The following is a 54,064-nucleotide window of genomic DNA, read 5'->3' on the forward strand; positions in this document are numbered from 1 at the left end:
CGGATCGCATGTTGAAGCCGCTGTAAATGTTGATGGGGGAGGCCACGCAGCGGGTGATGCTCTGTACGTCCGGATTCGCCAGCAGTTCGTGTTTGATGGTTGAGAGGTTGTCCAGTACTTTCCGGTTGAGCAGGACCTCGACGACATGATCGCGATTGTAACCCAGTTTTTTCTCCTGAATAAAATTCAACTGATTCTGAATGAGCCAGGTGGCGACCAGCAGGAAAATCGAAATCGTAAACTGAAAGACAATCAGCGATTGCTGAAGCCATTGCCCCGAACGCGTATGCCGAAACGAGCCTTTCAGTACTTTGACGGGCTGAAATTTTGACAAGGCCAGGGCGGGGTAACTCCCCGCCAGCAGGCTCACCACGAGCGTAATGGTTACCAGAAACAGTAGAAAAGGCAGACTGTGCAGGCTGGCTCCGGTCAAGGATTTACCCGCCAGTTCGTTAAAATACGGGAGTACTACTAAAACCAAATCAAGGCTCAACGCCATGGCGATCAGGCAGGTCAGGACGGACTCGCCGATAAACTGCCAGAATAATTGTTCTTTCCCCGCCCCGATCACTTTCCGAACGCCTACTTCCTTGGCTCGCTCCATCGAACGGGCTGTACTCAGGTTGATGTACGTAAAGCAGACAATCAGCAGAATCAGTAAGGCCACGCCCGCCAGTATGTACAGGTACACGATGGGCGTATTCGGAACGAAGCTGTCGTAGGGCGAGTGCAGGTGAATGTCCAGCAAGGGCTCCAGCCAGTAGGTGACACTGGCTCCCGAACCGGCCATCTCTTTCTTCATGAAGGGATGAATTTTGGCCTGTAAGGAAGCAAAGGCCTGTTCATCCCTGAGCAAAAGAAACGTAGTGTAGTTGGCGTTGAAATACGTATGCTCCTGATTGACGCCTAGTGAAGAAAAAGAGGCCAGAAAATCAGCGTGCAACTGCGAAGAAGCGGGGTAATCTTTGATGACGCCCGTCACTTCGTACAACACCGTATCGGCTCCCGTGACCAGTACCTGACCGATGGGGTTGGCCTGCCCAAAATACCGGCGGGCCGTAGATTCGGTCAGTACAACTTTATGCGGACCATCCAGGGCTTTCTGAGGATTTCCCTGAATGAATTCAGCCTGAAAAATATCGAAAAACGTAGAATCGACGAAGTAGAAATGCTTTTCCGAGACTAGATGGTCTTGCTGGCGGACGGTCGTTAGTTCCTCAATCATCCGAACCGCCGCTTCTACTTCGGGAAAGGTGCGTTTGAAGACCGGAGCCACCTTGGTACTGGTCACCGGGGTTTGTTTCGTTTCAGGACTACTGTCGAATCGATAGTCCATCACCAGCCGGGCAATACGCGTACCGTTGGGCTGGAAGCGATCAAAACTAACCTCGTACTGAATATACAAGCCAATCAGCAGACAGCAGGTGAGCCCGATCGTTAAACCGAATACGTTGATAAACGTAGCCGTTTTATTCTTCCAGAGGTTACGTACGGCTATTTTGAAATAATTACGAAACATGAGATGAATAGTTAATGGTTAGGGGTTGATAGTTGTTGGTGTAGAGGCAAATGAATTAGGAGCTTTCTCGGGAAGGCCTAATAACCAACAACAATCAACTTGAAAACCCTACTCGCTTTTCAAACTCTTGGCCGGATTGGCCAGAGCGGCCCGGAAGGATTGCCAGCCCACAGTCAGGGCGGCAATAGCGGTGGTTAGCAGAATGGCCAGAGCAAACGTCTCCCAGCCGATTGAAATCCGGTACGTGTATTCTTCCAGCCACTGCGACATCAGCCACCAGCCCAGGGGAGCCGCGATGGCAAAGGCTACGAGAATCAGGCGGGCAAATTCTTTTCCAAACAGTCCTAAAATTTGAATCAAACTGGCACCGAGTACTTTCCGAACGCCGATCTCCTTGGTTTTCTGGGCCGCCAGGAAACTGACCAGTCCGTACAGACCCAGACAGCCGATAAAAATGGCGATGAACGAAAAGACTCGTATGATTTGCAGCATCAGGGATTCACTCTTGTACATTTTCGCAATACGCTCGTCCATGAACGATTGCTCGTAGAGGTGATTGGGATAGGTATCATTCCAGACGTTCTCCACGCCCGCCAAAGTACCGGGCAAATCACGCGTGCTGACGCGGACGGCCCCGAATTTTTGGAAATCCCGAGCGGAGAATATCGCAATCGGACTGATTTCTTCCCGCAGGGACAAATTGTTAAAGTCTTTGATCACGCCTACGATGGGAGCCGATACGCCCCAGACATCTAAATTCTGGCCAAGTACATCCTGAATTTTTAATCCTAATTTCTTAACGTAGGCTTCGTTGACCAGGTATTCCCGAGCCGTATCACTTTCAATAATGTTCCGACCGGCCAGCAATTTCAAACCAAACGTATTCGCATAGGTATAATCAGCTGGCTTGATTACCAGACTCCAGGGTTCATCCTCCGTGTGGGAACCAAACCGATGGTTGGTGGAGAAATTAGTCGTAGACGTAGGCGGAGCCGCAAAAAAGGATACGGCTTCGACGCCGGGTACCTGTGTAAGACGATGCCTGAAGGTTTGCAGATTGGTCTGTTCGGGCGTCGGGTTGGGAATGACAATGATCGCCGAAGGGTCGTACCCAATGTCCTGGTTGCGGTAAAAACCCATTTGCTGGGTAATCACGATCGTACTAATAATCAATACCTGAGTGATGATGAATTGGACGATCACCAGACTACGGCGTACGGATAAACCACCGACCTGCTGCGTATTGATTTTGCCCTTCAATGCCGCTACGGGTTGAAAACCCGATAGGATCATACCCGGATAAAAACCCGCCAGAAGGGTCACCACTAGTAATAAACCCAGTAAAAAAGCCCACAGGAGTGGTTCCTGAAAGAAGGAAAACGTACCCGTAAAATTGATACTCGTCTGATTTTTGATGGCTGCATTCACCAGGGGAATCAGTACTTCGCTGAGGCCCACGGCTACCACGATGGCGACGAGCGTAATGAGTCCGGTTTCGGTGAGAAACTGACCGAAAAGCTGGGCTTTCGTACCGCCGATGACTTTGCGTACGCCTACTTCTTTCGAACGTTTAAGAGCCTGAGCCGTGGCCAGATTCACGAAATTGATGCAGGCCGTTAGCAGTAGAAACAGACCGATCGCCGCCAGTACGTAAAACATGGTATCCTTCGCTCCGCCGTAATTCGAATCAAAATGCAGTCGTTTCAAACGTACCAGCGGGTAGGAGCCCTCTTTGGCCTCTTCGCCCAGGTATTTTTGACGGAATGCGGGCATCAGCTTATTCAAACGTTCAATGTCAGCCTCATTTTTAAAGAGTACCAGACAGTTTGTACCGGAATTAGTCCAGCCCCAGTTATCCACCTGAATACCGTCCCATTGCTTGGGCATGGAGGCCCACGAAACGAACACTTCCAGGCGGCGGTCCGTATTCTCGGGAATATCCGCAAGGATGCCCGTCACCTTCAAATCCATGGTATTATCCAGGCGAATCACCTTTCCAACGGCCTGTTGGGTACCAAAGTATTTTTCGGCCATTTTCTGGGTAAGCACGACGGTGTTGGGGGCCGTTAGTTCCTTCGGCGAGCCCGCCAGCCACTGATAATCCAGAATATGGAAGTAATCGGGTTCGACGAAACCAATGGTTTTTTCTTCTTTGAATTTTTTCTGAACGGAACCCTTGCTGTCCGGAATCGTGATGAGGCGATTGCCCACGGCCATGAGCACCGACACCCGTTCCAGAAAGGCAAAATCGTTTCGCAGGGCTTTGGCGACAGGGGCGGGGACGCCGGATGAATGACTCACGCCATTTTCGTTCTTACTTTCCGTAGTTACCTGCACAATCCGATCTGCGTTCGCGTGATAGCGATCGAAGCTGGTCTGGAATTTAATCACCTGAAAAATCAGGATGCTACAGGCAATGCCTAACGTTAGTCCCAGTACATTAAGCAGCGTATAGCCTTTGTACCGAAGCAGGGTACGATAGGCGACTAGGAAGTAGTTACGTAGCATGAGTTTGATGATTTATCAGTTGATGGCTAGAAAGAGTTCGTATTGGTTTCTTCAAAAAGTCCTAATGAGCTAAACGGCTAACAACTTGATAATGATGGATTAATGTATACAGCAAGAGGTGTGATTTAACACGGCTGTTTTCGTCCCGCTAAGATGGCTGGTTGTTTAGTCCCTATGCATTCCATGCCGGCACGCCCACCGCTCTTTTCATCCTGCTTTGGTCCACCGCGTTGCGGATGAAACCATTCCATGGGGGCCATCCCATGGTGGCCCCCATGGAATGGAAGGCGGCTTGAGCCCCAGAATGGAATTCCGCCATGGAATGGGATAGGACGGGGCCCGGTTTTATGCCGTCTATGCAGAAATCGGCAAACTTCAAACAACCATTAATGATCAACTTCTGTTAGAAGAAGAAAACCCCTACCGCCTGTGAGCCGCGGAATGCCCTACGACAGCCGTAATGCGGTGGCTTAAAGCGGGCTGTCGTTAGGCATGGAGTGGTCCAGCCTGGAAGGCTCACAGGCTACTAGCCAGCCGTCTCCAAAGGACGAACTCGGTCCGTTTAAAGCGACATAATTGACCCATCCCTCTACTCACTCTTCAAACTCTTCGCCGGGTTAGCCGTAGCGGCCCGGAAGGATTGCCAGCCGACGGTCAGGGTAGCAATGAAGGCCGTGGTGAAAATAGCCACCAGGAAGGTCGTCCAGCCAATACTGATGCGATAGGTATAATCTTCCAGCCAGCCCGACATCACCCACCAGCCCAGCGGAGCGGCTACAACGAAGGCCAGTACCACCAGTTTGGCGAACTCTTTTCCAAACAAAGCCAGAATCTGAGCTACGCTGGCCCCGAGTACTTTCCGAACGCCGATTTCCTTGGTTTTCTGAGCCGCCATGAAGCTGACCAGTCCGTACAGACCCAGGCAACCAATGATGATGGCGATGAAGGAAAAGACGCGAATCAGATTCAGAATCAAATTTTCGGTTTGGTACGACTGAGCAATGCGTTGATCCAGGAAAGTCTGATCGTACAGGTGATCCGGATACACTTCATTCCAAAGCTGTTCGATCCCGGCCAGCGTTTGGGGGAGGTGAGCCGTACTGACCTTTAACGCTCCCGCGTAGTATAGGTTATGATCGGAGAACAAGACCACGGGTTGAATCTGATTGTGGAAAGAAAGGTTATTCCAGTCTTTAATGACCCCAGCGATGGGAGCGGTCCGGCCCCAAACGGTCATATTACGTCCGACCACATCGGCGGGTTTCAGATTGCCACCCAGCCGTTTTACGTACGTTTCATTCACCATAAACGCACGCGTGGTATCACTTTCGGGAATGTTTTTACCGGCTACGAGCTTCAGGCCAAAGGTTTGCAGGTAGTGTGAATCGATGGGTTTGGTATTAACGGACCATTTCTCGTCTTCCTGCCGGGTATCGAAGCGGTGGTTGGTATTGTTGTTGGAATTGCTGGTGGGAGCATAGGACGAAAAAGAAACTTTTTCTACCCCTGGTATCTGCATGAACCGATGACGAAGGGACTCGGTGACTTTGTCCGGCGTGGGTAAATTCACCATGACAATCGCGGTAGGATCATAGCCAATATCTTTTCCCCGGAAAAAATCCATTTGCTGGGTAATCACGATGGTTCCGATGATGAGCAGTTGCGTCAACACAAACTGTACCATCACCAGACCCCGGCGTACGGATAAGCCTCCTACCTGTTGCGTACTGATTTTGCCTTTCAACGCTGCTACGGGCTGGAAACCCGCCAGTACCAGTCCAGGGTACGAACCCGAAAAGAAGGTAACTACTACTACCAGCACCAACAGGAACAAGAGCATGGGCAGGTCGGAGAAAAGTTGAAGGTTGCCGAAGAGATTAAGCCCCGCCGTTTCATACACCCAGTGGTTGACGCTGGGCAAAACCAGCTCGGTCAACAGTACGGCCAGAATAACGGAGCACAAGGTAATGAGTCCGGTTTCGGAAAGAAACTGAGCAAAAAGCTGTCCTTTCGTACCACCGATGACTTTGCGTACGCCTACTTCTTTCGAACGTTTAAGGGCCTGAGCCGTTGCCAGATTCACGAAATTGATGCAGGCCGTCAGTACCAGAAACAAGCCAATAATCGTCAGGGCGTATAACTGACTTTTACTAATCTGGGCGTCGAAATCGAAGGCAAAGTGAGCGTCCTGAACGGAAATAAACGGATGAAACCACTCGTTGCCATCCTTGGTGTGATACTTGTTAATAAACTTACGCATGGGCTTTTCCAGCGTTTTGGGGTCCACGCCCGGACGCATCAGAACGAAACAATGCGTACTGGAATTGACCCCTCCCCAGTTATCGAGTCCAGGCCCGCCCGCTTTTTTATAGTTTTTGAGCGTTTCCCAGGAGATAAACATTTCCTGACGCACGTCCGTATTTTCCGGAATGTCGGCTAAAAGACCGCTTACTTTTAAATCCAGTTCATTGCCGACTCTCAGGCGTTTGCCGATCGGGTCTTCCGTACCGAAGAATTTGGTCGCCAGTTTTTTCGTGAGTACGACGCTGTTGGGTTGCGTCAACGACAGGCGTGCGTTGCCATTCAGCCACTGGTAATCCATGATGCTGAAAAACTCGGGTTCTACGTAGGCAATAGAATGGTCTTCCTTAAATTTCTTGAGCGGACGTCCCTTGGCATCGGGTACGGAAACCAGGATGTCATGCTGATCGAAGATCATAGCTGTACGCTCGAAAAAAGACAGGTCGTTCCGTAAGGCTTTAGCCATGGGCGTAGGGACGCCACTCGAACGGCCTACACCATCGGAGTGCCATTCGGTCATTACCCGATAAATTCGGTCTTTTTTAGCGTGGTACGCATCGAAACTGCTCTGGAATTTAAGAACCTGAAAGATCAGAATACCACAAGTGAGGCCCAGGGTAAGGCCAATAACATTGAGTAGCGTATAGCCTTTATAACGCAGAAGGGTCCGGTAAGCGACGAGGAAGTAATTACGTAGCATAGCAAATCAGCGATCGATTGCTAACGCTGGTCTAAAGTTGTGCCGTTGCCTATTGTAAGCAGGTAAGTGTTTGAAAATCAGCAGTTGTGAAAAATGAAATTGTCCGAAACTGAACAGAGATCGTTCGCTTTCGGACAGCTATATAAAGTTGACCCGGAGCCCTCACGTTTCAATCAGTATCCCCAAGCCTTTCTACGCTTTATTTTTTCCCAATGGCATGCGTAAAAATCGACCTTCCTTTTATTTTAGCACGGACCTATCCCTTGTGTAACACTTCCATGCTTGACGTTTTCCCCTATTATCTAGCTCTCATTGTTGCGATTGTCTTACTCATCATGCTGGCCCAGCGAATCCGGATAGCCTATCCCATCGTTCTGGTATTGGCGGGGCTGGCCTTCAGTTTTCTGCCGGGACTGCCCTCCATCCAGATTGATCCGGAACTGATTTTTGTTATTTTCCTGCCGCCCCTCCTGTACGAAGCTGCCTGGAATACCTCCTGGAAAGAACTCTGGCGGTGGCGACGGATCATTACCAGCTTTGCCTTTCTGATTGTCTTTGTCTCGGCGTTTTCAGTGGCTCTGGTCGCCGCCCATTTTATTCCCGGCTTCACGCTGGCTCTGGGCTTTTTGCTGGGCGGTATCGTATCGCCGCCCGATGCCGTAAGTGCCGGAGCCATTCTGAAATTCGTGAAAGTACCCAAACGGATGTCGTCGATTCTGGAAGGGGAAAGTCTGCTTAACGACGCGTCCAGTTTGATCATCTTCCGTTTTGCCCTGATTGCCGTCAGTACGGGCCATTTTCTGGCGGGAAATGCAGCTTTGAATTTTGTCTGGATGGTATTGGGCGGAATCGGCGTAGGTATATTGATTGCCTTACTGTTTTTCAAAACGCACCGACTCTTACCCACCGATGCCAATACGGATCTGGTTTTTACACTGGTTGCTCCGTACATCATGTACATCACGGCGGAAGAAATTCACAGTTCGGGCGTATTGAGCGTCGTAAGTGGCGGTCTTTTCCTATCGCAGCGGCGTCATTTGTTTTTGAGCAGTACAAGTCGCCTGCGAACGAGCAATGTCTGGGAGTCGCTGGTTTTTATCTTGAACGGACTGGTCTTTATGCTGATTGGTCTGGACTTGCCGGAAATCACCGCGAACCTCGACGGCGTTAGCACCTATACCGCCATCGGTTACGGCGTGCTGATTACGGGTACGCTGATGATCAGTCGCATGATCTCGACGTATTCGGCCATCTTCGTTACGCTGTTTGCTAGACAATACATCACCGTAGCGGACACGCGGCACCCGGGGTATAAAGCTCCTTTTCTCATGGGTTGGGCCGGGATGCGGGGCGTTGTGTCGCTGGCGGCGGCGTTATCCATTCCCGTGTACCTGGATAACGGCACGGAATTTCCGCAACGGAACCTGATCCTGTTCATCACCTTTATTGTGATTTTGCTGACGTTAGTGGTGCAGGGACTAACCCTGCCGTACCTGATTCGGGCCTTTCGGATTTCCGATATGGACCACTTTCTGCCGGAAGAAGATGATTACCATGCCATGCACAAACGACTGGTGGAGCAGAGTCTAAAACGATTGCGAGACCAGTACCCAATGGGCCTGAATGATCAGCCCGTGCTAAAAGAGCTGGTGCAGAAATGGGAAAATAGTACGCTGGTGCTGGAAGATCAGTTGCTCAGTACGCAATCGCGGGAAGTCTATCTGGAAATGTTAGATCAGCAGCGGAAATGGCTCCGCGAGTGGAACAAGGATCCTCTGGTGAACGAAGAAGTCATCCGCAAACATCTGTTACGGCTGGATCTGGAGGAAGAAAAAATTCACTATTTGTAGAAGACTTTTGAAAGAGCCAAAATCAGTAGCATCTACGCAAGTCCGTTGCATCCACGACAAACGAGTCGAAGTTCCTTATTTCAGTAATCTAAACATTTCCTGAACTTCCTCCTGTTGATGGAGTGGCACGACGGTAAATACGTAACTATCCGAATCGATATCCAGAATTTCCAGAGCATAGCCCAATGGCTTCAATTCGTTTTGGTTAATTAAGTCTAGGACCTCGCCAGTATGAACATTACGACCGTATTTCTCTTCGTTCGACAGTGAGCCCGGATAGTTTTTTGCTGCTAGTAACGCGATGATCCAATAGCGAACTTCCTGCTCGGTTTCTTTCCAGTCCACTTCCGCCATTTCGTTATGATTCAGTAAGATATCGACGAATGCGATTTTGGGTAACAAGGCCTTGTGGGCCTTAAGCGAGAGCCCACGAGCCGCCAGTAGGTACTCACCTTTTTCGTCAAAAAACGATTCCGGACGATCGAAAGCTTGACGAACCTTCCGTAGCAGTTTATCCTTCAGCGTTTCAGAGACGACCAGCCTATGAATTAAATTTTCGTAAAACGCGAAATCAGGCTGGTCCTTTTTCTTTTTTGGACCAAACCAGTTGGCGAAGAAGCTCATGGATGCGGGTGAATGAATGAAAATTCCTTAGTAAAGCTCAGGTTCGTAACCCGGTCGACGGCGAGTCAGGTAAAAGCATGTAAAACGTAGGGTGATACATGCGGAATGGGTAGGTAGGGGACCTATTCAGAATCTGCACTGCTACAAAAATAGCTTCTTCATGGCTACAATTCCTACCGATTCGATCATAATATATTTCAATAAAATATGAATAAGTTACTAGTTTAATCGCTCGCCCTCGATTTAATAATCGGGGCGGTCCTGGTTGGGCGTCTGCGACGCCCAGCAACCTATCTTCCCAACTCAGCTTACTAAAAAAACGAATACCTCGTTTGCCCCGATTTGAAGCCGTCATGGAATGATGGGTCGATCCTGGTCTAGCCTCACAGACACCAGACCAGGATCACCTAAAACCAGCCTACTAAGAAAACACAAAGCATTACCTATACCCCCAGAAAATGATAGTAGTATTCCTAGTTTATCACTATAAAAAATAAATAAATTTTTATTTTAGTGTTAGATTACACCAATACTGTACGTTGCTGAAATGAAAGAAGAACGTTCCTACGATGCCATTGTCATCGGTTCGGGTATTAGTGGCGGCTGGGCGGCCAAAGAACTCTGCGAAAAGGGCTTAAAAACCCTGGTACTGGAACGCGGACGCTCGATTGAGCACCTCAAAGATTATCCGACCGCCCCCCTGCATCCCTGGCAGGTACCACACCGGGGCCGGATGAGTAAAGCGTTTCTGGATGAAAATCCCTTAATCAGCAAAGCCGCCGGGTTTGGCTCGGATACGGCTCATTTCTTCATTCGTGATCAGGATCATCCCTACATCCAGGAGCAACCTTTCGACTGGATTCGTGGCTATCAGGTAGGTGGTAAATCATTGACCTGGGGTCGGGCCTGTCAGCGGTGGAGCGATTTCGAATTTACCGGTCCCCAGCGGTTTGGGTACGGCATCGACTGGCCCATTCGGTACGCAGATATTGCTCCCTGGTACGCACACGTGGAGAAATTCATCGGGGTTTGCGGGCATGCGGATGGGATTGAAGCCATGCCCGACGGTGAATTTCTCCCGCCTTTTCAGCTCAACTGCGTAGAAACGGCTATCAAAGAATCCATTCAAAAACACTACCCGGATCGTCATCTGGTGCAGGCCCGCTGGGCTCACCTGACGCAACCCAAAGACATTCATCTACAACAGGGACGGGGAAAGTGTCAGGCTCGTAACCTGTGTATGCGGGGCTGTCCGTACGGGGGCTATTTTAGCTCGGTATCTTCTACCTTGCCCTGGGCTCAGAAAACGGGGAAGCTTACCATTCGGCCGCATTCCGTCGTACACTCCATTCGCTACGACGAAGCCACGCAGAAAGCGTCGGGCGTTCGGGTGATTGATGCGGAGAGCCAAGAGGTCATTGACTTTTCGGCCCGTGTCATCTTTGTGAATGCTTCCGCTTTAAACAGCAATTTGATTTTGCTCAATTCCCGCTCGAATCGTTTCCCGAACGGACTAGGCAACGACTCCGGACTGCTGGGCAAATACGTGGCCTTTCATAACTACCGGGCCAGTTTGCACGCGGAAATGCCGGGATTTACTGACCGCTACTATTTCGGCCGAAATCCGACGGATGCCATCATCGCCAATTACCGGAATCTGGCGACGCAGGATACCGATTATCTGGGCGGATTCACTACCTTTTTGGGAGCTTACCGGACGAAAGGAAAACTTACGGCTGAGAGTCCGGGCTTTGGAGCGGAATTTAAAAAAGCCATGACCGAACCCGGTACCTGGCAGATTTACATGTACATGCAAGGCGAGACCATTCCGAAGGTTAGCAATCACGTACGATTGAGTACGGATCAGACCGATGCCTGGGGTATTCCAAGTCTGATCACTTCGGTGGGATACGACGAAAACGATGAAAAAATGACTCAGGACTTTATTCGGGAAAGTCAGGCCATGCTCGAAAAGGCAGGCTGTACCACTATTAAAACCTACGACAGCAAGCAGGCTCCGGGCCTCGACATTCACGAAATGGGCGGGGTACGGATGGGCCGTGATGCGAAAACGTCCTTGCTCAATGCTCACAATCAGATGCACGTCGTACCCAATGTATTCGTGACCGACGGAGCCTGTATGACCAGCACCGGTAATCAAAGCCCCTCGCTGCTGTACATGGCTCTGACGGCACGGGCCGCTGCGTATGCCGCCCAGGAATTAAAAGCCCGACGTTTGTAATCTTAGCAAGCCTTTCATAACCCCAAACGTAACACTCTATGCTCACGCACATTCACCCCAAATTACCCATGCGGGATAAGGCCGCTACCCGGGATTTTTACCTTCATCAATTGCAATTCGCGGAGCTGGGAACGGTGAATTACGAAGGGTATCTGATGGTGAAAAAGGATGCCATCGAAATTCACTTTTTTGAGTTCAAAGAACTCGATCCGGCTGAAAATTATGGACAGATCTACATTCGTACCGACAACATCCGGGAATGGTACCAGTTTGTACAGGATCAAGGACTGAAGTCAACCGAATTGGATTATAAACCCTGGGGCGTGATCGAATTTTCAATACTCGATCCAGATACTAATCTGCTTACGTTCGGGCAGAATGTCTAAGCGATTTTGTATTCCGATCGAAAAGACCGTGTAAATCGTCCTCTTAGCTACTTAGTCGTACCCTGCTTCAAACGAGCCAGAGCGGCCGATAGAACGGCATCCTGCATCTGTTCAGCTTCGTTGCGGGTATTCTTTGCGACTACATCTACGGGTGTACCTTTCCCTTCGTAGCAAACGCCATCCGCCGCGTAATAACGTTGATTGGATAGTGAAATCTGCCATTGGTTCGGCAATTCAAAGCCGTACATATCGGAATAAATGCCCCTGCTATTTTCACCCACGAGCGTCGTTTGGGGTAAGGCTTTCAAAATCATCGCCAGTACATCGCCGGCACTCGCGGTCTGGTCATTGGTGAGTACGACGACGGGTCGGGTAAAGGGCTTTTTCGACTCGGGTTTAATGTACCATTTTTCCAGCGGTGTAAAGTCTTCATAACCGCCTTTTCGGGTCTGTTTGCTGTGGCCCAGTACTTTTTTCGGCGTAAACCGACCCGCAAACGCGTACGAAAATTCATCATTGCCTCCAATATTCATCCGGGCATCTACCAGGAGGGCCTGTACACCATCCATCTGCCGTAAGACCGAGTCCAGGATCGCTCCCGCCAGCGTGGCATCCTGTGGGGCGTCATCCGACGTATCTTCGGAAGCAAAGCACCGACCCGTTCGGATGTAGCCGTAGTGTTTCGAACGCGTATACGAAAAAAGCGGAGTATTACGGAATAAGGGCCCAATCGTTTGTACGGGTTGAAACCCGTTTCGTTCCAGCGTGGCATCCGTAGCTTTCCAGAATAAAGCTTTGGCTTCTTTATGCGGAAAATCCGCCAGAAATGTCGAAGGTTTTCGGGCCTTATACTGCCGTTTGCCGGGAATGATGATATTAATGTGATCATCCTGAAACGGAGCTACCAGTTGGGATAACACCGAGAAAAGAGAGTCATCCGAAGTAGTCGCCGTGACGCGGGGTCGGTACTGCTGATAGCGGGCCTGCCAGTCGATGTTCCGCAAACGAAAAAAAGCGTAATGATCTTCAAAGGTTTGCCAAAACGTCTCAAAGCACTTTTCGGGCATCGAGAGCGTAGTGTCTGTAGGCGTAGACGCGGGATTTTGCTGAGCAACCGTGAGGGTTGTCCAGCTTAGTAAGAGTAGTAGGATAGAGGCTTTTCGCATGAAGTAGGTGTTGTTTAATTCTTTTGCCTTGAAAAGACCGGATCTGGTCCCTCAAGCATGGCTGGTGATTTAGTCCGTATGCATTCTATGCGAGCCCCGGTTTTATATCACCCATGGAGGTACCCGACTATATTCTGACAATCATCAACTATTGCTGGAAGAAGAAAACCTCTCCCGCCCGTGAGCAACGGAACGACCTATGACAGCCGCAATGCGTTGGGCCTAAGCGGGCTGTCATTAGTCGTGGAGAGGCTCATGGGGCTACCGAACAGCCCTGTCTGAAGCACCAAACTCAGTCTAGGTGAATAACGAGGCCATACGTTGAAAGGTAAATAGCCAACCAAGGACAATAAAACAAAAACCCCGGCCTGCCAAGTTAGCAGGTCGGGGCCACTCATACCCTCAAATTTATTGTTTTTCAAACTCCTGCGTCGCGGCTTCGACTAGCTCACGCTTTTCAGCTTCGCTTTTGCCTTTGATGTTATAGGACTTTTGCAGCACGTTTCGCTTGCCGTTATGCGTACGTTCAAGTTTAACCGACATTGTTTCATCCGTCTCATCAATGGTAAGGGAAGCATCTTTAGGAATACGGTACTGCGATTCTGCGGGAGCCGGTGGACTAGGAGGTGTAGGCGGAGCAGGTGTCAAGGCCGGACTGGGTGGGGTCGGTGGCGTATTCGGTAAGGAAGGAGCACTTGGAGCCGACGGTGCACTCGGAGGCGAGGGAGGTGTCGGTGGTTTGGGAGGCTGTAGGCCGACAGAGCGATACGCGTGATTGATCAGCTCTTTTCGCTCCTCTTTGCTCATTTGGCTCACATCGTACGAATTCTCGAAATCAAACGCTTTTCCATTCACCGTCCCGTGAATGTCGATGTGTAACTTCTTGCCATCATCGTGAATCGATGAATGAATGGATTGCTGGGCTAAGGCAGATACACTAAAGAGCATAGCTGCCAGAATCAGAACTTTTTGCATGGCTGTGTTTGTAAAAGGTCAAACAGCATTGATAAATGATTTACTCTGATTTTAAAGATTTTATCGGATTAGCCAAGGCCGTACGAATCGTATTGAAACTCACCGTAACCAGAGCGATGCCACTCGTCAGCAGGGCGGCTACGGCGAAGGTTTGCCAGGTAATGTCAATGCGGTACGCGAAGTTTTCCAGCCAGCGTTGGGTTACGTACCAAGCCGCCGGAATGGCTACCACAAAAGCAATCAGTACCAGGGTCAGGAAGTTTTTGGCCAGCAGATTCGAAAGTTGTAGTACCGAAGCTCCCAGTACTTTCCGAATGCCGATTTCCTTGGTCCGTTGTTGCATGGATAAACTCGCCAGACCAAACAGGCCGATGCAGGAAATAAAAATGGTCAGTATCGCCCCGAAGGTGATAATCTGCTTCCACTTGGCTTCGGCTTCGTAACTCTTGTAATTCAGTTCATCGATAAAATCATACGAAAAAGGACGGTACGGCACCAGCTTGCGGTACGTAGTCTCGATTGACTGGATGGCCCGGGGAAGTTTGTCGGGCTGTACCCGAATCAGAAAGCGGCCAAAGGGTAGGTGTGGATTCGAACTGAACAATTGCGGACTAATTTTGGCTTTAAGCGAAGCGAAATGATAGTCTTTCACGACGCCTACAATCGTCAGTTTAGTGTCATTCCCGTTTAAAAAATCGACTGTTTTACCGATGGCTGAACCTTTCCAGCCCACTTTCTGAACAAAAGCTTCATTGACAAGTACTGAGTGCGTAGAATCAGCGGGATAGGCCGCGGAGAAATTTCGACCCTCAACCATCGGTATCTCCATAGCTGGTAAAAAGTGTTCGTCCACATGCTCGTACTTCACATCCAGCTCCACGCCATTGGCTTTTGCAGTCGTAGTCCAGGAGCCATCCATGACGGGTGCTACCTGTTGTACGCCCGGAGCATGACTTAGTTCATGTTCAAAGGTTTGTTGCCGGGTGGAGGTAGGACTATCCGTACGATTCCAGCCGACGGTTACCGACATTAGGTTTTTATCGTTGTAACCCAAATCCTTATTTGTCAGATAGTTAAACTGGGCATAAATGAACAGCGTCGTAATAATCAGAAATGTAGCCAGTGAAAACTGCAGGACGACGAGTCCCTTGGACAGATAGTTTTTACCCGAAAATCGGAAGCGATTGTACAGCGTTTGCAGCGGATCAAAGCCCGACAAAACCAAAGCCGGATAGAAGCCTGCCGCAAAACCCGTAACCAAAAACAGGCTCACTACGCCCAGGACCAGCTGATAATCCAGCAGATACGTTAGACTTAATTCCTTATTGGCTAGTTCGTTGAAGAACGGTAGACTTGCTTCGGCTAGCAAAACAGCCAGCGTAAAGGCCAGAAAACAAAGAATGAACGATTCACCCAGGAACTGCCCCATTAACTGACTTCGCTGACCGCCCACTACTTTTCGAATACCGATTTCCCGGCTGCGGCGTAAGGATTGAGCCACGGTCAGGTTCACGAAATTGATGCAGGCAATTAGCAATACAAAGAGAGCAATGCCTAGCAGGATGTACGAATACATCGGATTACTAGCCTGTGGCGTGTACTGGGTATCGGTGGCCAGGTGCATCTGCAGGAACGGCTGTAATCCCCAGTTAAAATGGTCCTTGAAGCCGTGCTTACTAGCCTCCGCCCGTTGCTCCTTTGAACGGGTGAGGTAGACCTGATTCATCTTCTTCTCGACCGTGGCTAGATTAGCCGAAGGATGCAGTAGCAGGTAGGTTGGGAACGAAAGCCAGAGCCAGTTGTCGTCTTTTTCGTGAAGCTCCTGGTACGCAAAGGGCAAGAGCATTTTAAACTGAATGGTCGAGTTCTGCGGAGCATTTTTGGCAATACCCGATACGACGAAAGTTTCGAACTTATTATTGATTTCGAACTCCAGCTTTTTACCCAGAGCCTGCGTAGTACCAAAATATTTCTCGGCCATTTCTTCCGTCAAAACCAGCGAATGAATATCCGAGAGTACCGTTTTAGGGTTTCCCGCGACCAGTGGAAAAGAGAACAGCGTAAAGAAGTTTTTGTCGGCCCAAACGGCTTTTTCAGTGAAAACCTCACTGCCCGACCGCACGAACATACTCCGATCCTGTACCCGCGAAAATTCCAGTACCTCCGGAATATCCTCCTTAAACGAAGGTCCCTGGGTTAGGGCTGCAATACCCAGCTTCTGCTTCTCACCGTTCATATCCTGAATGGTACAGGTTACCCGGTACAACTGATCCTTGCGGGCCTGGAAGGCATCGAAACTCACCTCATCTTTGGTGTACAGAATAATCAGCATACAGCAGGCCAGCCCAATGCTCAAACCCAGAATGTTGATGATGGAAAACCCTTTGTTTCGCAGCAGGTTTCGCAGGGCAATTTTGATGTAGTTACGGAGCATAGAAGTAGGAAGTTGAGGTAAAACGCGATTACTCGGTTTTTAAACTTTTAACCGGATTGGCCGAAGCCGCCCGAATGGCCTGGTAACTAACCGTCAGTAGTGTAATACCCAATGCGATACAGCCCGAAACCGCAAAGACCACCCAGCCAATCTCGATGCGGATGGCGTACTTGTTGAGCCAGTCGCTCATGAAATAGTACGCCAGGGGTGAAGCAATGAGGAAGGATAAAACGACCAGTACGACGAAATCTTTGGAAAGTAAACCCCAGAGGTTCAGTACGCTAGCTCCCAGTACTTTGCGTACGCCAATTTCCTTACGACGCTGCTCCGCCATAAATGAAGCCAGTCCGAACAGGCCCAGACAAGAGATGAAAACCGCCAGGCTACCAAAGACAAAAGCCAGGCTTCCCAGTAGGCGTTCGGCCTGAAAGCGTTTCTCGAAATCGGAATCAATGAAGTGGTAGTCGAAGGGAACATTGCGGGCGTATTTCTGGTAAATACGCTGGATTTTTTCAATACCGTTGGAACTAGCCCCGCGTAGACGGACGACCATATAACTCAGGTTACCGCCCTTGACGGATACATTGATCATCATGGGTGACATCGTTTCGTAGGGCGAACCGTACGCGAAATTTTTGACAACGCCCACGACCGTATATTTTTCAGCGTAGGGTTCGTTTGGTTCGCCCCGGGTGATGGTTTCACCCAGTGGGTTCTTGAATCCGAGTACTTTTACCGCCGATTCGTTCAGAATGACGGCCCGGGACGTATCACCCGGATAAGCCGGTGAGAAATCGCGACCCGCCAGTACCTGGATTCCCGCTGTTTTGACAAAATCGTAACTGACCCGCATAAACTCGAAGACCTGATTGTACTGTTCGGGTTTGCGGCCCCGCCAATTGAAGCCCCAGCCGTTGGAACCGCCTTCCGCTGCGGGTACTGAACTGGAAGCATAAGCGTTTTCAGCCAATCCTGAAGCCATGATTTCACTCCGTAACGCCTGCCAGTGATTGGGAGCATCGCCTTCCATAGCGAAGTACATCAGGTTTTCCTGATCGTAACCGAGGGGCTGGTTTTTGGCGTGCTGAATCTGCTGGTATACCAGAATCGTGCTGATAATGAGAGCGATGGAGAAAGAAAATTGCAGGATGACTAGTATCTTACGTGGAAGCGAAGCCGCCCGGCCCGTTTGCATCGTGCCTTTAAGTACCGTAACTGGATTGAAGGACGATAGGTAAAAGGCCGGATAACTGCCCGCCAGAATGCCCGTAAGAGCTACGATTGACAGAGCCGCCAGCCAGTAGAAGGGGTGCAAAAAGTCAATGGATAACTGTTTTTCAACCAGCTCGTTAAACCAGGGAAGACTTACCTCCACCAGACCAATCGCCAGAAGAAAGCCCAAGAATGCCAGTAACAACGATTCACCCAGAAACTGTCCGATCAGGCCGCTTCGCATGGCTCCGGAGGTCTTGCGAATACCTACTTCGCGGGCCCGTTTTTCGCTGCGGGCCGTACTCAGGTTCATGAAATTGATACAGGCAATGAGCAGGACAAACCCGGCGATGATTCCAAACAACTGCACGTTTTCGATGCGACCGCCCACGGATACGCCGTTTTCGAAGCGGCTATGCAGGCGGGAACGCGTCAGGGCGTGCAGAAAAATGTCGCCGTTGCTGGAGCCTTTATCCTGTTGGGTATAAATGTTTCGAATTTTAGTATTGACCGCTTCCAGATTCGCATTCGGGTCCAGCTCGACGTACAACTGAAAGTTGTTGTTACTCCAGCCGTACGAATTCCAGCCCAGAGCATCGTAGAGTTTTACGGGGATTAAGGCCTCGAAACCAAATCGTGAGTTTTTCGGGTAATCTTTGAGTACTGCCGTTACTTTCAGGTCCACTTGCCCGTAGTAACGGATTACCTTATTAATCGGATCTTCATCGCCAAAAAGAGCTTTGGCCGTTGATTCGGTCAGTACAATGGAATTGGGGTTTTTAAAAGCCGTTTGGAGTGAACCTTTAACGGGCTCGAAGGAAAAGATGCGGAAAAAATCCGGCTCCACCGTCATCGTCGTTTTCTTCATCACCTTGTCCTGGTAAGCCAGTGCCATCGGCGATTCCCAGCCGGTGAGGGTGACATTTTTCATCTCCGGAATGTTCTTGCGGAGGTAATCGCCCAGTAATCCCCCCTGCGAAGACGAAGTCCAGGTATTGGTTTCGGACTCCTTGAAGTTTCGCATAACCCGGTAAATCCGGTCTTTCTTCGCGTGAAACGCATCGTAACTAAATTCATCGAGAATCCAGAGCATGATGAGCATGCTGGCGGCCATCCCTACGGCCAGTCCCATGATATTGATGAAGCTGTACCCCGGATTTTTGAAGAGGTTACGAACGGCGATTTTCAGGTAATTACGAAGCATAGGCAGACGAAATGAAAGGAGCAAACGTGCTTTGTAGAAAGCTATGCCATTCGAAACTTTTGATTTAAATACTTCTGATAATCAGCTGTTTGTGTAAAATGAATGTCCGCAAATGAACACTATTTGTTCGTTTGCGGACATTCATTTTAATACGAGAAAAGTCTGTTTTATGGGTGCGATTTACGTGTTTTTCAGCAGAAATACGCTACTCCTCCAACTTGCCGAGCTTTCCGGCCCGGGCATCCGCCACGGCTTTCCGGATTAGAGAGAAAAACCGGCCCTTGTGGGGTTCGGCCAGTAAAATCTGATACACATTGCGGCGGAGTTCCTTGTGGAAACGGCGTTTAAACCGGGCCGGAATGACATCCTGATCCCGGCGGAGCAGGTATAAACTGTTTCGGAATTTGTAGTACAGCCGGACGGGATTGTGCGACCGCCATTGATAGGGAATAAAGCCCAACAGCCGTATTTTTTTCTTAATCCCAATGCGGTGCAACAATCGGACATGGCCATCAGCCAGAATCGGGAACCCGTGTCGTTTCAGGCGAAAGCTGTACTCCAGATCCACCCAGTCGATGAATAAATCTTCCTGAAAAGGCCCGGCTACCTGATACGCCGCCAGATTCAGCAAACTACCCGCCGTAATAGCCGTCAGGACCGGATCGATGGTAGGAGGTTTCGTTGATCGATCCGCCTGGAGTGCCGACTGATCCACCATCGCCGCCGAAATAATACCCGCTTCCGGTCTGGAGACCGCGGTTTGGTACAACTGCTCGACGGCTCCGGCGGGAAGGGAGGAGTCGTCATCCATCATCAGCAGATGCGAGTAGCCGTCGGCCAACGCCTGTTCGGCGGCTCGGTTCAGAGCCACCCCCAGCCCTTCGTTGCCACGCGGAGCAAGGTACAGCAAACGAGGTGAACGTAGCTGCAAGGCTTCCCGCAGACGTTCGTCCGGTTGTTCGGAATTGTCAATGACGTAAAGCTTCCCCACCTGATTGAGGTACGAATCAACATTTGTCAGCACCGTAGGTTCGGAGTGGTACAGCGTTACCATGGCGGCAACCTGCGTAGTAGCCAGGGGCATGCAGTTTCGGGATTACGTAAAGTACTGCAAACTTAACGAACGTCCTTCACGCAACGAAAACCCAGGTTATTACTGCCGCTGGTCACTTCGCCCTTCCCCCGACTGCCCGTTTTGTATCGAATGCAGTACTGATCGCTGCATAGAAACGAACCGCCGCGTTGCACGCGTTTAACGGCTCCCGGTTCCTGTGGATCGTAGCTGTCGGTAGGCCCTTTCGGATTGTCTTTCGGACTTGATGCGTAGTAATCCGGACGGTAATAATCGGAACACCATTCCCAGACATTCCCATCCATGTCGTACAAACCGTAGGCATTGGCCGGGTACGAGCGTACCGGAGCTACGTCCGCAAAGCCATCTTCTTTCGTATTGTGATCAGGGAAGTGGCCCTGGTGAATATTAGCCACCCAGCGACCGCCGGGTTTGAGTTCTGAACCCCAGTAGTAAGGCAATGCCTGCGTTTGTCCGCCGCGAGCAGCAAATTCCCACTCCGCTTCGGTGGGCAGGCGTTTGCCCGCCCACTGAGCGTAGGCAAGGGCATCTTCGTAGGCGATATGGACGACGGGTTCGTTGGGTACGGCTTTCGAGTGCGGACCTTTTGGGTGTTGCCAGTTGGCACCGGCTACGTACGCCCACCAGGCCAGCGGATTTTCGAGTGGAACGGGCTGGGCTGGTGGTGTAAATACGGCCGAACCCGGAACGAGCTTGTCCGTCGGAACACCCGGATAATCCGCGGGATTGAGCGGACGTTCGGCAATGGTTTTATAGCGGGTGGCTTTCACGAAGGCCGCAAATTCGGCATTGGTAACCTCGTGCGTATCCATCAGAAAGGGATTGACATGGACGGGGTGTACCGGTCTCGTGTCTTCAAAGTCATGGGAGCCCATCTGGAAATCGCCCCCCGGAATCCGTACCATGTCCTTCGTATCCGCAGCCGTTGATGGAGTATTCGTCGTTTGAGCTGCTAGAGTCACCGCCCGCGTCGGCACCTTACAGACCGCAATGTCGGACTGCGTTTTCGCTTTTTCCTGGCAGGAAAACAAGAGTCCAGTCCATGCCCAAAGGAGTAATTTCTTCATTCGAAAGCTAAAAATCAGAAAGCCCCGCGAAGATACCTTGTCAGCGGGGCTTCCGGTTCGTTACGGATTGGTTTGTTGCAGCAGGCTCAGGGCTTCGTCGTCTTTGTAGGTAACCATCAGCTCTTTCAGTTGGGCTTTCAGATCAGCGGTGATTTTCTCGGTACCTTTCTGACCGTACAGGTTTTTTAATTGCTGGGGATCTTTCTGTAAATCATACAGCTCCCAGGTATTGATGTCGCCGTAAAAGTGCACCAGCGTATAACGCTCCGTACGTACGCCAAAGTGCGGGTACACGTGGTGCGGTTCCGGAAATTCGTAGTAGTGGTAATACGCCGCCGTCCGCCAGGCTGGTTTTTCGTCTTTCAGGAGGGGCAGAAAAGATTGTCCCTGAATATCTTGAGAAATCTTCGTCCCCGTCAGCTCAAGCAGGGTAGGAGCCCAGTCGATATTCGACACCAGTTGCGGTACTTTTTTGCCCGGTTGAATGACGCCCGGGTACCGAATGACGAAAGGCGTTTTCAGGGATTCTTCGTAGATGAATCGTTTGTCAAACCAGCCGTGTTCACCCATGTAAAAGCCCTGATCGGACGCATAAATCACCACGGTATTTTTAGCTAGACCCTTTTGATCCAGGTAGTCCAGCAATCGGCCGATGTTGCGGTCCAGGGATTTTGCCGTAGCGAGGTAATCTTTTAAATACCGCTGGTATTTCCATTCCACCAGAGCTTTGCCCGTCAGTTTTTTCTCATCAAATTCTTTGCTGATTTTGTTTTCGTAATAGTCGTAGAAAGCCTTTTTCTGCTCGGGTGAAAAGCGGTTGTAGCCGTTAAATCGGTTCTTGGCGTCGTAGTTCAGGTGTACTTTCAGGTCTTCCTTCAAACGCATCGTTTTATCGATGGTCATGTCCTGTTTTTCGGCAGCTTCCCGGCCTTCGTAGGCATCATAAAACGAAGCAGGAAGGGGAAAGTTCACGTCGTCATACGCTCCCAAATCCTGAATGTCGGGTAACCATTCGCGGTGCGTGGCCTTGTGTCCCACAACCAGAAAAAAGGGTTTGGAGGCATCCCGTTTGTTGAGCCATTCCAGCGAAAGCTCGGTAATGACATTGCTCACGTACTTGCCTTCGTGCCGCACCGTATCTTTCTTCCCGTTCACGAAATCCGGACTGTAATAGTGTCCCTGACCGGGCAGTACATCCAGATAATCAAACCCATGCGGCAAACTGCCGAGGTGCATTTTACCGATCCAGGCTGTTTGGTAGCCGTTTTTCTGTAATTCTTCGGGAAAGACGGGCTGGTTGATGTTGAACTTCCGTTCGTTGAGTTTGTATCCGTTCAGGTGACTGTACTTGCCCGTGAGTAAGGTAGCCCGGCTCGGTCCGCAAATGGAATTGGTGACTACGTTGTTGAGTAACAGGGCTCCTTCGTTAGCAATCCGGTCGATGTTGGGCGTTTGGGCAAGGTTGCTCCCGTAGGCACTGATGGCCTGGTAGGCATGATCGTCCGAGAAAATGAAAATGACGTTAGGTCGATTCGGCTGCTGGGCTCGCAGGGAACCCAGGGTCAGCAGAGCCACCCCGAGGTAGAGAAAGCGTTTCATAGGTTTATCGATCCAAAAATACTGTAATCGGCTAGAGGCCAGCGTTGCAGGGTAATAAAGGTGATTTATTTTACCACATACCCCAACTTCTTCAACTCCGAACCGCTCAACTGTATCACATTTACATCCAGTGTAATGGGCGTTAGGGGTGTGTCGGTACTGTCGCGTTTGACGGCTACAATCGCATCTACTACGTCCATCCCTTTAAAAACCTGGCCATATACGGTGTACTTGTCGTCCAGTCGGGCGAGTCCCTGTTTGTTTTGTACAATATAAAACTGACAACCCGCCGAAAGCATACCCGGATTATTGTCACGACCCGCACCTACAGCTCCATACACGTGGCGGATGCTCTTGACAAATTCCGGCCTGAGCAGATAGGGCGAACCGGCAAACCCTTCCGGCGTATCAGGGCAACCGCCCTGGGCCACGAAATTCGGAATGACCCGGTTAAAGGTATACGAATCCCAGTAGCCCTGTTTGGCCAGTTTAATGAAGCTGGCCTTATGGTTGGGCGTTTCGTCGTACAACCAGAAAAGAATCTCACCCTGAGGCGTTTTAATCTGGCCCACCGGATACGTTTTTTCGGGCTTGGAGGCGAGTAAAAAGATGGCTAACAGGGGGAGCAGGAAGTAGCGTTTGTTCATGAAAAAAGAGAGATGAGACGTCAGAGAAAGCGGCTTGATTTAGACTACAGGCTGCCTAACCCAAACGGGTCTTAAAAAATGTGAGGGTACGCTCCCAGGCCAGTTTGGCGGCGGCTTCGTTGTATCGCGTCGGGGCCGTGTCGTTGTTAAAGGCGTGCTGAGCCCCTTCGTACACGTATAATTCGTAGGTGATGTGGTTGGCTTTCAGAGCTTCTTCGTAGGCGGGAATGCCCTTGTTGACGCCTTCGTCCAGCCCTCCGTAATGCAACTGCACCGCCGATTTGATGTTAGCGACATCCGCGGCTTCGGGTTGGCGACCGTAAAAAGCAACGGCGGCATCCAGCGTGGGGTCATGGATGGCGAGTTGATTCGCCAAGGCTCCGCCCCAGCAAAAACCAACGCAACCCGTTTTGCCATTCGCCGCCTTCAAACCTTTGGCGTACGCAAAGCTTTTAAGAAAGTTCTGGAGATTTTGCTCCTTATCGAGCTTGCCGATGAGCGTGCGAGCCTCGTCCTCGTTGCTGGGCGTACCTCCAAAAGGCGAGAGAGCATCGGGAGCTAGGGCGACGTATCCGGCTTTCGCCACGCGACGGGTTACATCGCGAATGTGCGGGTTGAGGCCCCGGTTTTCGTGAATGACCAGGACAATACCCCGTTTCCCGCGAGCTTTCGGTTGGGCCAGATACCCTTTCATCGTCGTCCCTTCACCCGGATACGAAACATCTTCGAGGAGCAGATCGGGGTCGTCTTCGGGAATAGTCGTGGCGTGGGCGTAGTTGACTTCCAGCAGGGGTAACACGGCCATGGCCGCCGTCACACTACCGGTAAGTTTGGCCAGTCGGCTCAGAAAATCCTGCCGGGTTAGGGGTTTGTGGGTGTATTCGTCGAAGAGGTTAATAATTCGCTGATCCATAGTAAAACGGGCGTTAGTAGAAGCGAAACGAGTGTCTACGAAAGATGCTATTTTTTTGAAGACGCTCCGCCGATCACCCCATGTTTTTTATGGTACAAAGCAAAGAGACGCGAGGGCATCGCGTCTCTGAAAAGCACAAAAGGGAACTAGTCATTAATTCGAAGCCGGTTGCAACTGCGTGGTAATGGCAATCCGGTTCCAGCCATTGATGGCTACGATGGCTATAATCAGTTGCGTAAGATATTGGTCGTCAAACAGTTGGTGGGCTTTGGCATAGGTGGCATCGGATACGCCGCCCTGATGAATGAGGGTCACTTCTTCCGTAAGTGCCAGAATGGCTCGTTCCTCCTCGGTATATAAATTGGTTTCTTTCCAGGCATTCAGCAGATAAATCCGCTGCTCAGTTTCGCCGTTTTTACGGGCGTCTTTGGTGTGCATGTCGATGCAGAAGGCACAGCCATTGAGTTGCGACGTACGCATTTTAATGAGTTCCTTGTGCGTAGCGGACAGAGGGCTGGTGAATTTTTCGAGGGCAAGCAATCCTTTGACGGCTTCGGCATTCGACTGGCTGATATTGATTCGCTGTTCCATGGTTTGTGGTGTTTTTAAGTACACTGCAAACCTAGCGGGTCCGTTTTCGCTAAAACTTAAGCTGGTTTAAGAAAGCAAATCAAACCAGTTTTTTTCGGAGTTCACTCAGGTACTCCGGCGTTAAACCTAAGTACGAGGCCAGCATGTACTGCGGAATACGCTGCGTAAAACCGGGGAAATTGGCTACGAAGTTGCGATAACTTTCTTCCTTGGAATAATCGTACAGAAACTTGAGGCGGCGTTGTGAGGCGGCCAGAGCCCGCTGAAACATGAGTCGGAAATACCGTTCGAGCTGAGGAAATTCGTGGTACAACTGGTTCTGAAATTCGGCCGGAATGGCGAAAACCTCAGTAGGCTCCAAGGCCTGAATGTAAAATTCCGAGGGATGCTGGGTAGCGTAACTCATGTAATCGGCCAGCCACCAGTTTTCGAGGGCAAACTGCGTAATCTGTTCTGTACCTTTTTCCGTAAGGTAAAACAGCCGCAGACAGCCTTTTTCGACAAAATAATTAGCCCGGCAGATCTGCCCTTCTTCCAGTAAATAAGCTTTTTTGGCTACAGTGATGGGTTTCAGGTACGCCAACAGTCGCTGAACTTCTTCTTCCGTAAGCTCTACGTAGTTTCGAATGTGCTGGATGAAGTTAGGGTGCATAGGCAAGGGGTACAGCTATGTTGCGAAGGTAAGCGAATTATATTTTTTGTTAAAAACAACGGAGTCCATAGCATCTGCTACGGACTCCGTTGTTTTTAAGTGACTATACCGGAATAATCAGCTACTCCGTCTTCAAACTCTTCACCGGATTCGCCGTCGCGGCTTTCAGCGTCAGTGAACTGACCGTCAGAATCGCAATACCCAGTGCCAGTATGCCCGCCGTTGGGAACGTCCACCAGGGAAGAGCCGCCCGGTAATGGAAATCTTCGAGCCAGCGACTCATGGCGTACCAGGCCAGTGGACTGGCAATCAGAATGGCGATCAGGACCAGCTTGATGAATTCCCGCGAAAGCAGGGCCGTAATCTGGAAGGAGCTGGCTCCCAGTACTTTGCGTACGCCGATTTCCTTGGTTCGCTGAAAGGTAGCGTACGAAGTAAGGCCAATCAGACCCAGGCAGGCAATGAAAATGGCAATGCTGGCAAAGTAGATAAACAAGCGGCCAAACTGCTCTTCGCCTTTGTACTTATCGTTGAACGACTGATCGATAAAGAAGTAATCGAAGGGACGATCCGGTACCGCCCGCTCCCAGACGGTCTTCAGAGCCGTGAGGGTACTAGGCAGTTGAGTGGCCTTTACTTTGATGGAAATCTGCTGGCATTCGTGGGGATTGATGCGGAAGGTAGCCGCCGTAATGGCCTCCCGTAAAGAAGCCGAATGGAAATTCTTCACCACACCGATGATGCGTCCTTTGCGGCCCCACTGGTCAAATTTCTTACCGATGATCTGCGAGGGCGAAGCGTAGCCGAAGTTCTTGACGGTAGCTTCATTCACGATCAAAGCTTCCGTGGAATCCGTGGCGTAATCGCGGGAGAACAGCCGCCCGGCCAGTAAGGGAATTTGATACTGTTTCAGGAAGTTATAATCGATGGAATAGAGGTCCATGTTCGCGGCCTGCATATCGCCCGACTTATTTTCGAGATTGGTATAGGCTCCCTGAGCTCCGCTACCGGGTACGGATGAGGATTGCGTAACGGATTCAACCCCGGCAACGTTGCCTAATTGCCGTAGCAAGGACTCGCTGTGTCGGTCCAGGTAACCTGGGTCGTTGAGGTTGAGCACCAGCATCTGATCTTTAGCAAAGCCCAGCGACTGGCCACGCATGTAGTTGAGCTGGGTGTACACCACCAGCGTACTCACGATCAGACTTACCGAAATCACAAACTGAAAGACGACCAATGATTTTCGAAGAATCAGTCCCTGACGACTCGTGGCAAAGCGGCCCTTCAGCACCGTAATCGCCTTCATTCCCGACAGCACCAAAGCTGGATACAGACCCGCCAGCAGGCCAACAATAACGGCCAGCAGCAGCAGAATAAGCCAGAAGGTAGGGTGGGTGAGGGTAGAGGTAAGAATGGTTTTGCCGGAAAACTCATTGAACAAGGGCAGGAGTAATTCACTCAGTAGTACCGCTATGATAAAAGCCAGCGAACTAAGCAGTACGTATTCGCTCAGAAACTGAAAAGTAAGCTGCTGCCGCTCGGCTCCCACGACTTTTCGTACGCCCACTTCCTTAGCTCGTTCACTAGCCCGGGCAATCGTCAGGTTGATGAAATTGATACAGGCCAGCAGCAGAATAAAGGCAGCAATGACCGAAAAAATGTACACGTTTTTGAGGCTTCCCTGCTCGGGGGCTCCGCGATCAGACTTCAGATAAATGTCTTGGAGGGGCTGCAAACGAAGCGTGTAGTGCATCTGAAACTGAGCCAGTTCTTTGCCCACCAGTCGGTCGAGGAGAGCCGGAATTTTGGCTTCCAGGCCTTGAGCGTTCGTATTTTTCTTCAGTAAGAGATACGAATAAAACGCAAAGTTGCTCCATTGCTGGTCCATGTTGGGCTGTAACTCCCGCGTCAGCGTAGACATCGAAATCAGCATATCAAAGGGAATATGGCTGGTTTCGGGAACGTCCTTCAGTATACCCGTTACTTTTACTGGAAACTTGCCTTCCATCCGTAGAGTCTGTCCCATCGGATTTTCGTCCCCGAAGTATTTTTTCGCGGTTTTCTGTGTGAGTACGGCACTAAACGGAGCCTTCAGAGCCGTTCGGGCATCCCCTTGTAGCAAGGGAAACGTAAATACATCGAACAGCGTGGAATCGGCCATGTAGATCCGGTTTTCCTGAAACTTCTGGTCATCACGGGCGAATACCGCCGTTCGTGCCCAGAGCCGCGTATAGGCCTCTACTTCGGGAAAATTCTGTTTGAGAGCCGGAGCCATTGGGCCGGAGGTAATGTCCGGATGAATCGTTTCCGTGGGGGTTTTAATATCCGTAACCACGCGATAAATCCGATCGCCTTTTTCGTGGAAGGTATCGTAACTCAGTTCGTGCAGCACGTACAGGCTGATCAGCAAACAGGCTACAATGCCTACGGATAGTCCCGACAAGTTGACAAACGTGAACAGGCGGTTTTTGAGCAGGCTTCGAAAAGCGATTTTAAAGTAGTTCCGTAGCATACGTGTAATCGGTAGTGACACGAAAATCGCGTCTTATGGGGTCTTCTAGTGGCAGAAGGAGGGTTAGCTCTCTATAATTTCCACGGTTCGCATCTTCATCAAACCATCTTTCTTGACGAACGTGATGGGTACAAAATCATCCGTCGGAGCCCCGATGTAGTACAGCGACCATTCCTGATCGTAAGTCGTCAGCATTTCCCGCAGGCATTCCACGCGATTGAACGAGGGCGTCGAGCAGTCGTCCCAGCGAAACAGCTCGACCCGGTAATGCAAGTCCTGTTTTTGACCGTTGATGCTTACCGAAATTTCAATTTCCTGTTTCCCGGGCAACGAAGGCAGAGGTATTGCAATATAGGACATACGTGCGGCTGGTTAAGAAGTTATACGATCAGGTAAAGGGCTGTGTTTTAAAAGTATGCCAGTTGAAGGATGATATTGATAATGAACTGATAATCAATACAATAATAAAAGATAAATGTCCGAAACTGAACGGTCGATGTACAGTTTCGGACATGGAGTAGAGGCGGCTGAGCTTTTGATAAACCCGTTGGTTACAAGGAGCGTTTCGCCGGTGACAAGCAGGTTATTCGCTCTTCAGACTCTTTACCGGATTCACCATTGCCGCCCGAATCGTCTGGCTACTGACCGTGGCCAGAGCAATCAGAAACGCAATACCTCCCGCTCCGGCAAAAAGCCACCAACTCAGGTTAATGCGGAACGCAAAGGCCTGTAACCATTCGTTCATCAGGTACCAGGAGATGGGTACGGCCAGCACATAGGCAATCAGGACGAGTGTCATGAAGTCTTTCGAAAGCAGACCTACGATGTGACCGACACTGGCTCCCAGTACTTTCCGAACCCCAATTTCTTTGATCCGCTGCTCCGCTGTAAAGGCCGCCAGTCCGTATAAACCCAGACAGGCAATCAGAATGGCTATCGCTGTAAAGTAGCCAATCATGGTTCCCATGGTTTGCTCGGCTTCGTAATTCCGCTGAAAATCCTGATCGAGGAAGCTATACTCAAAAGGCTCATCCGCGTTCAGACTTTTCCAGGTACTTTCCAGCGAAGCCAGTAGCCGTTTCACCTGGGGCGTATTGGTTCGGATGACCATGTAATTAAGGCCCCAGGGAGCCAGTGTGAATCCAAAGCTGTTGATGGGCTGTTGCAGACCCATGAAATTGAAATCCCGGACAACACCGACCACCTGATAATCGAGGTGTTCATCCGGGCTTTTCCAGCGTATCTGTTGGCCGACTATATTCTGAGGCGTATAGCCTAAACGGGCAACGGCTGTTTCGTTGAGGATGATTCGATGGGCGGTATCCGCCGGAAATTTGGTCGAGAAAAAGCGTCCACTGAGCAAATGGAAGCCCATGGTTTCCAGAAAATCGTAGTTAACGTGATTCATCTTTACGTTTATGCCTTGCTCGACGCTTTGACCCAACCGTATGAAATTCTGATCGCCCGCTACAAAGACGCCCGGATAACTCGTAGCCGCGGCGGATGAAACCACCTCCGCATTTTTTTCAATGGCTTGTTTGAATGTCTGGTAATTGTCTTTGGCCTGGGAGGTACGCAGGGGAATCACTAGCTGCTGATCTTTTACAAAGCCGAGGTCTTTTTCCTGAAGAAAACGCATCTGCTGCCAGATCACCAGCGAACCCAGAATCAGCATAATCGATAGGCCAAACTGAAAGACAACCAGCCCTTTACGCAATTGCGTAACGGCCAGACTGTTACTGGCTTTGCCCTTCAAGACCTGGGCGGGATTGAAAGAAGACAGATAAAAGGCCGGATAACTGCCCGCTACCAGGCCCGTTAGTAAAGCCAGTCCCACAAATAGCAGGAGCTTGTCGTAATCTTTCGTCAGGGATACGTGCAAATCCGTACCGGCAACCTGATTAAATACCGGCAGACTGAGTTCCACCAGCAGAATGGCAATGGTAAGTGAAAGCAGACTAATCAGCATCGACTCACCCAGAAACTGACCGACGAGCGTTTGCTTTTCAGCACCCATGACTTTACGTACGCCCACTTCCGCTGCCCGCTTGCCCGAACGGGCCGTACTCAGGTTCATGAAGTTGATACACGCAATCAGTAGCGTAAAAAGGGCTACCGTAGCCAGAATGTACACCAGCTGACTGTTTCCTTTTTTATTGAACATGCCTTCGGATTCCGTATGCAGATGAATGCGAGGCACCGATTCCAGGTACTGATTTTTGCGAAAGGCGACCTTCTTCAAGTCTTCGCCCATGTACTTTTGAATGAAGGCCGGAAACTTGGCTTCCAGAGCCTTGGCATCGCTACCGGGCCGAAGCTTGATGTAGGTAAAGAACATGTTGTTCACGGCGAAATTCTGGATGCTTCGTACAAAGGCTCCCAGCTCGCCCGTTTGCAGCGACATGAGGTAGTGTGTATCCAGGTGCGAAGAGCCTTTGGATTCAAATACGCCCGTTACCTTAAAGTCCAGGTCGCCGTTACTATTGCTAATCCGGATGACGCGGTTCAGAGCCGGAGCATTACCAAATAATTTTTGAGCAACCTCTTTGGACAGCACAACCGTATTGGGTTGATCCAACGCTCGCTGAGCGTTGCCTTCCAGGAATGAATACGTGAACAGTTTAAAAAACGTAGGATCGGCGTACGCTCCCTTGCTTTCGTAAAAAGTCTGGACGGAACGACCGCCCTCCATCCGTCTGAGAATGGCTTTATCTTCCGAAAAAGGAATGAATACGCGGGTGACTTCTTCGACTTCCGGAAACTCGTTCTTGAGAGCCGCTGCTACGGGAGCCGCACTCGTGGGGGCCCGTTCGGTTTTGTTCTCGGTGACAAATTCCGTTACCAGACGGTATAAATCACCCGCCCGTTCGTGATGGCGGTCATAACTCAATTGCTGCTGCACGTACAGTAAAATGAGCATACAGCAAGCCATACCTACGGCCAGACCAACGATGTTGATCAGGGAAAAAGACTTGTTTTTCCATAAGTTCCGTAGGGCGATTTGGATGTAATTGCGGAGCATCGATTCAGGATTTACGGGAAAAATTTATTCACTTTTCAGACTTCGAACGGGATTCATCAACGCTGCACGCAGGGCCTGACTACTGACCGTCAGGAGAGCAATCAGCAAGGCCAGTAACCCGGCAACCACGAATACCCAGCCGCTAATCTGGATGCGATAGGCAAAGCTGGTCAGCCATTCATTCATCATCCACCAGGCCAGGGGCGAGGCAATCAGGAAGGCAAGACCTACGAGTTTCAGGAAGTCGCTGGATAACAGGGTGACCAGTTGAAATTCATTGGCTCCCAGTACTTTGCGAACGCCAATTTCTTTGGTCCGTTGTTCCGCCGCATACGCCGCCAATCCGAACAGGCCGAGGCAGGCGATGAGGATGGTCAGGATGGAGAAAACCAGTACGACCTGAGCCGTTCGCTGTTCAGTCTGGTAGAGGTTATTCAGGTATTGATCCAGAAAGGTGTAGTCAAAAGCCGACTGTGGCAGGCTCTCCGAAAACACGTTTTCCAGCTGCGACATAGCCTGTGTAAGCCGCTGCGTGCGGAGTTTCACCAGCAGGTAACGGTACGATTCGGTATTGGCGTTATGAAAAGCATAACCCCCGATGGGTTGATGGAAATTTTCAAAATGAAAGTCCTCGACTACGCCCACGATCTCCGTATTGTTATCACCGAAAAGTCCGTACGCTTTCCGGCCGATGGCGTTTTCCGGCGTGTAACCGAGAAAAGCTACTGCCTTGCGGTTCAATACGACCTGAACCGTCGTGTCTTTGGCATCTTTAGGAATCGAGGGAAGGGTTTTTCCGGCAATCAGTTTCAGTCCCAGTACCTGTACAAAATCCGGCGTTGCACGATTGGTCGTCATTTTGAATTCTTCCGATGACTGTAGATTCTTTCGTAGCGAACGACCACTGCCGCCACTGGCCGGAAATGTCTGGGCCCGGGATACTTCCACCACGTCGGGGAGGGAGCGGACGCGGTTGATCAGTCCGTCAATTTGCGTTTTGGACTCCGCCGCAACGGTAGTAATCGCTACCACCTGTTCGGGCTGATACCCCAGCTTCTGATGTTGTACAAACCGAAGCTGCTGGTAGAAAATGATACTACTGATGACGAGTACAATGGAAGCCGTAAACTGGATGACGACCAGACTACGGCGGAACAAGCCAGCTCCGGTATTGGCCCGGAAATTGGTTTGTAACAGATTTTTAGGGGAATAGGACGACAGGTACAACGCCGGGTACGAACCAGCAATCAGCGTCACGAGGGTTCCCGTCAGTACTAATCCGACAATGACTTCGGGCGACAGAACCGCATTGGCTGTAAGGTTCCGCGAAGCGAGACGATTAAATACGGGTAAAAAAGCTTCCAGTAGAGCGATACTCAGCAGAATGGATAGCAACACCAGAATTGCTGTTTCGATATAGAACCGACGGGCAACTAAACTGCGGGAAGCTCCCAGGGCTTTATTAATGCCCACCTCCCGAAAACGTTGCTGCGAGCGAGCCGTGCTCAGGTTCATGTAATTGATACAGGCAATGACCAGTACCACAATGGCCAGTACCACCAGAATCCGTACCTGTTGCGGGTCACCGATTTTTTGGGTGTACACGTGGGCAACGTCTTCGGAATGTAAATGAAGGTCCGTTAAGGGCTGCAGGTACGCGGTATAGTAACGGTTCTCTTCGGGAACATTCTGTTTAATCAGCTTGTCCAACTGCCGCTCCACCGAAGTAGGCTGGGTCTGAGGGTTTAACAGGACGTAGGTTTCAAAACTGGCATTGCTCCAGGAAAGGTTTTTATACGCCCAGGTTTCCGTAGCGAATGAACCAATCAGGTTGGCATCGAACGAAGAGTGATCGGGAAAATCTGCGTAGACGCCCGTTACCTCCAGCGTCGTTCGGTTATCGACTTTGAGGTCTTTGCCGAGTGGATTTTCGCTACCGAAATAGCGTTCGGCCGTACGCTGACTGATCAGTACCTGATTCGGTTTTTCAAGTGCCGTTTGGGGATTTCCCTGTACGAGTGGAATATCAAATACCTGAAAAAGCGTGGAATCCGCCCAGTACAGACTTTTTTCAACGAATTTCTTTTCGCCCGTCGTAATGAAAGCCGATTCTCCGAAGTTGTGTTTCAGAAACCGAACCTGCTGCTTCACACCGGGGATTTTCTCCTGCATGATCGGGCCAACGATGTTCGGAGCCGTCGCCCATTTCTCTTCTTTACCGTCAAACGATACCGCCAGATTCACCCGGTAAATCTGCTCGGCCTGCCGATGGTACCGATCAAAGGCTAACTCATCCTTGATGTACAAGAATAGCAGTAACGAAACCGTCAGACCCAGCGAAAGGCCCAGCATGTTGAGGCCCGTAAAGAGGCGACTCTTCCAGAGATTACGGAGGGCGAGTTTGAGATAGTTCTGAAACATAAACGTTGAAAGAAAGGGAATGAATCAATACGGGAAAACCCTACGGCTGAGCATCAGCCGTAGGCGAAAAAACTACTCCGATTTTAAACTCTTGACGGGGTTCATGGCCGCTGCCCGAATCGCCTGACTACTAATCGTCAGCAGGGCAATGCACAGCGAAGCGGCTCCCGACCCGATGAAAATCCAGATACTCAGCGAGCTGCGATAGGCAAAGCCTTCGAGCCATTGGTTCATGACGTACCAAGCAATGGGAACGGCGATGAGGAAGGCGATTCCGATGAGCCGCACGAAATCACTGGAGAGCAAAGCGACGAGTTGCAGTTCGGTGGCTCCCAGTACCTTCCGTACCCCGATTTCTTTGGTACGCTGTTCAGCCGAATAGGCCGCTAGTCCAAACAACCCCAGGCAGGCAATGACAATGGCCGTAATCGCAAATGACAGGAAGACTTTGCCGACGCGTTGCTCGCTACGGTAGATACTGTCGAAGGCTTCGTCCATAAACTGAGCCCGGAAGGGTTGCCCCGGCAGTACGCGTTGCCAGGTTTGTTCAATTTTGGCTACGGTTTCGGGCAGTTGCTGAGTCTTCAGTCGAAAAGAGGCATAGCCCGCTGGCTTGGCGTTGAGTAGGAGACATAAAGCTCCAACGTTCTCCCGGAGGGACTCATAGTTGAAATTTTTTACGACGCCGATGACGTTTAATTGCCGGGTTCGGCCCGTTTGTGGATCGTCAAGTTCTGCAATTTTTCGTCCGGTCGCACTTGTGTAGCCGAAGAGTTTCGCCGCGGTTTCATTGAGAATAACCGCCGATGAATCCGTCGCCATCTGATCGGAGAAATTCCGTCCGGCCAGCAACTGTAAGCCCATCGTTTTCATGTAGTCCGGATCTACGTACCACGTCTGCATCTGTACGGCCCGTTCCGGGGTTATTTCGCCTTCCGGAAAAAACGAATCGTTTCCCCGCCACGAAGGGGTCGGCAGGTAGCCCGTAACCGTTCCGCTTTGTACGCCGGGGATGCGTAAAATTTCGTTTTTCAAGGCCTGTACCTGGGGGCCATAGACGCCATCAAGCATGAGGACTTGCTCGCGATCAAAACCCACCTGTTTCTGCTGAATGAAATTGAGTTGCCGATGAATCGCCAGGGTACAGATGATCAGAAATACCGAGGCGAAAAACTGGAAGACGACCAGCGAACTCCGCAGCCAGCCGCTTCGCATCCCGGCGGTTAGCTTGCCTTTCAGTACTTTAGCCGGTTCGAAAGAAGACAGATAAAAGGCCGGGTAGCTGCCCGCCAGTACGCCTACGAACAGAGCAAAGGTCAGCAGGAAGGGCAGGAGGTACCAGTCACGAATGAAATTAAGCGAAAGCTGTTTGTCGGCCAATTGGTTAAAAGCGGGCAAGGCCAGTTCTACCAGAAGTAAGGAAATGCTACAGGCCATGAAACTGAGCAGAATGGATTCCGTCAGAAACTGTCCGATCAGGTGGGCACTCGCCGAACCGAGTACCTTTCGTACGCCTACTTCCTTGGCCCGGTGAGCCGAACGGGCCGTCGCGAGGTTCATGAAGTTGATGCAGGCAATGAAAAGTATGAAAATGGCAATGGCCGAAAAGATGTAAACGTACTGAATGTTACCCGAGGGATTCATTTCATCCACGCGATTGGAATGTAAATGAATGTCCGGAACGGGTAGGAGTGAATAGCGGACGTAGCTGCCACCTGCTTCCAGCTCGGCTACGTTTTTACCCAGCCACTGCTGAATCATCGGACCGCCGTGCTTCAAAAATAGTTGCCGAATTTGACCTTCGACCCGCTGGGTGGGTACGCCGGGCTTCAATAAAATATACGTACTGTAGTTGTGGCTTAGCCAGCTATTTTCCTTGCTGTCAGCGTGATCCAGCATACTGAAATACAGATCCGCATTAAGGTGAGAAGTACGGGGCAGGTCTTCGATCACGCCCGTGACTTTATACGGAATGTTTTCGTTCAGTATTAATGTTTTACCAACGGCTTCCGGGGTATCGAAATACTTCAGGGCCATGCGGCGGGTAATTACTACCGTATGGGGCTGATTGAGAGCGGTTTTGGAGTTGCCCGCAAGGACGGTCAGGCCCAGTACGTCGAAGAGCGTTGAATCGGCGTAGACGGATCGTTCCTGAATTTTCTCCGTCCCTTTTCGAATCATACCCGGAGACTGGTCGCGGATGCGGGCCGCCGCTTCAATGTCTGGATAGGCCTGGGCCAGGGCAGGTCCCATGGGAGCCGCAGTAGCCGCCGTACGGGATTCGGAACCACCGAAATTGATGTCGGTATTGATGCGATAGACCCGATCCGCATGGCCCAGAAAGCGATCGTAACTCAGCTCATCGATCACATAAAAGGTAATCAGTAAGCACGTCGCGATACCAAAGGCCAGCCCAAACAGGTTGATGGACGAGTAGGTTTTATTTCGCCAGAGGTTTCGAAAAGCGATTTTTAGATAATTAGATAACATAAAGTGGTTGATGGTTGATCGCTGGTTGTTGTTAGTTTTTCGTTGTTGGTTGTTAGGAATTGAGACTTTTGAATAGCTGTTGTTTCATTTTTACAATAAGCAACCCTTAACCAGTAACCAACAACTACCAATTATTCACTCTTTAAACTCTTTACCGGATTGATCAACGCCGTTCGAATGGACTGATAACCAACCGTGAGTAAAGCGATTGTCAGGGTCAGGAGTCCGGCTCCGGCGAAGATCCACCACTGCACCGAGACGTGATAGGCAAACTGTTCCAGCCAGCGTTCCATAGTCAACCAGACCAGCGGAACCGCGAAGAGGAGAGCAATTAGGACCAGGCGGACAAAATCTTTGGAAAGCATGGCGGATAGTTGAACCACGCTCGCTCCAAGCACTTTCCGGATACCAATTTCCTTGGTTCGCTGTTCGGCACTAAAAGCGGCCAGTCCGAGTAGACCCAGGCAGGCGATGAAGATGGATAGTCCAGCCGCCAACGTAAACAATTCGCTGTACTGTTGCTCCGTCTGGTATTGGTAGTTAAACTGTTCGTCAGCGAAATGAAATGAAAAGGGATTGCCCGGGAAAAATCGTTCGTACAGGGTTTGAATCTGACTCAGGTGTTTCGGTAGCTGATCCGTGGAAATCTGAGCCGTGAAGTAGGTCGTATTTTGCTGCGGCCAGAAAACGATGGGTTGAATGACTTCCTTCAAACCCAAATGGTGGTAATTTTTAACGACCCCAATCACTTCCACGGATTGTCCATTGAAGCTGATGGTTTTCCCAAGGATACTCGTCGGCGTAGCGGACAAGCGGGCAACGGCGGCTTCATTCAGTACCACCTGAGCTACGTTTTTCCAGGATTTTTCGGTTTCCCCCTTCGTAAACGCACGGCCGGTGGCTAAAGCAATGTCGTAGGTTTTAAAATACTGGTCATCGCAGATTAAGACTTTGTAACTGGTATGGGCCTCAGCGGCAGTCTGGTCGGTTCGTAAGACATTTTCCGTCGAGAAGTTAAAGCCATTGCCCGGAACATTTCCCGTATTGCTGAAGGACGATACGAAAGCCAACTGACTGACGGCGTTCCGAAAGCCTACGGCCCGGTCCTGAAACAGACTGTCTTCCCGCCCTACTTCCGGTCCCTGCATCACCAGCAATTGCTGGAGGTTCATACCCAGATTTTTACGCTGCATGTAGTGCAACTGATGGTAGACGATGAACGTAGCGGCAATCAGGGCAATGGAAATGCTGAACTGAAAGACGACAAGCGATTGCCGTAGCCAGGCCCGTCCCGATTTCAGAAATCCACCCTTTAAACTCAGTATGGGATTAATACCACTCAGAATGAAGGCCGTATACGCTCCTGAAAGCACACTTCCGGCGATGAAGAACAGAAGACCATACAGTCCAAACGAAGAGTGGAACAGGATGGATAACGAAAGATTTTTCCTGATCAGCAGATTAAAGGGAAGCTGAAGCAGATCCACCAGAACCAGAGCCAGTAGAAAGGCGGTCAGATTCAGGATCATGGATTCGCCCAAAAACTGAGTGATCAACTGACTGCGGTGAGCACCAATGACTTTCCGAACGCCCACTTCTTTCGAGCGTTTGGTGGACAACGCCGTACTTAAGTTGACGTAGTTGAACCAGGCAATCAGTAAAATCAGTAAGGCAATGCCGGTCATGATATACACGAATCCCAGGTTGCCGTAGGTGAGGTAGGAGTCGTTGAGGGAAGAGCCGAGGTGCTGAAACGAAACCGCCTGTAATCGGATTTCGTCCGTGGTTCCGGTGGGTAGGGTCTTGAGCAGGGCATTAAATTTGGCTTCCACGTGGCTGACAGAACTTTGCGGAGCGAGTCGCACGTAGGTTGTCAGAAACTGTGCCCCCACGCCCGTCGGGTCGACCCAGCTATTGGACGCCACAATGGCCGGGTTTTGTAAAGTCGCCAGGGAAAGAACCAGGTCCACCTGTAGATCCGAGTTTTCGGGCATGTTTTCGTACACAGCCGCTACGGCGTACTCCAGCTTTCCGAACTGATTGGCCAGTGACAGGCTTTTACCCACGACGTCAGTACTGCCAAAGAGTGTACGGGCCTGATGGGCGGACAGGGCTACAGTGAGAGGCTTCTTAAGCTCCTGAGCGGAACCTGATAGCAGCGGAAACTGAAAAAGTTCGAATAAAGAAGCATCCGCATAAGCCGAATGTTCCTCCCGAAAGGTCTGGTTCGCAACGGTGATGATACCGTTTGAAATGCCCTCGGCTAAGCGGCAGTAGCCTTTGATTTCGGGGAAATCGGCCCGGAGAATAATGCCCGGAGCCGAACTTCCCTGGGTAGTACCCGCCTGATCCTTCATCAGGATTCGGTACAGGCTGGGCAGTTGCGGATGAAAGGTATTAAAGCTTTTCTCGAAACTGACGTATTCCAGAATGAGCAGCGAAGCCGTAAGCCCCAGAGCCAGCCCCACGAGATTGACCATGGAAAACAGCCGGTTCTTCCATAAACTTCGCCAGGCGATTTTGAGATAGTTCTGTAACATGGCTGCTGGGGTGTTAGGCTTTGATTGTTTGTTGTTCGTTGATGGTTGTTTGTTTTGGGTTAAAGAAGGTGTTTATCAGCGTTGACTTTTAACGCAGTAAACAACCTAACAACCCACAACGAGCCATTACTCACTTTTCAGACTCTTCACCGGATTGACAGTAGCCGCCCGGAAAGCCTGTGAACTCACCGTGAGCAGAGCGACGAGCAGGGCCAGTATGCCCGCTCCCACGAATACCCACCAGTCGAGATTTACGTGGTAATAGAACTTATCAAGATAGTCTCCCAGAGCCCACCAGGCGACCGGCGAGGCCAGCAGGAAGGCAATGCCTACGAGTTTGACGAAGTCTTTGGAAAGTAGAGAGATAACACTGAACACGCTGGCTCCCAGTACTTTTCGAATGCCAATTTCTTTGGTTCGCTGTTCGGCGGTAAAGGCGGCCAGTCCCAGTAAGCCCAGACAGGAAATGAAGATGCCCAGCCCGGCGAAAACTTTAGCCAGGGTTCCCATGACCTGTTCGGAACGGTACAGCTTGCCGTATTCTACGTCAGCAAAACGGTAAGTGAAGGGGAATTTGGGATTGGCCTGTTTGCAGATGCTTTCCAGACTGGCAATGGCCTGCTGGGTTTGCCCCGGTTGGGTCCGGACCATCATGGCTCCGTAGTAGGAGGTTGACCAGCCCGCATCCAGCCGCAGAATCAAGGGTCTGATTTGTTCGTGGAGTGAATGAAAATGAAACTCATCCACCAGCCCGATAATTGTACCCGGACGGTCCCAGAACGTAATCGGTTTGCCCACCGGATCTTTATACCCCATCAAGGCAGCGGCTTCACGATTGATCAGGAACGCGGCGGAATCGGTAGCGTATTTTTCGGAAAATTCCCGACCCGACAAGAGCTTGATGCCCAGTGTTTTCAGGCCGTCATACCCAATACCCGTTGCCTCAAACAGCGGACGGGATTCCGGATCTTTTCCGGGCCAGTTTACGCCCGTGGTGTTGCTGCCAAATTCACCGGGCACCTGATTGATGGTACTGATGGACTGGATCCCCGGCATATGCAGGAGTTGCTGATAGATGGTCCGGTATTTGGTCGATAACTCGCCTTCCATCGGAATGTAAATCAAATTCTCGCGATCGTAGCCAAGGTTTTTATTCTGGATAAAACTCACCTGCCGATAGATGATGATGGTACCGACAATGAGGAGAATGGAAAGCGTAAATTGAAAAACTACGAGTCCCTGACGGAACAGTTTACTACCCCGGGAGAACTTTAGGCGACCTTTCAGTACACGGGCCGGATTGAAGCCTGACAGGTAAAACGCCGGATAGCTACCCGCGACGAGACCCGTTAGTAGAGTTACGCCCAGCAAAATTAGATACGTGGTCGGTTGGGTATAACTCAGAACGAGTTGTTTTTCAGTGAGTTCATTGAAGTTAGGCATGACCAGTTCTACCAGACCAATAGCCACCAGTACGGCCAGAGCGGTAATCAGGAACGATTCAGCCAGAAACTGCCCAATCAGCGATTCCCGGACGGCTCCCATTACTTTCCGAACGCCCACCTCGCGGCTACGGCGTTCGGAACGGGCCGTAGCCAGATTCATAAAGTTGATACAGGCAATGAGCAGAATAAAAACGGCGACCACGCTGAATAAACGGACGTACTCAATCCTACCCCCGTTTTGAGTACCGCCCCGCCAATCGTTGTAGAGATACGATTCACTGAGGGGCTGCATGAACAGGGTGTTGGGATACTCTTCTTTCCGATAGTTATTCAAAAATTTCTTCAGCCGTTTTTCTACGTTAGCCGTATTCGCATCCGGGCGAAGCTCAAAGTATACACGGGGACCATTGTTACCCCATTGTTCGACCCAGTTGTTTCGCTTGCGGAAGTCTTCCCAGGTAAGCAGGAAATCGTACTTCTCGGAAGCCTGGGTGGGTAAATCTTCAAAAACGGCCGTGACTTTATACGGAATGTCACGGCCCGCCACTTCAACCGTTTTGCCCATGGCGTTTTGTGGACTGCCGAAGTAATTATCAGCCATTTTCCGGGAAATGGCAATACTCTCGGGAGCTTTCAAGGCCGTGGCGGGCGTACCTGCTAACAGGGGAATCGAAAACATCTTGAACCAGTCTTCACCGGCCCAGCGGGCTTTCTGCTTGTTGAATTTATCGCCGACCGTGAAGTTCAGATCAGTCTCCCAGGTGAAACCCGACGCATGTACCACTTCCGGAAACTTCTTCTTCAACTCGTAACTGAGCAAACCCGGAGTATGCGGACCAGCATTGGTTTCGCCGTTGAACGTCTGGCTTTGCATGATTCGGTACAGCACCGGACTTTTGGCGTGGTAGTTATCCATCGCCAGCTCATCCTGTACCCAAAGCCCAATCAACAAACTACAGGCCACACCCAGAGCCAGACCAACAATGTTAATCACCGAAAAAACACCGTTTCTCCAGAGATTACGAAAGGCAATTTTGAAGTAGTTGGAAAACATAGCTGAAGGGGAAAGGAGGTTTGGAGTTGTGGGCTTAGAGCAGCCGATGCTGCCGTTTTGAGTTTAGTGTTTTGGGTTTAAAAGGTTGAAGTGCAGAATACTGCAAAATGACCGCAGAGTCATTCCAAAGAAAGTTTCCGCACTCAAAACCCTAAACCCCAAACTCAAAACATCAGATATGAAACTTCGTATTCACGTTTTCCGTCACCACGTGGCCGTCGAAGAGGTTGATGATCCGGTGGCTGTAGTTGGCATCGTAAGGGGAGTGCGTTACCATGATGATGGTCGTGCCTTCTTCGTTGAGTTGCTGAAGCAGTTTCATGACCTCTTCGCCGTTGGTCGAATCGAGGTTACCCGTCGGCTCATCGGCGAGGATCAGCTTGGGTTTAGCGACTACGGCCCGGGCGATGGCTACCCGTTGCTGCTGACCGCCGGAAAGCTGCTGGGGGAAGTGGTCTTTCCGGTGCATGATGTTCATGCGGGTCAGTACCGTTTCAACGAGCTCTTTGCGTTCGGAAGCCGATTTGCCGAGGTACAGCAGGGGAAGTTCAACGTTTTCGTATACGGTCAGTTCGTCGATCAGGTTAAAGCTCTGGAATACGAAACCGATGTTTCCCTTACGGAGCTTCGCCCGCTGGCGTTCCGAGTACTTCGAAATTTCTTCGCCCCAGAAGTTGTACTCGCCCGTAGAAGGGTTGTCCAGCATACCCAATACATTGAGTAAAGTCGATTTTCCGCAACCCGACGGACCCATGATCGCGACAAATTCGCCGTCGGCAATTTCCACATTCACATGATCGAGAGCCGTTGTTTCAATTTCTTCGGTACGGTAAACTTTTCGGAGGTTTTTGATTTGGATCATGGTTGTACGTGTGTGTTGAACTTCAGATGAATGGTAAAGGATTAACCACAGAGTGACTCAAAGTTGGGCACCGATTTCACGAAGTAACTCCGTGAAATCGGTGGTTGATAAACGTTACGGTTGCTTTTCATTGAGATTGAGTACTTCATTGTCGCCGAAGAACTCGTAACTCGAGGTGATGACTTTTTCGCCGGGTTTCAGGCCATCCAGGACTTCGTAGTACGTCGGATTCTTGCGGCCCAACTGGATGTTACGGCGTACAGCCCGTTGTCCACCCGCTTCCACCACGAATACCCAGTTACCGCCCGTTTGCTGGTAGAAACCACCCGTGGGAAGCAGTACTGCTTGTTCGGGTTTACCCAGTTCCAGACGAATGCGTAAGGTTTGACCGCGACGAATATCCGTAGGAGCCGTCTGAGCAAAAAGCATATCGACTTCAAAACGACCGTTAGTAACCGTGGGGAAAACTTTGTCAACCACAAGTTTATATTCTTTTCCATCCAGATCCGCGTAACCTTCCAAGCCTTTCACAATGCGGGGCAGGTACAGTTCGTCGATGGGCACCCGCACTTTGAATTTATCCAGAATATCGACCTGACCGATCTTGGTACCTTTTGTAATCAGCTGACCGATCTGCAAGTCCGTAGCGGTTGAAAGCTGACCGGAGATGGGAGCCTTTACCAGCAGGTTATCCAGCATTTGGCCTACGTTCTGAATGCTTTCCCAAATCCGTTTTTCGGATTGTGAGAGCTGCGAATTTTGCTGAATCCGAATTAGTGAATCCTGCATGTAGGAACGCTGGGTGACGTTGCGACGGCGTTTCTGATAGGACACTTCCTCCCGAACATCCTGCATTTCTTTTTCCGAAAGGTACTTGGAAGCCCGGTCGTTCCGATTCAGTTGCTGCTCCTTGATTTTTACCTGGTAATCGATCTCAGCCAGCGTATTCTGAAGGGCCAGCGTATTCTGTTGCAATTGCAGACGGGAGGTACGGGCGTTGTTCAACTGATCGTACAGAGCCGTTTCCCGCGTCAGTACGTTTAGTTTCAATTCTGTATTGGAGAGTTGCAGAATCACGTCGCCCGCCTTCACCATATCACCCGATTGCTTGAAGATTTTCTCAATCGAACCGCCTTCTACGGCGTCCAGCTGTACACTCTGGATGGGGATAACCGTACCGTTGACGGGAATAAATTCGTTAAAAGCACCCTGCGAAACACTCGATACGGTCAGCTTTTCCGTCTCGACCCGTAGTTGTGTACGCTTATCCCGGAATACCAGTGCCCACAACGTGAGCGACACCAGGAGCAAACCGCCCGTTAAAAAAAAGACACGTTTACGGTTCCAGAATTTTCTTTCAATTTTCTTATCCACGGGGAAAAAATGGTTAATTGGTTATACAGTTTGCGGTTGTCGGTTTGCCGTTTTCAGTTAAGCAGGAAGCTAATTAATTGGAAACTGAAAACGGTAAACTAAAAACTCAATATTGGCTTAACATCTCTCTCAGTTTATTCTTGGCCCGCATGAACTGGGTGCGGGACGTGGAGGCGGAGATTTGTAACATTTCGGCAATTTCATCATGGCTGTACTCTTCCAGCAAATGCAGCGTAAGGACCGTACGGAAACCATCGGGTAACTTCATCATCGCAGCCCGTACATGTGATACTTCCCATTCGTCGGGTTCAGCGGCGGCTTCAAAAGGCATGTCGAAATTTTCTTCGATTTCCACCAACTGTACTCGACGCTGACGCAGGCGATTGAGGGCTTCATTGACAACAATCTGCTTCAGATAAGCTCCCACCGTACTTTCTTGCCGAAATTCGTGGATGCGTTGGAAAAACTTCACAAAGGCATCTTGTAACACGTCTTCGGCTTCGGCAGTATGGTTCAGAATCCGGTAGCAAACGTTGTACATCGATTTGGAATACAGGCGATACAGTTCGTACTGAGCCGAGCGGTCCCCTTGTCGGCAGGCTTCTACTAAGGCGGTACGATCAGTTTTGCAAAGAGTTTCCATTTCGATAGTTGAATTAAAAAAGACCGGCGAACGGCTGTTTAGGGTCGTTCGCCGGTTACGCTTACTAAACCCTTGACCTCTCTAATGCCAAAGGTGTGCCAAACTTTTAAAAATGCCCTCAGTTAGCTGGAAATGGCTTTTTTTGCGAAAATAGTGTACGCCTGCGTACAGCTACTGTACGGATTCGGACAGTTTTTACTAGCTTTCCCGTGATTTCCCGAAATGGTATGATTTTAAGAGAAGACAGGATAGATTAGTCGAACTAGCACGTAGGCAAGGCGGGGCTCGATTAGTCCTATGGATATGGCTTTCCACTTTTCACCTGAGGCTGAAGAGTATAGATTCCGATAGCTATACCGAGTTTCTGAAGAAGCCTATAGATAGGTCGAACCCCAGAGGGGTTCAATGTGAATAGCCCCGTATGCAATGCGGGGACTGCTGAAAACCGACAACTGCAAACTAAAAGTATAGAATGCCATTAACCCCCGCTCGAATCCTGGTCGTCGATGATAACGAAGACCTTCTAAAAGCAGCTCGTCTGCTTTTGAAACAACATTTTACCCGCGTTGATACTGAAAAAAATCCCGAAAATCTGCCCAATCTATTGCGTCAGGAAGGCTATGATGTGATTATGCTGGACATGAATTTCACGCAGGACGTTACCTCGGGAACGGAGGGGTTTTTCTGGCTGGACAAAATTCTGCAAATCGATCCGGCGGCGATTGTGCTGCTTATTACGGCGTACGGCGACGTAGAAATGGCCGTGCGGGCCGTAAAGTCCGGGGCAACGGATTTTATCCTGAAGCCCTGGAGTAACGAGAAATTGCTCGCGACGTTATTGTCCGCCCTTTCTCTGCGGAAGTCGAAACTGGAAGTCGAAAAACTCAAGTCGCAAAATGCCATCATTGCCCGCGATCAGCAGGCCCGGTTTGGTGAAATGGTTGGGGTAAGTTCAGCCATGCGGGAGGTCTTCGGTACCATTCAGAAAGTGGCCGCTACGGACGCCAACGTACTGATTTTGGGAGAAAATGGTACAGGGAAAGAGCTGATTGCCCGTTCCCTGCACCAAAACTCCAATCGTTCGCGGCAGGCCTTTATCAGCGTGGATCTGGGAGCCATCAGCGAGCATCTGTTCGAAAGTGAACTCTTTGGACACGTCAAAGGAGCCTTCACGGACGCCCGCGAAGACCGGGCCGGACGCTTCGAAGCCGCCGACGGAGGGACTATTTTCCTGGATGAAATTGGAAACATTCCTTTGCCCATGCAGGCCAAATTGCTAACCGTCCTGCAAGGCCGGCAGGTCACGCGGGTAGGTTCCAATCGCCCTAAATCCATCGACATTCGACTCATCTGTGCGACCAATATGCCCCTGTCCGAAATGGTGAGCAAAGGCGAATTTCGGCAGGATTTACTGTACCGGATCAACACCATTGAACTCCGGATTCCGGCCCTTCGCGAACGCCCCGAAGACATTGAACTGTTGGCTCATCACTACCTGCGGGTGTACACCCAGAAGTACCGTAAACGGATTAAAGACGTAAGTCCGGCGGCGATCCAACGCATGACCAAGTACGGCTGGCCGGGTAACGTTCGCGAGCTGCAACACGCCATTGAGCGGGCCGTCATCATGTGCGAAAAGGATATGCTGCAACCCGAAGATCTCTTTATTTCCAACGCTCAAAAGGTACCCGAAAAACCGACGAATGGCGAAACGATTTCCCTCGATCAGTTCAATCTGGACGAGCTGGAAAAAGCCATCATTCGGAAAGTACTCAACAAACACAGCGGCAATATTTCCAAAGCAGCGACGGAACTCGGACTGACGCGGGCTTCACTGTATCGGCGGCTGGAGAAATACGGACTTTAATTCCTTTCAGTACACGATTCCATACCCTAAAGAAAGACCTTTGTAAACCTCCGCGTCTTCGTATCCATCCTAGCGAAAATTAACTTTAATGACTCTGTTCCCCACTCAATACTCTACCTTGTCGTCGCGTGCCTTAGGAACCTACTTTGCTGAGGCGTACGGGTTTTCGGACGTTCGTTGTTCGCTTCTGTTACGCGGCGTCAGCGATACCTATCGGGTGGAACATGCCGAGGGGAAAGCCATTTTCAAAATCTACCGGGATGCCCACCGGTCCTTACCGGAAATTCAGGGTGAGGTAGAATTGCTGAATCAGTTACGGACGGGAGGAGCCCACGTTTCCTATCCGATAACGGATCTAAAGGGGCAAGTCATTCAGTCGTTTCAGGCCGCCGAAGGCATTCGAAACGGTGTACTATTTACCTACGCAAACGGTGAAAATGTCTATGATTTCTCCGACGAGCAGTTACGAATCATAGGGCATGAAATGGCGTTCAACCATACAATCACCAGTCAGCTAGAATTGCGTCATCCACGTAAGCCCTACGATTTGGAAACGACGCTGAATCGTCCCCTGGAAGTAATTAAACCCTTTTTTGAGCATTTTTCGGAAGGGTATGCCTATCTGAAAGAAACCGCTCGACGGGTAAAAGACGAGCTGGAGCGTTTCGATACAGCAGGATTCAGTACGGGCTACTGCCATTACGATTACCTACCCAAGAACTTTCATTTTGACGAGCAGAATACGCTTACGGTCTTTGATTACGACTTTGCCGGAAAAGGCTTTCTGGCCAATGACCTGATGTCGTTTCAAATCCACTTTTTCCTTCATACGTTCTTAAAAAAAATCACTAGGGAAGAAGCCGATCGGCAGTTTGGGGTCTTTGTCAACGCGTACCGGGAAAAGAAAGCTTTTTCAGAACAGGAGTTACAGGCCATCCCGTACTTGGGTTTCGCCTTCTGGCTTTTCTATCTGGGATTTCAGTGCGAAAATTTTGAGGATTGGTCGAATACCTTTTTTGGCCCCAGGTACATACACGACCGGATCAAACTGATTCAACAGTACATGAACATGTACAGTACATTCTAATGCTAGCCGCACCCCATGAGGAATTTTACGTTTCAGATTTATTTCCGGGTAGTGATCATTGTACTGGTAAGTATGCTGCTGGCGTACCTCTGGTTCAATACCCGTTTGATTGTAACCAAGGGCGTGCTGGTACTGCTGCTGGGGTATTTAAGTTTTGATCTGGTTTCGTACCTGAAAAAGGCCAATCGGCGGGTGATGGATCTGTTCGAAGCCATCCGCTATGCCGATTTTACCCGAAATTATACGACGCGGTATCTGGGTGGCTCGCCCGAATACGACTTTCTGGTTCAGGAAGTAATCGATTCCTACCGTAAAAACCGATCAGAAAAAGAAGAACTCGTCCGTTACCTGGAAACGATCGTTCAGCATCTGAGCGTCGGTTTGCTGGTGTTTGGAAAAGACGGGCACATCGAAACGGTTAATACGGCGGCTAAACGGCTGTTAAATCTGGTCGTTATTCGAAATCTGAAGGACTTGAATAGTACTTCGCCAGCTCTGGTGGAAGCTCTCGAAACCTCTTCTTCGGGCGACACGGGCCTGTTACGATTGACGCTGACGGGCGAAGAACGAACGCTGGCCTACGCCGTAACGGAGTTCATCCGGAAAGATCAGAAACTCAAATTGGTATCGCTGAAAGACATTCAGTCGGAACTACAAAATCAGGAATTTGACGCTTGGCGAAACCTGACGCGGGTACTAACGCACGAGATTGTTAATTCCATTACGCCCATTCACTCGCTGTCGGGCTCGCTGAAAGGGTTATTGCAGTCGGAGTGGGAGAACGATCAGCGACTGACCGAGGAAACGTATGATGATTTAATGGATTCGCTGGCGGTGATGGAACGACGCAGCGAAAGCCTGATGCAGTTGATCGATGCGTATCGCCGCTTTTCCCGCTTGCCTAAGCCCGACTTCAAGGTGGTATCGGTCGGTACGATTTTGCAGAACGTGGCAAGTTTGTACAAAAGCGAACTAGCCGATAAAAACGTTGAACTGGTCCTACGCGTCGAACCAGAAACGCTGGAAGTAACGGCCGATCCGCAACTGGTGGAATTTGTGTTGATTAATCTCGTTAAAAACGGTATTCAGGCGATGGATGGCGTGCCCAACGCTCGTCTGGAACTGATTGGCGAAAATGACAAAACGCAGCGGGTAACCATTCAGATAGCGGATACGGGGAAAGGGATCATTCCCGAAGCCATGGATAAGATCTTTGTACCTTTCTTTTCTACTAAACAAGGTGGCTCGGGAATCGGTCTGAGTCTGTCCCGGCAAATCATGCTACAACACCGGGGAACGCTACGGGTAGAATCCGAGCCAGGGGTACGGACGGTGTTTACGTTGCGGTTTTAGTGTAGTTGATGGTTGTTGGTTGATCGTTATTGGTAGGAAAGCCCTGATCGAAAATAGACCTAAGTGGCTGGTTTAGAAAGCTGATACAGACAAGATTCTCTTGCTAACAACGATCAACCAACAACTAAAAAACCTATTCATAAAACCGCGGTAACGCCCAGCGGTACCTGACAACCAGTAGTCGAAAAACAAAAATGAATCCGATGGTCAGGAGTTTAGCCAGTGGAATGGTAAGCGAAAATTCCAGAAATAAGTAGTACAAGATGCCGCCCAGAATACTGGCGGTAGCGTAGATCTCCTGCCGAAATACGATGGGAATGTCATTCAATAAAATATCCCGGATCACACCGCCGAAGCACCCCGAAATCGTTCCTAGAGCAACGCAAATGCCTGGATGCAGGCCGTAGCGACTGGCCTGCTCAATACCCACCAGCGTAAAAAAGCCAAGTCCTAGCGAATCAAAAAGTAACAGGGGTTTCTGAAGCCGTTCGGTTCCCCGTCGCAGAAACATCGAAATCAGAGCGGCCACCAGAATGATCAGGGGCGTAGTCGTGGTTCGCATCCAGGTAACGGGTGTATTGCCCAGCAGTATATCACGAATGGTACCCCCACCGACGGCCGTTACGAAGGCAATGATCAAGACGCCAAACGGGTCCAATCGACGCTGCATTGCCGCAAAAGAACCTGAAACGGCGAACGAAACCGTACCCGCATAGTCGATAAACCAGCTATATTCTAGCATACACCCGTACCGGATTAGACCGGATTTTCGCAAAAATAGGTATTTCTGTTTGTGTTGGAAGGAGTGGTTGGGGTAGTGTGAAGGTTTGAATGGTGTAAGGTTTGAGTGGTTTGAGCGAGGTGAATCAGTGCAGTTGGATGATGAAATACAGCCTAGGATAGACTTCAACCGCTGACGGGCAGTTCGTTTACCCCAAAGTTTTCAAATCAACCTCATTTCCGAAAACGACCCAAGAACCCTAACGGGGTTCAATGATCATTAGCCTGGGGTGCAACCCCAGGTGGTGGGGTTACAAAACCTTTCCAACCAAAGGATTCCCAATCCCCCGGTTAAAACTTCACTTTTACCCCCACACCTTCATCCGCCGGTTCCAGATTTTTCCAGAGCGAATCGTTCTTTCGGTAATGCGTTCGGTGAGCAGCGTACATTACACCGTCGAACAAAAACAGAAAAGCTCCCTGAAGGATCACCGCCTTACCGAACCCGCGAAGCTGAGCTTTATCCTGACGTTCTCCGCGTTGGTTCAGATACACGCCTCCGCCCACGTACACCACGTCCAGAGCCGTATTGATCAGAAATATTTTCTCGAATTTCCGTTGCTGCTTCAATACTTCATCTGCGGAGCGGTCGGGTAGCGGTTTGCGATTACTGAGCAGACTGGCTCCCGCCAGGACCAGATCAATGGCTGCCCAGCCCATGTTCATTTGATGAAAGGCTTTGGCTTCGCCACTGCTTTTGCCGAGCTGGGTAGCACTATAAACCAAGTTTCCCACGGCCCAGCCACCTAGTACGTACATACCCCGTTGGGTGAGGTCGACCCGTTGCTGATCAAAGGAGCGAAGGGTTTCGGTTTGAGCTTTCGATGGCCGTTGCGTACCTACGCACAAGGCCAGTAAGGAGAGGAGTTTTTTCAAGGCAAAAGGGCTTGTAGTATATAAATTCAGTAGGAAAAGGATGTACCAGGATGGTTACGTACCGCGGAAACCGAATAAGCTGCTACCTTTGTGGAGTACATTGGTCGGCGTTCCCCATGCCATTACTTGAACAATCCGATTACCGTCCCCCGTTTTGGCTGCCTGATGGACATGCCCAAAGCATTTTCCCCGCTTTATTTCGCAAAGTGACTGGGGTCGTGTACGAACGCGAACGCATCACTACTCCCGACGACGACTTCCTGGATTTAGACTGGAAATTCACGCTTCAGCCCGCTTCCGATCAGACACCATTGGTCATTCTCAGTCACGGACTGGAAGGTAATTCCTCCAGCCAGTACATCCGAGGCATGGTCAAGCACCTCAGTGCGAATGGCTTCGACTGCCTGGCCTGGAATTTCCGGGGCTGCTCGGGCGAAATGAACCGCCTGCCGCGTTTTTACCACAGCGGAGCCACGGATGATTTGGATACCGTTGTTCGCTATGCATTAACCAAAGGCTATCAAGACGTATATCTGATGGGTTTTAGCCTGGGTGGTAACCTGACACTTAAATATTTGGGCGAATTGGGACAAAATGCGTACCCGGAACTCCGCAAAGCACTGGTCTTCTCCGTACCTTTGCATTTGTCGAGCGGAAGTGCGTACCTCGAACGCTGGCAGGCCTGGGTGTATACCGACCGTTTCAATCGGTCGCTGAAGGATAAAATCCGGCAGAAAGCCGCCCTGCTTCCCGAACTGGTCGATGCCAGTCACGTGGACAAAGTACGTACCATTCGCGATTTCGATAATTTTTACACTTCACAACTACACGGGTACAAAGACGCAGAAGAGTACTACGAAGCCAATTCTTCGTTATACTTCCTGGATCAAATCCGGCTGCCTACCCGGATCGTTAACGCCCAGAACGATCCCTTTCTCTCCAGAGATTGCTACCCGTATGCACGCATAAAAACGTTAAAACAGGTCTGGTTTCAGGCTCCGCCGCAGGGGGGGCATTGTGGATTTTATCAGGCCGGCTATCAAGGTATTTTGTGGTCGGAGGACTTGGCCTTAAGGTATTTATTAAAAGCGTACTAATCTAATACAGAGTTATTGCAGGATGCAACACCCTTAGGTAGGGACTGCAAAATTGATTAATCATCCGTGTAAGCAGCGGTCCATTTGATTATGTTGACAAAAACCCTGGAACAAACCTACTTCGTGATTGATTTCGATTCAACGTTCACGAAAGTTGAAGGACTCGATGAGCTGGCGGCCATTAGCCTGGCCGGGCAGAAGAACCGCGACGAGGTCGTGGGAAAAATTAAAGAACTTACCGATCGGGGTATGGCGGGCGAACTTTCGTTCGAACAGGCTCTGCAGATGCGGATCGAACTGCTGAGTGCCAGCCGCGAACACGTCGAGCTACTCGTGGATTTTCTGCGGGGAAAAGTCTCGGATTCGTTTACCCGAAACAAGGATTTTATCAGTGAATACCGCGACCAGATCTACATCGTATCGAGCGGTTTCCGGGAATTTATCGAACCCATCGTTACGGAAATGGGCGTTCGCGAAGATCACGTCTTTGCCAATACCTTCCGCTTCGACGAGGCTGGTACCATCATCGGTTACGACGACACCAACGTCCTTTCCAAAAACGGGGGTAAAGTGCGTCTGTTGCAACAACTGAGCCTACCCGGTGACGTGTACGTCATCGGTGACGGCTATACGGATTACGAATTACGCGAATCGGGACTGGCGAATAAATTCTTTGCCTTTACCGAAAACATCGAACGTCAGAAAGTCATCGAAAAGGCTGATCACATCGTGACGTCCCTGGATGAGTTTCTGTATCTCAATAACTTAAGCCGCAGTCAGTCGTACCCTAAAAGCAAGCTGAAAGTATTGCTGCTTGAAAACGTACACGCCCGGGCGGTGGAAATGTTCAGCCGTGAGGGATTCCAGGTAGAACTCCTGAAAGGGGCACTGGATGAAGACGAACTGATCGAAAAAATCAAGGACGTTAGTATCCTCGGGATTCGTTCTAAAACGATGGTTACCAAACGCGTGCTGGAAAATGCTCCGCGTTTGATGGTCATCGGAGCGTTCTGCATCGGTACCAACCAGATTGATCTGGCAACGGCGGAAGAACGCGGCGTGGCCGTATTCAACGCTCCGTACTCCAATACGCGGTCGGTGGTTGAAATGGCGGTCGGTGAAATGATCCTGCTGATGCGGGGCATTTACGAGAAATCCGTCAAGCTACACAACGGCGTCTGGGACAAGTCGGCCAACAATTCCAACGAAGTACGCGGCAAGAAAATCGGTATGATTGGCTACGGAAACATTGGTATCCAGCTTTCCGTGGTAGCCGAGGCCCTAGGTATGGAAGTACTGTTCTACGATCTCGTGGAAAAACTTCCGCTTTCCAACGCCCGGCAGTGCCATACACTGGAAGAACTGCTGAGCCAGTCGGACGTCGTAACCCTGCACGTGGATGGTCGCAAAACGAACGCCATGCTCATCGGTGAGAAGGAATTTAGCCAGATGAAAGACGGCGTCGTATTCCTGAACCTTTCCCGCGGGCACGTCGTGGATGTGAAAGCACTGGCCAACGCCATCAAGTCAGGCAAGATTCGCGGAGCTGCCGTGGACGTATTCCCGCAGGAACCCAAAACCAACGACGAGGTGTTCGAAAGCGAATTACGCGGCCTGCCCAACGTCATCCTGACGCCGCACATTGGCGGTAGTACGGAAGAGGCTCAGGCCAGCATCGGCGAGTTCGTACCCAACAAACTGCTCAGCTACGTCAACACGGGTAGTACCTACGGCGTGGTGAACTTCCCTGAAGTAACCCTGCCGCCGCTGCACGATGCTCACCGACTCCTGCACATTCACCAAAACGTGCCCGGCGTACTGTCGAAAGTAAACGGCATCTTTGCCAAGTACGGTGTCAACATTGTGGGTCAGTACCTGAAAACGTCCGAGAAAATTGGTTACGTGATCACCGACGTAGCGAAAAATTACTCGAAGGAAATCGTACAGGAACTGAAAGAAATCGAAGAGACGATCAAGTTTCGGATGTTATACTAAAACGTACCAGTGTTGAGTACGGGTCAACGTTCGCTTTTCCGAGGTGAGAAGCGAACGTTGGTCTTTCATTCGTACGGTCCTTATTTCCATTATTCATGGCTCAAGTCTATTTTACCCCCGGTCCGGCGGAGTTGTATCCGACCGTCAGTCAGCACATCAAAACGGCTCTGGACGAACACATTGGATCTATTTCCCACCGTTCAGCCGCTTTCCGGAAAATCTACCAGCATACCGACGAGCAACTCCGGACCTTACTGAATATTCCCGCTACGCATGCCATCCTGTTTACCGGGTCGGCCACGGAAATCTGGGAGCGGATGATCCAGAACTGCGTGGAGTTCGAAAGCTTTCACTGCATCAATGGCTCTTTTTCGCAGAAATTTTACGATACGGCCAATGATTTGAAAAAGTTTACGCACCGTTTCGAAAAGCCGCTGGGACAGGGCTTCGACTACGAAGATTTCGTGAAAGTAACCGACGGTACCGCGGCGAAAGGCGAGGAGAGTAACGGAAAAGTGAAAATTCCGGATTACGTAGAACTGGTATGTCTGACGGCCAACGAAACCTCGACGGGCGTACAGATGAGGGGCGTAGATATTAACAAACTCAAGCGTAGTTACCGCTCGAAGCTGTTCTGCGTGGACATGGTTTCCTCGGCTCCGTATCATTCCCTGGATTTCGAAGAAGTAGATTCGGCCTTTTTCTCCGTTCAGAAATCCTTTGGTCTGCCAGCCGGACTGGGCGTCTGGATCGCCAGTGAAAAATGCCTTGCTAAAGCCGAGCAGTTACGCGAGAAAGACCTCAGCATTGGGTCGTACCATAGCTTGCCCAGTCTCTGGAAAAATTACAAAAACTTCGAAACGCCCGAGACGCCCAACGTCTGGAATATTTATTTGTTGGGTAAAGTCGCCGAAGACATGAATCGCATCGGCGTAGAAGCGATTCGGAAAGAGACGGATGCTA

General features: G+C 50.3%; 36 protein-coding genes. 9 read left to right on the forward strand and 27 right to left on the reverse strand.

Annotated features, from left to right (window positions below; translation table 11 throughout):
- From ACOJTG_RS13500 to ACOJTG_RS13510, 3 genes are all read right to left on the reverse strand, one after another.
- Positions 1-1,519 (reverse strand): ABC transporter permease (locus ACOJTG_RS13500; RefSeq protein WP_420154299.1); only part of this gene is annotated, 1,519 nt, incomplete at its 3' end.
- 108 nt (positions 1,520-1,627) lie between these two features.
- Entirely contained in the window at positions 1,628-4,027 is a 2,400-nt protein-coding gene (locus tag ACOJTG_RS13505; RefSeq protein WP_420154300.1) for an ABC transporter permease, read from the reverse strand.
- Between the two features lie 589 nt (positions 4,028-4,616).
- Entirely contained in the window at positions 4,617-7,028 is a 2,412-nt protein-coding gene (locus ACOJTG_RS13510; protein WP_420154301.1) for an ABC transporter permease, read from the reverse strand.
- A gap of 278 nt (positions 7,029-7,306) precedes the next feature.
- Here ACOJTG_RS13510 and ACOJTG_RS13515 point away from each other — a divergent pair, with 278 nt between their 5' ends.
- Positions 7,307-8,878 carry a Na+/H+ antiporter gene (locus ACOJTG_RS13515; RefSeq protein ID WP_420154302.1) on the forward strand — a complete coding sequence of 524 codons (1,572 nt, stop codon included), beginning with the start codon at positions 7,307-7,309 and terminating at the stop codon, positions 8,876-8,878.
- Between the two features lie 75 nt (positions 8,879-8,953).
- Here the strand turns inward: ACOJTG_RS13515 and ACOJTG_RS13520 are convergent, their stop codons facing one another.
- The gene (locus ACOJTG_RS13520; protein ID WP_420154303.1) at positions 8,954-9,502 is read right to left on the reverse strand and encodes a DUF6630 family protein; all 549 of its coding nucleotides are present in this window, start codon (positions 9,500-9,502) and stop codon (positions 8,954-8,956) included.
- A 547-nt stretch (positions 9,503-10,049) separates the two neighbouring features.
- On the opposite strand from ACOJTG_RS13520, the gene ACOJTG_RS13525 reads away from it, so the two are divergent.
- Positions 10,050-11,744 carry a GMC oxidoreductase gene (locus tag ACOJTG_RS13525; protein ID WP_420154304.1) on the forward strand — a complete coding sequence of 565 codons (1,695 nt, stop codon included), beginning with the start codon at positions 10,050-10,052 and terminating at the stop codon, positions 11,742-11,744.
- A 38-nt stretch (positions 11,745-11,782) separates the two neighbouring features.
- Positions 11,783-12,130 (forward strand): bleomycin resistance protein, encoded by a 348-nt coding sequence (locus tag ACOJTG_RS13530; protein WP_420154305.1) that lies wholly within the window; start codon positions 11,783-11,785, stop codon positions 12,128-12,130.
- 47 nt (positions 12,131-12,177) lie between these two features.
- Here ACOJTG_RS13530 and ACOJTG_RS13535 read toward each other — a convergent pair whose 3' ends face one another.
- The 21 genes from ACOJTG_RS13535 to ACOJTG_RS13635 form a co-directional block, all read right to left on the reverse strand.
- Positions 12,178-13,296 carry a S41 family peptidase gene (locus ACOJTG_RS13535; RefSeq protein WP_420154306.1) on the reverse strand — a complete coding sequence of 373 codons (1,119 nt, stop codon included), beginning with the start codon at positions 13,294-13,296 and terminating at the stop codon, positions 12,178-12,180.
- 408 nt (positions 13,297-13,704) lie between these two features.
- Positions 13,705-14,271: a hypothetical protein gene (locus ACOJTG_RS13540; RefSeq protein ID WP_420154307.1), complete on the reverse strand. Its 567-nt coding sequence runs from the start codon at positions 14,269-14,271 to the stop codon at positions 13,705-13,707.
- 40 nt (positions 14,272-14,311) lie between these two features.
- A complete protein-coding gene (locus tag ACOJTG_RS13545) occupies positions 14,312-16,705 on the reverse strand; it encodes an ABC transporter permease (RefSeq protein WP_420154308.1) in 2,394 nt (797 codons plus the stop codon).
- A gap of 28 nt (positions 16,706-16,733) precedes the next feature.
- Positions 16,734-19,121, reverse strand: a complete 2,388-nt coding sequence (locus tag ACOJTG_RS13550; protein WP_420154309.1) for an ABC transporter permease — start codon at positions 19,119-19,121, stop codon at positions 16,734-16,736.
- A gap of 205 nt (positions 19,122-19,326) precedes the next feature.
- On the reverse strand, positions 19,327-20,205 hold the full coding sequence (locus ACOJTG_RS13555) for a glycosyltransferase (protein WP_420154310.1): 879 nt from the start codon (positions 20,203-20,205) through the stop codon (positions 19,327-19,329).
- A gap of 32 nt (positions 20,206-20,237) precedes the next feature.
- Positions 20,238-21,281 (reverse strand): formylglycine-generating enzyme family protein, encoded by a 1,044-nt coding sequence (locus ACOJTG_RS13560; protein ID WP_420154311.1) that lies wholly within the window; start codon positions 21,279-21,281, stop codon positions 20,238-20,240.
- A gap of 60 nt (positions 21,282-21,341) precedes the next feature.
- Entirely contained in the window at positions 21,342-22,880 is a 1,539-nt protein-coding gene (locus ACOJTG_RS13565) for a sulfatase (protein ID WP_420154312.1), read from the reverse strand.
- Between the two features lie 65 nt (positions 22,881-22,945).
- Positions 22,946-23,527 carry a peptidylprolyl isomerase gene (locus ACOJTG_RS13570; protein ID WP_420154313.1) on the reverse strand — a complete coding sequence of 194 codons (582 nt, stop codon included), beginning with the start codon at positions 23,525-23,527 and terminating at the stop codon, positions 22,946-22,948.
- A 55-nt stretch (positions 23,528-23,582) separates the two neighbouring features.
- A complete protein-coding gene (locus tag ACOJTG_RS13575) occupies positions 23,583-24,440 on the reverse strand; it encodes a dienelactone hydrolase family protein (protein WP_420154314.1) in 858 nt (285 codons plus the stop codon).
- Positions 24,441-24,593: 153 nt separating this feature from the next.
- Complete coding sequence (locus ACOJTG_RS13580) at positions 24,594-25,031, reverse strand: carboxymuconolactone decarboxylase family protein (protein ID WP_420154315.1); 438 nt, start codon at positions 25,029-25,031, stop codon at positions 24,594-24,596.
- A 79-nt stretch (positions 25,032-25,110) separates the two neighbouring features.
- Entirely contained in the window at positions 25,111-25,683 is a 573-nt protein-coding gene (locus ACOJTG_RS13585) for a Crp/Fnr family transcriptional regulator (RefSeq protein ID WP_420154316.1), read from the reverse strand.
- 121 nt (positions 25,684-25,804) lie between these two features.
- Positions 25,805-28,195 (reverse strand): ABC transporter permease, encoded by a 2,391-nt coding sequence (locus tag ACOJTG_RS13590; protein WP_420154317.1) that lies wholly within the window; start codon positions 28,193-28,195, stop codon positions 25,805-25,807.
- A gap of 63 nt (positions 28,196-28,258) precedes the next feature.
- Positions 28,259-28,555, reverse strand: coding sequence for a hypothetical protein (locus ACOJTG_RS13595; protein ID WP_420154318.1), 297 nt, complete (start codon positions 28,553-28,555; stop codon positions 28,259-28,261).
- A 223-nt stretch (positions 28,556-28,778) separates the two neighbouring features.
- Entirely contained in the window at positions 28,779-31,217 is a 2,439-nt protein-coding gene (locus tag ACOJTG_RS13600; RefSeq protein ID WP_420154319.1) for an ABC transporter permease, read from the reverse strand.
- Between the two features lie 24 nt (positions 31,218-31,241).
- Positions 31,242-33,638: an ABC transporter permease gene (locus ACOJTG_RS13605; protein WP_420154320.1), complete on the reverse strand. Its 2,397-nt coding sequence runs from the start codon at positions 33,636-33,638 to the stop codon at positions 31,242-31,244.
- A 72-nt stretch (positions 33,639-33,710) separates the two neighbouring features.
- Positions 33,711-36,128 (reverse strand): ABC transporter permease, encoded by a 2,418-nt coding sequence (locus ACOJTG_RS13610; RefSeq protein WP_420154321.1) that lies wholly within the window; start codon positions 36,126-36,128, stop codon positions 33,711-33,713.
- A 131-nt stretch (positions 36,129-36,259) separates the two neighbouring features.
- Positions 36,260-38,668, reverse strand: coding sequence for an ABC transporter permease (locus ACOJTG_RS13615; protein ID WP_420154322.1), 2,409 nt, complete (start codon positions 38,666-38,668; stop codon positions 36,260-36,262).
- A gap of 126 nt (positions 38,669-38,794) precedes the next feature.
- Positions 38,795-41,167, reverse strand: a complete 2,373-nt coding sequence (locus tag ACOJTG_RS13620; protein ID WP_420154323.1) for an ABC transporter permease — start codon at positions 41,165-41,167, stop codon at positions 38,795-38,797.
- Positions 41,168-41,339: 172 nt separating this feature from the next.
- On the reverse strand, positions 41,340-42,029 hold the full coding sequence (locus tag ACOJTG_RS13625; protein WP_094813994.1) for an ABC transporter ATP-binding protein: 690 nt from the start codon (positions 42,027-42,029) through the stop codon (positions 41,340-41,342).
- Positions 42,030-42,143: 114 nt separating this feature from the next.
- Positions 42,144-43,403, reverse strand: coding sequence for an efflux RND transporter periplasmic adaptor subunit (locus ACOJTG_RS13630; protein ID WP_102202146.1), 1,260 nt, complete (start codon positions 43,401-43,403; stop codon positions 42,144-42,146).
- Positions 43,404-43,509: 106 nt separating this feature from the next.
- Positions 43,510-44,046: an RNA polymerase sigma factor gene (locus ACOJTG_RS13635; protein WP_420154324.1), complete on the reverse strand. Its 537-nt coding sequence runs from the start codon at positions 44,044-44,046 to the stop codon at positions 43,510-43,512.
- Positions 44,047-44,518: 472 nt separating this feature from the next.
- On the opposite strand from ACOJTG_RS13635, the gene ACOJTG_RS13640 reads away from it, so the two are divergent.
- The 3 genes from ACOJTG_RS13640 (at position 44,519) to ACOJTG_RS13650 (ending at position 48,353) form a co-directional block, all read left to right on the forward strand.
- A complete protein-coding gene (locus ACOJTG_RS13640; protein ID WP_420154325.1) occupies positions 44,519-45,913 on the forward strand; it encodes a sigma-54-dependent transcriptional regulator in 1,395 nt (464 codons plus the stop codon).
- Between the two features lie 88 nt (positions 45,914-46,001).
- Entirely contained in the window at positions 46,002-47,000 is a 999-nt protein-coding gene (locus ACOJTG_RS13645) for a phosphotransferase enzyme family protein (protein ID WP_420154326.1), read from the forward strand.
- A gap of 15 nt (positions 47,001-47,015) precedes the next feature.
- Positions 47,016-48,353 (forward strand): sensor histidine kinase, encoded by a 1,338-nt coding sequence (locus ACOJTG_RS13650; RefSeq protein ID WP_104712612.1) that lies wholly within the window; start codon positions 47,016-47,018, stop codon positions 48,351-48,353.
- Between the two features lie 133 nt (positions 48,354-48,486).
- Here ACOJTG_RS13650 and ACOJTG_RS13655 read toward each other — a convergent pair whose 3' ends face one another.
- Both ACOJTG_RS13655 and ACOJTG_RS13660 read right to left on the reverse strand, forming a co-directional pair.
- Complete coding sequence (locus ACOJTG_RS13655; RefSeq protein WP_420154327.1) at positions 48,487-49,095, reverse strand: trimeric intracellular cation channel family protein; 609 nt, start codon at positions 49,093-49,095, stop codon at positions 48,487-48,489.
- A gap of 329 nt (positions 49,096-49,424) precedes the next feature.
- The gene (locus ACOJTG_RS13660) at positions 49,425-50,009 is read right to left on the reverse strand and encodes a DUF6992 family protein (protein WP_420154328.1); all 585 of its coding nucleotides are present in this window, start codon (positions 50,007-50,009) and stop codon (positions 49,425-49,427) included.
- Between the two features lie 116 nt (positions 50,010-50,125).
- On the opposite strand from ACOJTG_RS13660, the gene ACOJTG_RS13665 reads away from it, so the two are divergent.
- The 3 genes from ACOJTG_RS13665 to ACOJTG_RS13675 form a co-directional block, all read left to right on the forward strand.
- Positions 50,126-51,106 carry a YheT family hydrolase gene (locus ACOJTG_RS13665; RefSeq protein ID WP_420154329.1) on the forward strand — a complete coding sequence of 327 codons (981 nt, stop codon included), beginning with the start codon at positions 50,126-50,128 and terminating at the stop codon, positions 51,104-51,106.
- A 90-nt stretch (positions 51,107-51,196) separates the two neighbouring features.
- Positions 51,197-53,101 (forward strand): phosphoglycerate dehydrogenase, encoded by a 1,905-nt coding sequence (gene serA, locus ACOJTG_RS13670; protein WP_420154330.1) that lies wholly within the window; start codon positions 51,197-51,199, stop codon positions 53,099-53,101.
- Positions 53,102-53,196: 95 nt separating this feature from the next.
- The coding region (locus ACOJTG_RS13675) for an aminotransferase class V-fold PLP-dependent enzyme (protein ID WP_420154331.1) at positions 53,197-54,064 on the forward strand (868 nt) is incomplete at its 3' end.

Source organism: Siphonobacter sp., assembly GCF_048595215.1.
GTDB lineage: Bacteria > Bacteroidota > Bacteroidia > Cytophagales > Spirosomataceae > Siphonobacter.

Coding starts and splice junctions, on each gene's coding strand:
- ACOJTG_RS13625 (WP_094813994.1), bottom strand. CDS start 42,029: ATGATCCAAATCAAAAACCTCCGAAAAGTTTACCGTACCGAAGAAATT.
- ACOJTG_RS13615 (WP_420154322.1), bottom strand. CDS start 38,668: ATGTTACAGAACTATCTCAAAATCGCCTGGCGAAGTTTATGGAAGAAC.
- ACOJTG_RS13550 (WP_420154309.1), bottom strand. CDS start 19,121: ATGCTTCGTAATTACCTGAAAATCGCCGTTCGTAACCTCTTCAAAAAT.
- ACOJTG_RS13560 (WP_420154311.1), bottom strand. CDS start 21,281: ATGAAGAAATTACTCCTTTGGGCATGGACTGGACTCTTGTTTTCCTGC.
- ACOJTG_RS13650 (WP_104712612.1), top strand. CDS start 47,016: ATGAGGAATTTTACGTTTCAGATTTATTTCCGGGTAGTGATCATTGTA.
- ACOJTG_RS13600 (WP_420154319.1), bottom strand. CDS start 31,217: ATGCTCCGCAATTACATCCAAATCGCCCTACGGAACTTATGGAAAAAC.
- ACOJTG_RS13605 (WP_420154320.1), bottom strand. CDS start 33,638: ATGTTTCAGAACTATCTCAAACTCGCCCTCCGTAATCTCTGGAAGAGT.
- ACOJTG_RS13575 (WP_420154314.1), bottom strand. CDS start 24,440: ATGGATCAGCGAATTATTAACCTCTTCGACGAATACACCCACAAACCC.
- ACOJTG_RS13505 (WP_420154300.1), bottom strand. CDS start 4,027: ATGCTACGTAACTACTTCCTAGTCGCCTATCGTACCCTGCTTCGGTAC.
- ACOJTG_RS13640 (WP_420154325.1), top strand. CDS start 44,519: ATGCCATTAACCCCCGCTCGAATCCTGGTCGTCGATGATAACGAAGAC.
- ACOJTG_RS13570 (WP_420154313.1), bottom strand. CDS start 23,527: ATGAACAAACGCTACTTCCTGCTCCCCCTGTTAGCCATCTTTTTACTC.
- ACOJTG_RS13585 (WP_420154316.1), bottom strand. CDS start 25,683: ATGCACCCTAACTTCATCCAGCACATTCGAAACTACGTAGAGCTTACG.
- ACOJTG_RS13645 (WP_420154326.1), top strand. CDS start 46,002: ATGACTCTGTTCCCCACTCAATACTCTACCTTGTCGTCGCGTGCCTTA.
- ACOJTG_RS13525 (WP_420154304.1), top strand. CDS start 10,050: ATGAAAGAAGAACGTTCCTACGATGCCATTGTCATCGGTTCGGGTATT.
- ACOJTG_RS13515 (WP_420154302.1), top strand. CDS start 7,307: ATGCTTGACGTTTTCCCCTATTATCTAGCTCTCATTGTTGCGATTGTC.
- ACOJTG_RS13530 (WP_420154305.1), top strand. CDS start 11,783: ATGCTCACGCACATTCACCCCAAATTACCCATGCGGGATAAGGCCGCT.
- ACOJTG_RS13635 (WP_420154324.1), bottom strand. CDS start 44,046: ATGGAAACTCTTTGCAAAACTGATCGTACCGCCTTAGTAGAAGCCTGC.
- ACOJTG_RS13565 (WP_420154312.1), bottom strand. CDS start 22,880: ATGAAACGCTTTCTCTACCTCGGGGTGGCTCTGCTGACCCTGGGTTCC.
- ACOJTG_RS13510 (WP_420154301.1), bottom strand. CDS start 7,028: ATGCTACGTAATTACTTCCTCGTCGCTTACCGGACCCTTCTGCGTTAT.
- ACOJTG_RS13555 (WP_420154310.1), bottom strand. CDS start 20,205: ATGCCCCTGGCTACTACGCAGGTTGCCGCCATGGTAACGCTGTACCAC.
- serA (WP_420154330.1), top strand. CDS start 51,197: ATGTTGACAAAAACCCTGGAACAAACCTACTTCGTGATTGATTTCGAT.
- ACOJTG_RS13610 (WP_420154321.1), bottom strand. CDS start 36,128: ATGTTATCTAATTATCTAAAAATCGCTTTTCGAAACCTCTGGCGAAAT.
- ACOJTG_RS13545 (WP_420154308.1), bottom strand. CDS start 16,705: ATGCTCCGTAACTACATCAAAATTGCCCTGCGAAACCTGCTGCGAAAC.
- ACOJTG_RS13595 (WP_420154318.1), bottom strand. CDS start 28,555: ATGTCCTATATTGCAATACCTCTGCCTTCGTTGCCCGGGAAACAGGAA.
- ACOJTG_RS13540 (WP_420154307.1), bottom strand. CDS start 14,271: ATGCAAAAAGTTCTGATTCTGGCAGCTATGCTCTTTAGTGTATCTGCC.
- ACOJTG_RS13655 (WP_420154327.1), bottom strand. CDS start 49,095: ATGCTAGAATATAGCTGGTTTATCGACTATGCGGGTACGGTTTCGTTC.
- ACOJTG_RS13665 (WP_420154329.1), top strand. CDS start 50,126: ATGCCATTACTTGAACAATCCGATTACCGTCCCCCGTTTTGGCTGCCT.
- ACOJTG_RS13590 (WP_420154317.1), bottom strand. CDS start 28,195: ATGCTACGGAACTACTTTAAAATCGCTTTTCGAAGCCTGCTCAAAAAC.
- ACOJTG_RS13580 (WP_420154315.1), bottom strand. CDS start 25,031: ATGGAACAGCGAATCAATATCAGCCAGTCGAATGCCGAAGCCGTCAAA.
- ACOJTG_RS13535 (WP_420154306.1), bottom strand. CDS start 13,296: ATGCGAAAAGCCTCTATCCTACTACTCTTACTAAGCTGGACAACCCTC.
- ACOJTG_RS13520 (WP_420154303.1), bottom strand. CDS start 9,502: ATGAGCTTCTTCGCCAACTGGTTTGGTCCAAAAAAGAAAAAGGACCAG.
- ACOJTG_RS13620 (WP_420154323.1), bottom strand. CDS start 41,167: ATGTTTTCCAACTACTTCAAAATTGCCTTTCGTAATCTCTGGAGAAAC.